The 54,423-nt window shown below is 71.4% G+C and carries 54 protein-coding genes and 2 riboswitches (2 of these 56 running past the window's edge); of the genes, 29 read left to right on the plus strand and 25 right to left on the minus strand.

The annotated features are described in order from the left end of the window. The 4 genes in view from ACTIF1_RS10675 to ACTIF1_RS10690 are tightly spaced (at most 9 nt apart) and all read right to left on the minus strand, a layout consistent with a single transcriptional unit that may run on beyond the window. Positions 1-147, minus strand: the start of a protein-coding gene (locus tag ACTIF1_RS10675) for an ABC transporter ATP-binding protein (RefSeq protein ID WP_439596393.1). The gene continues 567 nt to the left of window position 1, outside the view; the window shows 147 of its 714 coding nt (coding positions 1-147); its start codon is at positions 145-147; its stop codon lies beyond the left edge, outside the window. Continuing rightward, positions 140-922: an ABC transporter ATP-binding protein gene (locus tag ACTIF1_RS10680; protein ID WP_439596394.1), complete on the minus strand. Its 783-nt coding sequence runs from the start codon at positions 920-922 to the stop codon at positions 140-142. Before ACTIF1_RS10680 ends, ACTIF1_RS10675 begins: the two co-directional genes overlap by 8 nt. Then, a complete protein-coding gene (locus tag ACTIF1_RS10685; protein ID WP_439596395.1) occupies positions 919-2,772 on the minus strand; it encodes an ABC transporter permease in 1,854 nt (617 codons plus the stop codon). The genes ACTIF1_RS10680 and ACTIF1_RS10685 overlap by 4 nt, the downstream gene beginning before the upstream one ends. A 9-nt stretch (positions 2,773-2,781) precedes the next feature. Next, positions 2,782-4,005 carry an ABC transporter substrate-binding protein gene (locus ACTIF1_RS10690; RefSeq protein WP_439596396.1) on the minus strand — a complete coding sequence of 408 codons (1,224 nt, stop codon included), beginning with the start codon at positions 4,003-4,005 and terminating at the stop codon, positions 2,782-2,784. A 140-nt stretch (positions 4,006-4,145) separates the two neighbouring features. Here ACTIF1_RS10690 and ACTIF1_RS10695 point away from each other — a divergent pair, with 140 nt between their 5' ends. Then, positions 4,146-4,622, plus strand: a complete 477-nt coding sequence (locus ACTIF1_RS10695) for a DUF3830 family protein (RefSeq protein ID WP_439596397.1) — start codon at positions 4,146-4,148, stop codon at positions 4,620-4,622. Between the two features lie 7 nt (positions 4,623-4,629). Here ACTIF1_RS10695 and ACTIF1_RS10700 read toward each other — a convergent pair whose 3' ends face one another. From ACTIF1_RS10700 to ACTIF1_RS10725, 6 genes are all read right to left on the minus strand, one after another. Beyond that, positions 4,630-5,598, minus strand: a complete 969-nt coding sequence (locus ACTIF1_RS10700; protein ID WP_439596398.1) for a succinylglutamate desuccinylase/aspartoacylase family protein — start codon at positions 5,596-5,598, stop codon at positions 4,630-4,632. A 145-nt stretch (positions 5,599-5,743) separates the two neighbouring features. Then, positions 5,744-6,772, minus strand: coding sequence for an ABC transporter ATP-binding protein (locus ACTIF1_RS10705; protein ID WP_439596399.1), 1,029 nt, complete (start codon positions 6,770-6,772; stop codon positions 5,744-5,746). Next, complete coding sequence (locus ACTIF1_RS10710) at positions 6,769-7,554, minus strand: ABC transporter permease (RefSeq protein ID WP_439596400.1); 786 nt, start codon at positions 7,552-7,554, stop codon at positions 6,769-6,771. Before ACTIF1_RS10710 ends, ACTIF1_RS10705 begins: the two co-directional genes overlap by 4 nt. Continuing rightward, positions 7,551-8,369, minus strand: coding sequence for an ABC transporter permease (locus ACTIF1_RS10715; protein WP_439596401.1), 819 nt, complete (start codon positions 8,367-8,369; stop codon positions 7,551-7,553). The genes ACTIF1_RS10710 and ACTIF1_RS10715 overlap by 4 nt, the downstream gene beginning before the upstream one ends. Position 8,370: 1 nt before the next feature. Further along, entirely contained in the window at positions 8,371-9,417 is a 1,047-nt protein-coding gene (locus ACTIF1_RS10720) for an extracellular solute-binding protein (protein WP_439596402.1), read from the minus strand. A 77-nt stretch (positions 9,418-9,494) separates the two neighbouring features. After that, positions 9,495-10,532: a Rieske 2Fe-2S domain-containing protein gene (locus tag ACTIF1_RS10725; protein ID WP_439596403.1), complete on the minus strand. Its 1,038-nt coding sequence runs from the start codon at positions 10,530-10,532 to the stop codon at positions 9,495-9,497. 245 nt (positions 10,533-10,777) lie between these two features. Here ACTIF1_RS10725 and ACTIF1_RS10730 point away from each other — a divergent pair, with 245 nt between their 5' ends. Further along, entirely contained in the window at positions 10,778-11,815 is a 1,038-nt protein-coding gene (locus ACTIF1_RS10730) for an ABC transporter substrate-binding protein (RefSeq protein ID WP_439596404.1), read from the plus strand. Between the two features lie 104 nt (positions 11,816-11,919). Next, positions 11,920-12,117, plus strand: coding sequence for a hypothetical protein (locus ACTIF1_RS10735; RefSeq protein WP_439596405.1), 198 nt, complete (start codon positions 11,920-11,922; stop codon positions 12,115-12,117). A gap of 13 nt (positions 12,118-12,130) precedes the next feature. On the opposite strand, the gene ACTIF1_RS10740 is transcribed toward ACTIF1_RS10735, so the two are convergent. Both ACTIF1_RS10740 and ACTIF1_RS10745 read right to left on the minus strand, forming a co-directional pair. Next, the gene (locus ACTIF1_RS10740; RefSeq protein ID WP_439596406.1) at positions 12,131-12,547 is read right to left on the minus strand and encodes a hypothetical protein; all 417 of its coding nucleotides are present in this window, start codon (positions 12,545-12,547) and stop codon (positions 12,131-12,133) included. A 48-nt stretch (positions 12,548-12,595) separates the two neighbouring features. After that, a complete protein-coding gene (locus tag ACTIF1_RS10745; RefSeq protein WP_439596407.1) occupies positions 12,596-13,465 on the minus strand; it encodes a diacylglycerol/lipid kinase family protein in 870 nt (289 codons plus the stop codon). Positions 13,466-13,743: 278 nt separating this feature from the next. On the opposite strand from ACTIF1_RS10745, the gene ACTIF1_RS10750 reads away from it, so the two are divergent. The 5 genes from ACTIF1_RS10750 to lpxK all read left to right on the plus strand — a co-directional run bounded on the left by ACTIF1_RS10750 (position 13,744) and on the right by lpxK (position 19,063). Continuing rightward, positions 13,744-14,568, plus strand: coding sequence for a UDP-2,3-diacylglucosamine diphosphatase (locus ACTIF1_RS10750; RefSeq protein WP_439596408.1), 825 nt, complete (start codon positions 13,744-13,746; stop codon positions 14,566-14,568). Positions 14,569-14,749: 181 nt separating this feature from the next. After that, on the plus strand, positions 14,750-15,796 hold the full coding sequence (locus ACTIF1_RS10755) for a glycosyltransferase family 4 protein (protein ID WP_439596409.1): 1,047 nt from the start codon (positions 14,750-14,752) through the stop codon (positions 15,794-15,796). A 96-nt stretch (positions 15,797-15,892) separates the two neighbouring features. Continuing rightward, complete coding sequence (locus ACTIF1_RS10760) at positions 15,893-16,588, plus strand: lysophospholipid acyltransferase family protein (protein WP_439596410.1); 696 nt, start codon at positions 15,893-15,895, stop codon at positions 16,586-16,588. Further along, the gene (locus tag ACTIF1_RS10765) at positions 16,585-17,943 is read left to right on the plus strand and encodes a 3-deoxy-D-manno-octulosonic acid transferase (RefSeq protein WP_439596411.1); all 1,359 of its coding nucleotides are present in this window, start codon (positions 16,585-16,587) and stop codon (positions 17,941-17,943) included. Before ACTIF1_RS10760 ends, ACTIF1_RS10765 begins: the two co-directional genes overlap by 4 nt. A 133-nt stretch (positions 17,944-18,076) precedes the next feature. Further along, complete coding sequence (lpxK, locus tag ACTIF1_RS10770; RefSeq protein ID WP_439596412.1) at positions 18,077-19,063, plus strand: tetraacyldisaccharide 4'-kinase; 987 nt, start codon at positions 18,077-18,079, stop codon at positions 19,061-19,063. A gap of 15 nt (positions 19,064-19,078) precedes the next feature. Here lpxK and ACTIF1_RS10775 read toward each other — a convergent pair whose 3' ends face one another. The 5 genes from ACTIF1_RS10775 to gcvT form a co-directional block, all read right to left on the minus strand. Next, positions 19,079-20,092, minus strand: a complete 1,014-nt coding sequence (locus ACTIF1_RS10775) for an alpha/beta fold hydrolase (protein ID WP_439596413.1) — start codon at positions 20,090-20,092, stop codon at positions 19,079-19,081. A 68-nt stretch (positions 20,093-20,160) separates the two neighbouring features. Continuing rightward, positions 20,161-20,646: a CinA family protein gene (locus tag ACTIF1_RS10780; RefSeq protein ID WP_439596414.1), complete on the minus strand. Its 486-nt coding sequence runs from the start codon at positions 20,644-20,646 to the stop codon at positions 20,161-20,163. Further along, complete coding sequence (gcvP, locus tag ACTIF1_RS10785; RefSeq protein WP_439596415.1) at positions 20,647-23,553, minus strand: aminomethyl-transferring glycine dehydrogenase; 2,907 nt, start codon at positions 23,551-23,553, stop codon at positions 20,647-20,649. Continuing rightward, complete coding sequence (gene gcvH, locus ACTIF1_RS10790; protein ID WP_439596416.1) at positions 23,550-23,927, minus strand: glycine cleavage system protein GcvH; 378 nt, start codon at positions 23,925-23,927, stop codon at positions 23,550-23,552. The genes gcvP and gcvH overlap by 4 nt, the downstream gene beginning before the upstream one ends. A gap of 14 nt (positions 23,928-23,941) precedes the next feature. After that, the gene (gcvT, locus tag ACTIF1_RS10795; RefSeq protein ID WP_439596417.1) at positions 23,942-25,042 is read right to left on the minus strand and encodes a glycine cleavage system aminomethyltransferase GcvT; all 1,101 of its coding nucleotides are present in this window, start codon (positions 25,040-25,042) and stop codon (positions 23,942-23,944) included. A 47-nt stretch (positions 25,043-25,089) separates the two neighbouring features. Then, a riboswitch (glycine riboswitch) is annotated at positions 25,090-25,198 on the minus strand. Between the two features lie 12 nt (positions 25,199-25,210). Then, positions 25,211-25,320: riboswitch (glycine riboswitch) on the minus strand. Between the two features lie 122 nt (positions 25,321-25,442). On the opposite strand from gcvT, the gene ACTIF1_RS10800 reads away from it, so the two are divergent. The 5 genes from ACTIF1_RS10800 to ACTIF1_RS10820 all read left to right on the plus strand — a co-directional run bounded on the left by ACTIF1_RS10800 (position 25,443) and on the right by ACTIF1_RS10820 (position 30,158). Then, positions 25,443-26,579, plus strand: a complete 1,137-nt coding sequence (locus ACTIF1_RS10800) for a M20 family metallopeptidase (RefSeq protein ID WP_439596418.1) — start codon at positions 25,443-25,445, stop codon at positions 26,577-26,579. A gap of 158 nt (positions 26,580-26,737) precedes the next feature. Beyond that, positions 26,738-27,049 carry a DUF2218 domain-containing protein gene (locus tag ACTIF1_RS10805; RefSeq protein ID WP_439596419.1) on the plus strand — a complete coding sequence of 104 codons (312 nt, stop codon included), beginning with the start codon at positions 26,738-26,740 and terminating at the stop codon, positions 27,047-27,049. Further along, positions 27,046-28,323: an NAD(P)/FAD-dependent oxidoreductase gene (locus tag ACTIF1_RS10810; RefSeq protein ID WP_439596420.1), complete on the plus strand. Its 1,278-nt coding sequence runs from the start codon at positions 27,046-27,048 to the stop codon at positions 28,321-28,323. The genes ACTIF1_RS10805 and ACTIF1_RS10810 overlap by 4 nt, the downstream gene beginning before the upstream one ends. A gap of 90 nt (positions 28,324-28,413) precedes the next feature. Then, positions 28,414-29,589 carry a zinc-dependent alcohol dehydrogenase gene (locus tag ACTIF1_RS10815; RefSeq protein WP_439596421.1) on the plus strand — a complete coding sequence of 392 codons (1,176 nt, stop codon included), beginning with the start codon at positions 28,414-28,416 and terminating at the stop codon, positions 29,587-29,589. Further along, a complete protein-coding gene (locus tag ACTIF1_RS10820) occupies positions 29,586-30,158 on the plus strand; it encodes a hypothetical protein (RefSeq protein ID WP_439596422.1) in 573 nt (190 codons plus the stop codon). Before ACTIF1_RS10815 ends, ACTIF1_RS10820 begins: the two co-directional genes overlap by 4 nt. 44 nt (positions 30,159-30,202) lie before the next feature. Here the strand turns inward: ACTIF1_RS10820 and ACTIF1_RS10825 are convergent, their stop codons facing one another. Further along, positions 30,203-30,583 (minus strand): hypothetical protein, encoded by a 381-nt coding sequence (locus ACTIF1_RS10825; protein WP_439596423.1) that lies wholly within the window; start codon positions 30,581-30,583, stop codon positions 30,203-30,205. A 324-nt stretch (positions 30,584-30,907) separates the two neighbouring features. On the opposite strand from ACTIF1_RS10825, the gene ACTIF1_RS10830 reads away from it, so the two are divergent. From ACTIF1_RS10830 to ACTIF1_RS10840, 3 genes are read left to right on the plus strand one after another with little or no spacing between them, the layout of a single operon-like run. Further along, the gene (locus tag ACTIF1_RS10830; RefSeq protein ID WP_439596424.1) at positions 30,908-31,663 is read left to right on the plus strand and encodes a hypothetical protein; all 756 of its coding nucleotides are present in this window, start codon (positions 30,908-30,910) and stop codon (positions 31,661-31,663) included. Beyond that, a complete protein-coding gene (locus ACTIF1_RS10835) occupies positions 31,656-32,057 on the plus strand; it encodes a phage holin family protein (protein ID WP_439596425.1) in 402 nt (133 codons plus the stop codon). The genes ACTIF1_RS10830 and ACTIF1_RS10835 overlap by 8 nt, the downstream gene beginning before the upstream one ends. After that, a complete protein-coding gene (locus tag ACTIF1_RS10840; protein ID WP_439596426.1) occupies positions 32,054-33,193 on the plus strand; it encodes a DUF3618 domain-containing protein in 1,140 nt (379 codons plus the stop codon). The genes ACTIF1_RS10835 and ACTIF1_RS10840 overlap by 4 nt, the downstream gene beginning before the upstream one ends. Positions 33,194-33,208: 15 nt before the next feature. On the opposite strand, the gene ACTIF1_RS10845 is transcribed toward ACTIF1_RS10840, so the two are convergent. Next, the gene (locus tag ACTIF1_RS10845; RefSeq protein ID WP_439596427.1) at positions 33,209-33,817 is read right to left on the minus strand and encodes a TetR/AcrR family transcriptional regulator; all 609 of its coding nucleotides are present in this window, start codon (positions 33,815-33,817) and stop codon (positions 33,209-33,211) included. A 149-nt stretch (positions 33,818-33,966) separates the two neighbouring features. Between ACTIF1_RS10845 and ACTIF1_RS10850 the strand changes: the two genes are divergently transcribed. Both ACTIF1_RS10850 and ACTIF1_RS10855 read left to right on the plus strand, forming a co-directional pair. Next, positions 33,967-34,743, plus strand: a complete 777-nt coding sequence (locus ACTIF1_RS10850; protein WP_439596428.1) for a class II glutamine amidotransferase — start codon at positions 33,967-33,969, stop codon at positions 34,741-34,743. Between the two features lie 64 nt (positions 34,744-34,807). Next, positions 34,808-36,400, plus strand: coding sequence for an ABC transporter substrate-binding protein (locus ACTIF1_RS10855; RefSeq protein WP_439596429.1), 1,593 nt, complete (start codon positions 34,808-34,810; stop codon positions 36,398-36,400). Between the two features lie 3 nt (positions 36,401-36,403). On the opposite strand, the gene ACTIF1_RS10860 is transcribed toward ACTIF1_RS10855, so the two are convergent. Further along, entirely contained in the window at positions 36,404-37,564 is a 1,161-nt protein-coding gene (locus ACTIF1_RS10860; RefSeq protein ID WP_439596430.1) for a YihY/virulence factor BrkB family protein, read from the minus strand. 130 nt (positions 37,565-37,694) lie between these two features. Here ACTIF1_RS10860 and ACTIF1_RS10865 point away from each other — a divergent pair, with 130 nt between their 5' ends. The 6 genes from ACTIF1_RS10865 to ACTIF1_RS10890 all read left to right on the plus strand — a co-directional run bounded on the left by ACTIF1_RS10865 (position 37,695) and on the right by ACTIF1_RS10890 (position 44,398). After that, complete coding sequence (locus ACTIF1_RS10865; protein WP_439596431.1) at positions 37,695-38,510, plus strand: MlaE family ABC transporter permease; 816 nt, start codon at positions 37,695-37,697, stop codon at positions 38,508-38,510. Beyond that, positions 38,507-39,205: an ABC transporter ATP-binding protein gene (locus ACTIF1_RS10870; RefSeq protein ID WP_439596432.1), complete on the plus strand. Its 699-nt coding sequence runs from the start codon at positions 38,507-38,509 to the stop codon at positions 39,203-39,205. Before ACTIF1_RS10865 ends, ACTIF1_RS10870 begins: the two co-directional genes overlap by 4 nt. Then, the gene (locus ACTIF1_RS10875) at positions 39,187-40,206 is read left to right on the plus strand and encodes an MlaD family protein (protein ID WP_439596433.1); all 1,020 of its coding nucleotides are present in this window, start codon (positions 39,187-39,189) and stop codon (positions 40,204-40,206) included. Before ACTIF1_RS10870 ends, ACTIF1_RS10875 begins: the two co-directional genes overlap by 19 nt. Beyond that, positions 40,203-41,078, plus strand: coding sequence for a hypothetical protein (locus ACTIF1_RS10880; protein WP_439596434.1), 876 nt, complete (start codon positions 40,203-40,205; stop codon positions 41,076-41,078). The genes ACTIF1_RS10875 and ACTIF1_RS10880 overlap by 4 nt, the downstream gene beginning before the upstream one ends. A 41-nt stretch (positions 41,079-41,119) precedes the next feature. After that, positions 41,120-42,796, plus strand: coding sequence for a dihydroxyacetone kinase family protein (locus tag ACTIF1_RS10885; protein ID WP_439596435.1), 1,677 nt, complete (start codon positions 41,120-41,122; stop codon positions 42,794-42,796). Between the two features lie 99 nt (positions 42,797-42,895). Continuing rightward, the gene (locus tag ACTIF1_RS10890; protein ID WP_439596436.1) at positions 42,896-44,398 is read left to right on the plus strand and encodes a helicase HerA domain-containing protein; all 1,503 of its coding nucleotides are present in this window, start codon (positions 42,896-42,898) and stop codon (positions 44,396-44,398) included. On the opposite strand, the gene ACTIF1_RS10895 is transcribed toward ACTIF1_RS10890, so the two are convergent. Further along, entirely contained in the window at positions 44,395-45,342 is a 948-nt protein-coding gene (locus tag ACTIF1_RS10895; RefSeq protein ID WP_439596437.1) for a D-2-hydroxyacid dehydrogenase family protein, read from the minus strand. The genes ACTIF1_RS10890 and ACTIF1_RS10895 overlap by 4 nt on opposite strands. Between ACTIF1_RS10895 and ACTIF1_RS10900 the strand changes: the two genes are divergently transcribed. The 4 genes from ACTIF1_RS10900 to ACTIF1_RS10915 all read left to right on the plus strand — a co-directional run bounded on the left by ACTIF1_RS10900 (position 45,326) and on the right by ACTIF1_RS10915 (position 50,577). Beyond that, positions 45,326-46,444, plus strand: a complete 1,119-nt coding sequence (locus ACTIF1_RS10900) for a tripartite tricarboxylate transporter substrate-binding protein (protein WP_439596438.1) — start codon at positions 45,326-45,328, stop codon at positions 46,442-46,444. The two genes, ACTIF1_RS10895 and ACTIF1_RS10900, sit on opposite strands and share 17 nt — an antisense overlap. Positions 46,445-46,488: 44 nt before the next feature. Continuing rightward, positions 46,489-48,495, plus strand: coding sequence for a M3 family metallopeptidase (locus tag ACTIF1_RS10905; protein WP_439596439.1), 2,007 nt, complete (start codon positions 46,489-46,491; stop codon positions 48,493-48,495). Positions 48,496-48,554: 59 nt separating this feature from the next. Next, a complete protein-coding gene (locus ACTIF1_RS10910; protein WP_439596440.1) occupies positions 48,555-50,189 on the plus strand; it encodes an alpha-D-glucose phosphate-specific phosphoglucomutase in 1,635 nt (544 codons plus the stop codon). 76 nt (positions 50,190-50,265) lie between these two features. After that, positions 50,266-50,577: a chorismate mutase gene (locus ACTIF1_RS10915; RefSeq protein WP_439596441.1), complete on the plus strand. Its 312-nt coding sequence runs from the start codon at positions 50,266-50,268 to the stop codon at positions 50,575-50,577. Between the two features lie 83 nt (positions 50,578-50,660). Here ACTIF1_RS10915 and ACTIF1_RS10920 read toward each other — a convergent pair whose 3' ends face one another. Continuing rightward, a complete protein-coding gene (locus ACTIF1_RS10920) occupies positions 50,661-51,605 on the minus strand; it encodes an isocitrate lyase/PEP mutase family protein (protein ID WP_439596442.1) in 945 nt (314 codons plus the stop codon). Positions 51,606-51,712: 107 nt separating this feature from the next. On the opposite strand from ACTIF1_RS10920, the gene ACTIF1_RS10925 reads away from it, so the two are divergent. Beyond that, on the plus strand, positions 51,713-52,678 hold the full coding sequence (locus tag ACTIF1_RS10925; protein WP_439596443.1) for a Bug family tripartite tricarboxylate transporter substrate binding protein: 966 nt from the start codon (positions 51,713-51,715) through the stop codon (positions 52,676-52,678). Between the two features lie 6 nt (positions 52,679-52,684). On the opposite strand, the gene ACTIF1_RS10930 is transcribed toward ACTIF1_RS10925, so the two are convergent. From ACTIF1_RS10930 to ACTIF1_RS10940, 3 genes are all read right to left on the minus strand, one after another. Beyond that, positions 52,685-52,951 (minus strand): hypothetical protein, encoded by a 267-nt coding sequence (locus ACTIF1_RS10930; RefSeq protein ID WP_439596444.1) that lies wholly within the window; start codon positions 52,949-52,951, stop codon positions 52,685-52,687. A 163-nt stretch (positions 52,952-53,114) separates the two neighbouring features. Next, a complete protein-coding gene (locus ACTIF1_RS10935) occupies positions 53,115-53,930 on the minus strand; it encodes a DNA adenine methylase (RefSeq protein ID WP_439596445.1) in 816 nt (271 codons plus the stop codon). Between the two features lie 160 nt (positions 53,931-54,090). Beyond that, positions 54,091-54,423 carry the final stretch of an RCC1 domain-containing protein gene (locus tag ACTIF1_RS10940; protein ID WP_439596446.1) on the minus strand. Its footprint extends 873 nt past the window's final position, so the window shows 333 of its 1,206 coding nt (coding positions 874-1,206); its start codon lies off the right edge, out of view — the gene reads right to left on this strand; its stop codon occupies positions 54,091-54,093.

Raw genomic sequence — 54,423 nt, forward strand, 5'->3', positions numbered from 1 at the left:
CTTCATGGTGGTGGATTTGCCGGCGCCATTGCGGCCCATCAGCGCCGCCACCTCGCCGCGTTCCAGCGTGAGATCGACGCCGAACAGCACCTCGGCCGGCCCGTAGCCGGCGGTGACGCCCGAGACTTCGAGAACGGGCTCAGCCATGCGCGCCTCGCCGCGCCCGCAGCGCCGCCTTGTGGCCTGACTGGCCGAGATAGACGCGCTGGACTTCCGGATTGGCGCGCACCGATTCGGGCGAGCCCTCCGCGATCACCTCGCCGCGCACCAGCACCAGGATGCGGTCGGCATGGGCGAAGACCGCGTCCATGTCGTGCTCCGTGAACAGCACGCCGATGCCCTTTTCGCGCGCGATGTTGGCGGTGAGCTGCATCAGCGCGGCGCGTTCGCGTGGCGCCATGCCGGCGGTCGGCTCGTCCATCAGCAGCAGCTTCGGTGCGGCGGCCAGCGCGATGGCGAGCTCCACGCGCTTCACATCGCCATAGGCCAGCTCGCCGATCGGGCGGTCCGCGGCCTCCGCCATGTCAACCTGCGCCAGCAACGCCAGTGCCTCCGCGCGATAGAGCGAGGCCGCATCCGCCACCAGATCCCGCGTGCGGCCATGATGGGCGATCAGCGCCATCTGGACATTGCCCGCGACGGACATCGAAAGAAAAGTCCGCGCCACCTGGAAGGTGCGGCCGACGCCGAGCTTGCAGACCTGGCGCGGCGGCAGGCCGGTGATGTCCTGGCCCGCCAGCAGCACGCGGCCGGAACTCGGCGCGAGCTGCCCGCCCACCATGTTGAAGGTGGTGGATTTGCCCGCGCCATTGGGGCCGATGATCGCTAGCATCTCGCCCGCCGCCAGGGCGAAGGACACGTCCTTCGCGGCCACCACGCCGCCAAAGCGCTTGTTGAGCCGCTCCGCCGAAAGCAGCGTCATGCGCGCCTCCGCAGCGCGCCATAGGCGCCCGACAGGCCGCGCGGAAAGATCAGCACCAGGGCGATGATGGAGGCGCCGAGGAAGAACCGCCAATGGTCCGTCAGCGGCATGAAGAAGTCCTTGATGGTGTGGAAGGCCGCGGCACCGGCGACCGCGCCCATCACCGTCTGCATGCCGCCCAGCAGCAGCATCGCCAGGAAGTCGATGGACATGGGGATGGAGAGCAGCGTGGGGTCGATCGAGCCCTTGGAGAAGGCGTAGAGCCCGCCCGCCAGCCCCGCCGCCGCGCCGGCCAGCGTGAAGGCCAGCCAGCGATGCATGCGAACATCGATGCCGATGGCATCCGCGCGCTGTTCCGAATCCCGCGCCGCCCGCAGCGTGGCGCCGAAGGGCGCGTAGATCACGTGGCGCAGCGCCGCGATACCGAGGATGCAGCAGGCGGCGACGAGGTAGTGGAACACTTCGCGGGAGCGCGCCCAGGCGGAGGGCCAGACGCCGACCACGCCATTGTCGCCGCCCGTGACCTCGACCCATTGGAAGCAGACGGCATAGGCGATCTGCGCGAAGGCCAGCGTCAGCATGGCGAGATAAATGCCCGTCAGCCGCACCACGAAGAAGCCGAAGAGCGCGGCGAAGGCGGCGCCGGCCAAGGGTGCCGCGATCAGCGCCGGTTCCATCGCGAAGCCACCGCGCGTCACCAGCAGGCCCGCGGCATAGGCGCCGAGACCGAAATAGGCGGCGTGGCCGAAGGAGACGATGCCGCCATTGCCCACCAGAAAATTCAGGGAGAAGGCGGCGAGGGCGAAGATCAGCACCTCCGTCGCCACCTTCACCGTATAGGCGTCGCCGAAAAGCGGCACGGCGAGGGTGGCCACCAGCACGACGGCGAGGATGACCTTCTCCCAAACCCCGAAGCGCGGCGTCGCCAAAATGCCTTCCGGCAGTGCGGCACGTCCTGCCGCTGCTTCCGGCCGGCCGAGCAGCCCCCAGGGCTTCACCACCAGCACCACCGCCATCAGCAGGAAGACCAGCACCAGCGTGATCTTCGGGAAGATCAGCACGCCGAAGGAATTCAGCTGGCCGATGATCACCGCCGCCAGGAAGGCGCCGGGCACGGAGCCCATGCCGCCGATCACCGTCACCACGAAGGCCTCTGTGATGATCGACAGATCCATCTGCGAATTGGCGGAGACGCGCGGAATCTGCAGCGCACCGCCGAGCCCCGCGAGAAACGCGCCCAGGAACAGCGTGCCCGTGAAAAGCATGGCCTGGTTCACGCCCAGCGCGCCCACCATCTCCCGGTCCCGCGTGGCGGCGCGGATCAGGATGCCGAAGCGCGTCCGGTGCATCAGCAGCCACAGCAGCCCGAGCACGGCAGGGCCGACGCCGATCAGGAACAGCTCATAGGCCGGGAAGCGCTGGCCCAGAATCTCCACGCCATGCCGCAGCCCCGGCGCGCGCGGCCCGGGGATCTCGACCGGCCCCCAGATCCACAACACCGCGTCCTGCACCATCAGCACCACGCCGAAGGTGGCCAGCAGCTGGAACAGTTCCGGCACCTTGTAGAGCCGGCGCAGCAGCAGCACCTCCATCACCACGCCCAGCACGCCCACCACGGCGGCGGAGACCAGCACGCCCGTGAAGAACAGCAGCGGCGAGCGATCCAGATCCAGCAGCCAGGGCACCACCGTCACCGCCATATAGGCGCCGAGCATGTAGAAGCTGCCATGCGCGAAATTGACGATGCGGGTGACGCCGAAGACCAGCGTCAGTCCGGACGCGATGACGAAGAGCGAGGAGGCGCTGGCCAGCCCCGACAGGGACTGGACCAGCAGAAAGCCGAAATCCATGCGCCGCGATCAGCTCCGCGGGCGCGCGGCGCGCACCTCATCCTCGGGGAACATGTAGTTCGCGCCATCGGCATAGCGCGCATTGCGCATGGTGCCGGTGCGGCCGCGCAGCACCGTCTCCCCCACCCAGGTGCCCATGGTGCCCTGGTGGTCCAGGGCGCGCATCACGACGGGGCCGACGATGGTCTGCGTCGGCAGGTCGGCCAGCGCGTCCACCATCGCCTCCGTCTCGGTGGAGTTCGCCTTGTTCAGCATGCTGGCCACCACCTGCGCGGTGACATAGCCCAGCACGCTGCCCTTGCGCGGCGTGTCGTTGAAGCGGGCGCGATAGGCGTCGACGAAGGCCTTGTGCGGCGCGTCCTGCACCTGTTCCCAGGGATAGCCGGTGGTGATCCAGCCATCCGGGCATTCATCGCCCAGCGGCAGCATGTATTCCGGCTCCCCGGTCAGCAGGGACAGCACCAGGCGACGCTCGAACAGGCCGCGCGTATTGCCCTCCCGCACGAAGGCCGTCAGGTCCGGTCCGAAGAGCACGTTGAAGATGCCATCCGGCCGCGCCTGGGCCAGCGCGCCCACCGTGGCGCCGGCATCGACGCGACCGAGCGCCGGATACTGCTCCGCCACGATCTCCGCACCCGGAATGGCGGTGCCGATCAGCTTCTTGAAATTGGCGGCGGCGGATTGGCCGTATTCGTAGTTCGGCGCGACGATCGCCCAGCGCTTCTGCGTCTTGCCGCGCGCCGCTTCCACCACCATGCGCGTCTGCATATAGGTCCCCGGGCGCAGGCGCCAGGTGTAGCGGTTGCCCTGCGCCATGGTCAGCGCATCGGTCAGCGGCTCCGTCGCCAGGAACAGCTTTTTCCGCTGGTTCGCCAGGTCCGACACGGCCAGGCCGACATTGGAGAGGAATGTGCCGGCGAGGAAGGCGCAGCCCTCGCGCGTCAGCAGATCCTCCGCCACGCGCACGGCGTCGCCGGGGGTCGATCCATCGTCACGGAAGACGAATTCCAGCGGCCGCCCGCCCATCACGCCGCCGGCCTGGTTGATCTGGTCCACCGCGAGCTGGATGGCGTTGCGATAGGGCATGGCGAAGGCCGCCATGCGGGCATAGGAATTCAGCTCGCCGATCTTGATCGGCGCGCCCTGCGCCGGCGCCAGGCCCGGGCGCAGCCCTGCCAGGATGCCCGTGCCAGCCGCCAGGGCGCTGCGTCGGGTAAGGGTGAAACCAGCCATGCCACGGATCCCCATCTCGCTCTCGGCGCGCATCCTCCACCGGGTGGCGCCGCCGGTCCAGCAGCTTTCGCGCCCGCACCCCGGTTGACCGGCGCGGCGCCGCCGGATGATCCTGCGCGCATTGGATCCAGGAGACCCCGATGCCCCGCATGCTGCGCTTCACCTTCGTCGATGCCGGCGTTTCCGGCCGTGTCGAGCTGCACGAGACGCTCGCCGCCCGCACGGTGGAGGCCATCTGGGGCGCGCTGGCGACGCCGGTGCGGCAGCTGTCCTTCCACGCGATGTTCGCCGGCCCCGAGATCATGATCGGCCTGCCGCCGGAGAACCAGACCTTCGACCCGCGGAGCCTGCCGCCGGAGAACCAGACGGTGATCCCGACGCCGGGCGACGTGCTGTGGTTCTACCAGGCGCCGAACATGATGAAGGGCCTGGCCGACGAGTTCTGGGAGATCGGCATGTTCTACGGCGATGGCGGGCGCGTGTTCGGCCCGCTGGGCTGGACGCCGGTGACCATGTTCGGCCGCATGCTGGCCGAGGATCTGCCGGCCTTCGCGAAGGAATGCGCGGATATCCGGCTGCGCGGTGCGAAGATGCTGGAGATCAAGCGGGAGGGCTGAGCCCTCCCTACTTGCGCTCCACCACCTCCACCACCTGGTCGCCGGCATACAAGGGCATCCAGGGGCGGCGGATGGAGCCGACCCAGGCGGATTTGGCGGGGCAGGTGATGGTCTCCACCACTTGGCCGGTCATGTCGACCATATGGCCCATGACATCGCCCGCCGCCATGTCCTGGCCGGGCTCCACGCGGCAATCCCAGTAGCCGCCCTGGCTGCACTTCACATGCACGGCGTTGCCGCCGTAGCGGATGTCGCTCGCGGTCGGCGGCGTGCCCGGCAGCATGCCGAGCGCCTGCGCCGTGCCGGTCAGGGCCGTGGCGAAATTCGCCAGGTCCTCCGGCCGCACGCGGGCGCCGCCGCCGCTTTCCACGATCAGCGCGGCCTTGTTGTGGCGGCGCGTGACATTGGTGAGGAAGGTGCCCTCCATCCAATCCTCCGTCGCGCCCCATTGGTAGCGGCTGCCGACCTGCGCCGAGAGTTTTTGCGAGGCGAGCTGCGCAGGCGAAGACCCCTTGGCGTCGTGGATGACGTAGAAGGCGGTGATGGTCAGCTCGCCGCCGCTATGCAGGTCGAGCACCGCATCGCCGCCATGCTCGCCGGCCAGCGCCAGCAGCCGGTCCGCCAGCTGCTCGCCGACGCTGCCGCTGGGGCTGCCGGGGAAGATGCGGTTGAGGTTCGTGCCGTCCTGCGGGATCAGCCGGCTGTGCATGCGCTGGCCGAGCGGATTGGCGCACATCAGCACCGCGATGCTGCCCTTGAAGGTTTTGAGGTCCAGCCCGCGCAGGAAGCGCGCGGCGGCGATCGGCCCGACATTCTCGCCGCCATGGATCAGGCACTGGATATAGAGCCGCGGCCCCGGCAGCGCGCCGCGCGCGAGCATCACGGGCGAGAGCAGCGGGCCGATCGGGTCGCTGGTGAGGGTGATGGTGCCGGTGGCGAGTTCGCCGGGGGCGGCTTCGGCGGTGCCGAATTTCATGGGGTCGGTCTCCTGTGATTTGCCCCCACCCCGACCCTCCCCCGCGAGAGCGGGGGAGGGGGAAGTACGGGCTGCTCCCTCCCCCGCGGTTGCGGGGGGTTGCGGCACTGCCGCAACGCCGAAGGCTGGTCGGGGTGGGGGTCCTCTACTCCGCCGGAAGCGCCACCAGATCGCCGCGCGTCCAGCGCGCCGTGGCCGGCCCGCCGGTGCGGAACCGATCGGCGAGCGACGCGGGCCCCTCGACCAGCAATTGCCGCCCGCCAGGCAGTCGCAGCACGGCCTGCGTGCCGGTGCCGAGAAAACTCAGCAGCTCCACCGTGCCGGCAACCGCATTCGGCCCCTCCGCCGGCGCCTCATCCAGCGTCACGCGCTCCGGCCGCAGCACCAGCGTTCCCTCCGGCCCATCCAGCGCGATGCCATCCTCCGACCGTCCGTCGCGACTGACAAAAATATTGGCGCGGCCGATGAAGGTGGCGACGAAGCGGGTCGCGGGGCGCTCATAGACCTCTCGCGGCGTGCCGAGCTGTTCGAGGCGGCCCTTGTTCATCACCGCGATCCGGTCGGAGATGGCCATCGCCTCCGCCTGGTCATGCGTGACGAAGAGGGTGGTGAGGCCCAGCTCCGTCTGCAGGCGGCGCAGTTCGATCCGCGTGCCCTCGCGCAGCAGCGCGTCGAGGTTGGAGAAGGGCTCGTCCAGCAGCACCACGGCGGGGTTGATGACCAGCGCGCGGCCCACCGCAACGCGCTGCTGCTGGCCGCCGGACAGCTGTTTTGGCAGTCGCGCCTCCAGCCCCTGCAATTGCAGCAGGGACACCATGCGGGCGACTCGTTCGGCGATCTCGGCCTTGGCCACGCCGCGGCGCTTCAACCCGAAGGCGATATTCTCCGCCACGCTCAGATGCGGGAACAGGGCGTAGGACTGGAAGACCATGCCGGTGTCGCGCTGATGCGCGGGCATGGTGGTGATGTCCTTGCCGCGCAGCAGGATGCGGCCCTCGCTGGGTTCGATGAAGCCCGCCACCATGCGCAGCGTGGTGGTCTTGCCGCAGCCGGAGGGGCCGAGCAGCGCCACCAGCTCCCCGGCCGCAACGGTCAGGTCCATGCGGGCGACGGCGGTGGTGCTGCCGTAGCGGCGCGCCAGCCCGTCCAGCACCAGTTCCGCGCTGTTCGTCATCGATTCGCATACATTTGTTGGGCCACCATCAGCAGCAGCGCGAGCAGGATGAGCAGGGAGGAGACGGCGGCCACCGTCGGGTCCATCTGCATCTGCGCGGCGCCATAGAGCACGACGGTCAGCGGCGCGTCCCGGACGGAGCCCAGGAACAACGCCATCTCGACCTCGTCGAAGGAGAAGATGAAGGCCAGCGCCGCCGCCGCGATCAGCCCCGGCCGCAGCACCGGCAGCGTCACCAGGAAGAAGGCCTTTGTGGGCGAAGCTCCCAGGTTGCGCGCCGCTTCCTCGATGGCCGGGTCGACACGCCGCAGCACCGGCAGCATGACCCGCAAGACCATGGGAACGCCGACCAGGAGGTGGGAGATGACCAGGCGCGTCATGCCGGGTGGCGCGATGGGGTTGGCGGAGAAGAACAGCGTCAGCGCCACCGCCAGCACCAGCGCCGGCAGCACCAGCGGCGAGAGGAACAGCGCCTCCAGCAGCACCGATCCCGGAAAGGCGAAGCGGGTCAGCGCCACGGCGGCGGCGGTGCCGATGATCAGCGACAGCACGGCGACCATCGCCGCCAGCCGCAAGCTGACGAAGAAGCCGGTCAGGTAGCGCGCATCGGCCAGCGCCGCATGGTACCAGCGCAGCGAAAGCCCCTGCGGCGGGAAGGCCAGGTAGCCGGTATCGCTGAAGGAGGCGGCGACGATCACCAGCAGCGGCCCCAGCAGATAGATGAAGCCGAGCACCGCCATGCCCCGCAGCACCCAGCCCAGCGGCGTGCGCAGGCTGGTCATCGGCTCTTCTCCCCCAGCAGCTTGCCATAGGTCAGCGCGACCGAGAGCGAGATCACCAGCAGGATCGCCGCGATGGCGGCCGCGAAGGGCCAGTCCAGCAATTCCAGCGTCTGCTCATAGATCGTCACCGCCATGAAATGCGCCCGCGCGCCGCCGATCAGCGACGGCGTGGCGAAGGCGGAGACGGAGAGCGAGAAGACCAGCAGCGATCCCGCCAGCACGCCGCCGCGCGCCAGCCGCAGCGTCACCAGCCACAGCGCCACGGCCGGCGAGGCGCCGAGATTCATCGCCGCATGCTCCAGGTCCCGATCCACGCCGCGGATCACCGCATAGAGCGTGACGATCATGATCGGCAGCAGCACTTGTGCCAAGGCAATCACCACGCCGGCAAAGGTCCCGATCAGCTGGAAGTCGGGTGCCACCAGCCCGGTGCCCTGCAACAGGCGGGAGGCGACGCCGGAGCGGAAGAACAGCACCATCCAGGCGAAGCTGCGCACCACAGCACTCACCCAGAGCGGGAAGGTGGTCAGCAGCAGCAGCAGCCCGGCCCAGCGCGTCTCCGCCCGCGCCAACAGAAAGGCGAGCGGAAAGCCCAGCACCAGCGTCACCAGCGTCACGCACACGCCCAGCAGCAGGCTATTGCCCAGCACGCCGAGGTAATAGCTGTCGCCCAGGAATCGCGAAAAGGTCGGCGGCCCGCCGAGGGATTGCAGGAACAGGCCGAGCTGCGGCCAGACGAAGAGAATGGCGAAGACCAGCGCCGCCGGGGCCAGCAGCCCGGCAGCGATCAGGCCCCGCCGGGCGCCGTCCATCATCTCAGCGCGCGATCTCGCGGTTGAAGCGGTCCGTCCAGGCCGGACGGTTCGCGTTGATCGCGTCGCGGTCGAGATGCGCGAGCTTGTCGGTGGGCGCCATGAAGGGCGCGACATCCGGCGGCAGCTGCGTCGCGGTATTCACCGGCGCCCAGCCGATCTCGCGCGCGATGGCGGTCTGCACTTCCGGGTCCAGGTGCCGGTTCAGCACGGCCGCCGCGATATCCGCGTTGCGCGAGCGCTTCGCCACCGCGCCGGTCAGCAGCACATAGGGCGCACCTTCCTCCGGCACCGCATAGGCCACGGGAATGCCCATCGCCGTGCTGCGCATGGCGGAGGCGCCGTCATAGGGCATGATCCAGATATCGCCGGAAGCGAAGAGAGTCTGCACCTCCGCCGCCGAGCGGAAGATATTGGCGCGGCCGGAGATGCGCTTCAGCGCCTCGAAGCCCGGGCCGATATTCTGCTCGCCGCCGCCGAAGGCCTTGGCCAGCATCACGAGAAAATCGGTGCCATAGCCGTTGGTGATGTGCGGGAAGGCGATATGGCCCTCGAATTCCGGCTTGAAGAAATCCCGGTAGCTGCGCGGCGGCGTGGCGACCTTGTCCGGGCGATAGAGGATGCCTTCCGTCACCAGGCCCCAGGCGATCCACTGCCCATCGGCATCCTTCAGATTGGCCGGCACATTGGCGAAGTTGGGCGCATCCGGCAGCTTCTGCGTCAGGTCGCCGGCCTTGGCCGCCACCTGCTGGCCGCCGGAGAACATGAAGAGGTCGATCTGCGGCGCCTGAGCCTCGGCCCGCATGCGGGCGAAGGCATTGGCCGAGAGCAGCGGCGTCTGCGTGCCGCGCGCGCCGGTCTCCCGCGTGATGGGGTCGAAGACCAGGCGCTGGATCAGGTCCTGGCTCGGCCCTCCGAAGGCCGTTGCCACGATCTCGCGCCCGGCGAAGCGCTGCTGGGCCCGGGCCGCGGGGGCCAGCAGCGGCAGGGCCGCCGCGGCCAGCGCGGTGCGCCGAGCGAGGGGGCGGGAGAGGAAGCCATCGCGTGACATGATCGGATCCTCGATCGAAGCTGAATTGTCCGGACTATGGAACCGTGCCGCGGCGCGCCGCAAGCCCGTGCGGCGCATCATTCCTCGGCGGGAAGCCGCGCTTCCCGCTCGCCGTGCTCGGCCAGCAGCGTGGCCAGGCGGCGGCGCATCTCGATGCCCGGCTTGTCCGCCGGCATATGCAGTTCCGCCCCCATCTCCAGCGGCACGTCGAAGGTCGTCGTCTCCAGCACCGTGCGATCCTCCATCGTCACGGCGCGGTCGAATTCGATGACCTTGGCGGCGGGGGAATCCGCCTCGCTGTCATTACGAAAAACCCATTGGCAGATCATGCTGTGCGCGTCGTCGATCGGCGTCGCGCCGGTGCAGAGGATGTGCGTCAACCCGCTCGGATAGTCGATGCGGCTGGCGCGGAAGAAGGGCAGGAACCAGCGGCCCTCGATGATCCGCACCGTGCGGTCGCTGTCCGATCTCACCAGCTGCTTGCTGATGCCGCGGTTGGAGACCGGGGCCTCCGACCGCATGACGAAGCCCCACTCCGTGTGCTCGATGGTGGAGGGCGCCGGCTTCGGATCCTCCGGAATGCCGAAGGTCGCCGCATGCACATAGGAGAAATGCGCGGTATCAAAGCTGTTCTCCATGATGCGCAGGCCGGAGACGGCCCAGGCCTCGTGGAATTCGTCGATGCGGCGGAAGGCGGGGTCCGCCGCTTCCGGAATTTCCGGGATCGGTTGCAGCGGATCCTCCAGGCACACCCAGATCCAGCCATAGCGCGCGGCGGCATGATGCGCCCGCGCGCCACCCTTCATGCCGCGCAGCGGGTCATGCGCCTGCGGCACCTTCACGCAGCGGCCATCCGCCCCGAAAGCCCAGCCGTGATAGCCGCAGGCCAGTGCCGGCCCCTCCGGCACCGCCTCGTCCAGGAAGCCGGTGGAGAGCTTTGCGCCACGATGCGGGCAGCGATCCGTGAGTGCGGCTGGCGCGCCGTCCTTGCCGCGCCACAGCACGAGATCCCGGCCCAGCAGCCGGAAGGGCACTGGCCGGGCGGCCTGCAGCGCCGCCTCGGGCATCACCGGGTACCAGAAGCGGCGCAGGATTTTTTGGCGCGTGGCCAGCATGGCTTGGTCCGTGGAATTGCCTCGCCCCCTTGGCGGCGGCCCGCGCGTCGCAACCGGCGTGCCAGCCCAATTCGCAGGCAAGTCCCGGCTTCTGCGGGAAATCCGCCCATCCGGCGTGCGGTGATGCCCATAAACCGGGCTTCGTCCCCTGCCAGAGGCCTTCGGGGCGCGGCATGGGGGTTGCTTGCCTGGCAGATCGAACAAACCGCCGCGCCGGTCCACGGCGCGCACAGAGAGGCCGAACGATGCATCCCACCCGACGCACCCTCCTCGCCGCCACCGGACTTGCCACGACCGGCGGTCTGCTCACCCTGCCCAACCTCGCGCGCGGCCAGGCCGCGCTGACGCCCATCAAGTTCTCCCTCGACTGGGCCTTCCAGGGCCCCCAGGCGCCCTATCTGCTGGCGCTGGAGCGCGGCTATTTCCGTGAGGAGGGGCTGGATGTCAGCATCGATCGCGGCTTCGGCGCCGGCGATGTGCCGGTGAAGGTCGCCAGCGGCGCCTATCAGTTCGGTGTCGGCGACATCTCCGCCGTGATGCGCCTGCGGCTGACACAGCCGGGCACCGACCTGATCTGCCCCTTCATCCTCGCCCAGGGCAGCCCGCTTTCCGCCATGACACTGCGCCGCACCGGCATCCGCACGCCGAAGGACCTGGAGGGCAAGCGCCTGGCGGCGCCGGAGACGGATGGCGGCCGCCAGTTCTTCCCCGCCTTCGCCCGCGCCACCGGCATCGACCTGGCCAAGATCACCTGGATCACCGTCACGCCGCCGCTGCGGGAGCCGATGCTGGCGCGCGGCGATGCCGATGCCATCACGGGCTTCGAAACCTCCGGCGTCTTCAGCCTGCGTGCGCTGAACATCCCGCAATCCGATATCGTGGTGATGCGCTATTCGAATTTCGGCGTGGCCTTGCTCTCCACCGGGCTGCAGGTGCGGAAATCCTATGCCGAGGCCAATCCGCGCGTCGTCACTGGCATGATCCGCGCCATCATCCGCGGCCATGCCGATGCATGGGCGGAGCCGGATGCCGCCATCGCCGCCCTGGTGCGGCGCGACCCCACGGCGCCCGCGGCGCTCGAGAAGGAGCGGCTGATCGCCAATTTCGAATTCCTGCGCACGCCGGAGGTGCTCTCGGGCGGCTATGGCAACCTGCCGATGGAGCGCGTGCAGGCCTCCATCGAGACCATCCGCACCGCCTTCGCCATTCCCGCCACCCTGGCGGCGGCGGATTTCTACACGCCGGCCTATCTTCCGGCGGCGGAGCAGCTGCGCGTGGTCTGAGGCGCGGGCGAGGGGAGGTTGTGTGAGCGACCTCTCTTTCTCGTGCGTGGATCATGGCGAGAAAAAGGCGTAGTCCTTGATCTCGCCATGATTGGAGGTTCCCCATGATGGTCGCCCTCTGCATCCTGGCCGGATCGACTGCGCTGCTCGGCATGTCCAGCGTGGCGCTGAGCCTGGTTCCGGCGCTCGGCATGGGGCTTGCGGGCCTCGGGGCTGCCGCGGGCTTCGGTCTGGTCTCCCTGGTCGCCGGCCTCGCCGCGGCGCTGCTGGCGCTGGGCCAGGAAAGGCTGCGGGCAGGCTGAACCGGCCAGGGGTCTAGCCGCGGCGCGCCAGCAGGGGCGCCAGGCCGGGGTCCAGGTAGCGCACCTCCTGCAGCATCACCTCCGGGCCGCCCTGCACCTCGCCCATCGAGATCGTCAGGCAGAGGCTGGTTCCCATCAGCTCCAGCCGCTTGTGGCCGCGCAGCGGCAGTGGCAGGCGGTTGCGGCGGCAGGTTTGCAGCATGATGGCCAGGATATCCCCGGCGGTGAAGGACCAGGCAGCGCGCTGGCCACGGCGCGGCTTCTGCGGCACCAGCCGCGCGATCACCTCGCCGGAAGGCGCGGTGGCCATGTCCAGCCGCACCATCCCTGCCGCGGCCTGCCAGCCGGGATCGGCCAGGATCATGGCCTCCGCCAGCATCTCCATCACCTCCTCCGGCGAGAAGAGGATGTAGCGGACTTCCTTGGGCATCGGCGCATCATGGGCGCGCCGCTGCTGAAGAATGGATAATGCGGCCCGTCAGGGCAGCAGGATGCGCAGCGGGGCGGGGGCATCCTCGATCCAGGCCGGCAGCAGGCCTGCCGGATCGCCATCCGCCTGCACCGGCACCGCCGCGCCGACCAGCTCCACCCGCTGCGCGGTGTGGATCGTCACGCCCGGCAGCCGGGGCACCAGGCCGAGCGGCAGGGCGGCACCCGCCAGCGCCGCCGCGGCCGCCCCGCCTTGCCGGAACAGCACCACCTGGAAGCCGGGCTGCGCCGGCTGCGCCCGCGGCGCCAGCAGATGCCGCCCGGCATAGAAGCGGCCCTTGCTGATGATGACGCTGGCCGCCTCCAGCGCCTGGCCATCCAGCCGCAGCGCGATCGGCGGGAAGCGGTAGCGCGGCAGCTCGGCCAGGCTCTGCAGCACATAGGCGGCGCGGCCCAGCCGGCGCTTCAGCCGCAGGTCCAGCCCGGCCACCACGGCCGCATCGAAGCCGGCGCCCAGCATCTGCACGAAAAGCCGGGCGCGCCCATCGGCGAAGCGGGCCTGGCCGGGCCAGATCCGCCCAGGCCGCCCGCGCGCCAGCACGCCCGCCGCTGCCTCCGGCGCCAGCCGCAGGCCCAGCTCCCAGGCCAGCACATTGGCGGTGCCGAGCGGCAGCAGGCCGAGCGTGGCCTCGCTGCCCTGCAGCCCCGCCGCGACCTCCGCGATGGTACCGTCGCCGCCGGCCGCCACCACCACGCGGGTGCCGCCGCCGGCAGCCGCGGCGGCGATCCGGGTGGCATCGCCGGGGGCCTGCGTCTCCGCAACCTCCGGCCGCAGGCCGAGCGCGGCCAGCGCCGCCAGGGCCCGCGCCAGGCGGCGTCGGCGGCCGGCGCCGGCGGTGGGATTGAAGACGATGAGCATCGCCGCGCCCTAGCCGGTGCATCGTGACACCCCGCGGTCATTCCGCTGACGCGGCGGTGACAAGCGCGCGGCGGGCGTTTCACAGGGCACAAGTCATTCAAGATTCACGTCGCGGCGCGGCGTCCCGGGCTAGAGCGCGCTCGCGCAACGGAACCGCCTGCGGCGCGTTCCGGGTGCGCAGGGCAAGGGCCGGACGGGATCCTGCGCAGGCGGAACCGTGGGCTGCGCATCGCGCCGCGGTTCGCCGTGGCGGCGTGGGAAGAGGGCGGGCAGATCGCATGGACAGCACGGCAAGTCGGTTCGGCGCAGGGATCGGGCGGCGCTACCGGACGGTCTTCCTGTCCGACCTGCATCTCGGCACCCGCGGCTGCCGAGCCGATTTCCTGGTGGATTTCCTGCGCCAGACGGAATGCGACCAGCTCTATCTGGTGGGCGACATCGTCGATGGCTGGCGGCTGCGCAAATCCTGGTACTGGGACGCCGAGCATGACGAGGCGATCCGCCTGGTGCTGCGCATGGCCCGCAACGGCACCGAGGTCACCTATATCCCCGGCAACCACGACGAGATGTTCCGCGACTGGCTGGGCCTCGAGATCGCCGGCGTGCGGCTGGCGAAGGAATCCGTGCACCAGGCCGCCGATGGCCGCCGCTTCCTGGTGATCCATGGCGATGAATTCGACAGCGTGGTGCGCTACGCCAAGTTCCTGGCCCATCTCGGCGACTGGGCCTATGACGCCGCGCTGGTCGCGAACCGCTGGTTCAACGCGCTGCGCCGCCGCTTCGGCTATCCCTACTGGTCGCTGTCGCAATGGCTGAAGCGGCAGGTGAAGGGCGCGGTGATGGCGATCGACCGCTTCGAGACGGCGCTCGCCCAGGAAGCCCGCCGGCGGGGCCTGGATGGCGTGGTCTGCGGCCATATCCACCATGCCGAGATGCGCGAGGTGCAGGGCGTGCTCTACATGAACGACGGCGACTGGGTGGAAAGCTGCACCGCGCTGGTCGAGCATCATGACGGCCGCTTCGAGCTGGTGGACTGGGCGCGGGAGAACCGGCTGAGCTTCTTCCGCGGCGCCACCCCCGCCGCCGTGCCGGAGACGGTCTAGACCGGCGGCGCGGAGGCGCGACGCGCATGCGATCCGCCATCTCCCGCCCCTGGGCCCCTTCCGCCGAAGCGTCTTCTGGGGCACCAGGGACCCTTCGCGCGATGCATCGCGCGGCTGAGGCGAAGGGGGCCCTTTGGACGAAGACGCCGTTTGGGGCATGGGCGCGCTCCTGGAGTCGGAGATGACGGCCGTGACCGGCCCGCTGCGGATCCTGGTGGTCTCCGATGCCTGGACCCCGCAGGTGAATGGCGTGGTCCGCACCATGGAGACCGTGGTGGAGGAGCTGCGGCGCCTGGGCGATGTGGTGGAGGTGATCGGCCCCGATCGCTTCCGCACCGTGCCGACCCCCGGCTATGCGGAGATCCGGCTGGCCATCGCACCGAAGCGCCGGCTGGCGCGGCTGGTCGATGAATTCCGGCCGCAGGCGGTGCATATCGCCACCGAAGGTCCGCTCGGCTGGGCCATGCGGTCGATCTGCAAGGCACGTGGCTGGCGCTTCACCACCTCCTTCCACACGAAATTCCCGGACTATCTGCACGCCCGCACGCGCATCCCGAAGGCCTTGTCCTGGGCACTGATGCGGCATTTTCATGAAGCCGGGCAGGGCACGCTCTGCGCCACCCCCACCCTGGCCGAGGAGCTGTCCCGGCGCGGCTTCACCCATGTGGTGCCCTGGTCGCGGGGTGTGGACCTGGAGCGATTCCACCCCGATGCGGCGGATCGCGGCGCGGCCGAGGCCTGGGAGGCGCTGCCGCGCCCGATCTTCCTCGTCGCCGGGCGGGTGGCGGTGGAGAAGAACCTGGAGGCCTTCCTGGCGCTGGACCTGCCGGGCAGCAAGGTTGTGGTGGGCGACGGCCCCCAGCGCGCCGCCCTGATGCGCCGCTTCCCCGCGGCGCATTTCACCGGCTGGCGGGAGAATGGCGCGCTGGCGCGCGCCTATGCCCGGGCGGATGTCTTCGTCTTCCCCTCCCGCACCGACACTTTCGGGCTCGTGCTGCTGGAATCGCTCGCCAGCGGCACGCCGGTGGCGGCCTTCCCGGTGACCGGGCCGCTGGATGTGATCGCGAACCACCCGGTGGGCGCGCTGGATGCCGATCTGCGTGCGGCCTGCCTGGCGGCGCTGCGGGCCGACCGCGCCACCTGCCGGGCGCATGCCCAGAAATTCTCCTGGGCGGCCTGCGCCCTGCGCTTCCGCGACAGCCTGCTGCCCGGCCCCGGCCCCGGCTGAACCGGCCGCGCGGCGGGGCAGGTTTCCCGTTCGCGCCGGGCCGTGCTACCGGCTTGGCCATGGCGTGCGTCCACCTCCGCCCCTGATGCGCAAGTGATGCGCAAGCTGATCCGGCATCCGGCGGTCCAGGGGGGCCTGGCGCGGGTGGTCGGGCTGTATCTGTGGCTGGTGGTGCGGACCACGCGCTGGGAATTGCAGGGCGCCGGTCCCACCCTGGCCCTGGTGGCCGCCGGCCAGCCGCTGATCCTCGCCTTCTGGCATGAACGCCTGCCGCTGATGCCCGCCCTGGTCCGCCTGGCCCGGGCGCGGGAGCCGGCGGCGGCGCGGGTGCGGCCGCAGGTGCTGGTCAGCCAGCATCGGGATGGCCGCTTCATCGGCGCCGCGGTGGCGCGCTTCGACGTGGACATGATCTATGGCTCCTCCCGCCGTGGCGGGGCGGGGGCCATGGCGGCGCTGCTGCGGGCGCTGCGCCGCGGCCATCCGGTGGTGATCACGCCGGACGGCCCGCGCGGCCCGCGCCGCAAGGCCGCGCCCGGCGTGGGGCAGATCGCCGCCGTCTCCGGCGCGCCGGTGGTGCCGGTGGGCGCCGCCACCACGGTGCAGCGGCGGCTGGGGTCCTGGGACCGCATGATGTTCCCGCTGCCCTTCGGCCGCGGCGTGGTGGTCTGCGGCGCGCCGATCGCGGTGGCGCGGGAGGGGGCGGAGGCCGCCCTGCCCGGGATCGAGGCCGCGTTGAGCGCCGCCTGCGACGAGGCCGATCGCCTCTGCGATGTGCCGGAGCGGCTGGCATGACGCTGCCGACGCTGGCCTGGCGCCTCGCCACCCTGCTCGCCGTGCCGCTGCTGCCCTGGCACCTGGCGCGCCGGGCGCGGCGGGGCAAGGAAATCGCCACCCGGCTGGAGGAACGCCGCGGCGGCGGCGCCCGCCGCCCGCCCGGCCCGCTGCTCTGGCTGCATGCCGCCAGCGTCGGCGAGGCGCTCTCCGCCCTTCCGGTGCTGGAGGCGCTGGTGGCGCGCCACCCCGCGCTGCACCTGCTGGTGACCACCGGCACCGTGACCGGCGCCGTCTCGCTGATGCGGCGCCTGCCGGCGGAGCTGACGCGCCCCGGCGAATCCGGCTTCCCGCGAATCGCGCATCGATTCCTGCCGCTGGACGTGCCCGCCTTCGTGGCCCGCTTCCTGGAGGACTGGCGGCCGGATGCGGGGGCGCTGGTGGAAAGCGAGCTCTGGCCCAACCTGCTGCAGGCCGCCCGCGCGCGCGGCCTGCCCATGGCGCTGGTCAATGCCCGGATCAGCCCGCGCTCCTTCGCCCGCTGGCGCCGCCTGCCGCGCACGGTGGGCGGGCTGCTCGGCGGCTTCCGGCTGGTGCTGGCGCGGTCGGAGGCCGATGCGGCGCGGCTGCGGCAATTGGGCGCGCCGGAGGCGCAGTGCTGGGGCGACCTCAAGGCCTCCGCCCCGCCCCTGCCGGTGGATGCGGCGGCGCTGGATCGGCTGAGGGCGCTGCTCGGCGACCGGCCCATCTTCCTCGCCGCCTCCACCCATGCGGGGGAGGAGGCGCTGGCGCTCGCCGCCCATGCGCTGCTGGCCCCGGCCTGGCCCGAGCTGCTGACCGTGCTGGTGCCGCGCCACCCGGATCGCGGCGCGGCGGTGGCGGAGCAGGCGGCGAAGCTGGGCCTGGCCGTGGCGCAGCGCAGCGCGGGCGGCGCGCCGGGGCCGGCGGTGGCGGCCTATGTCGCGGATACGCTGGGGGAGCTGGGCCTGTTCTACCGCCTGGCCGGCGTCGCGCTGATCGGCGGCAGCCTGGTGCCGCATGGCGGCCAGAACCCGCTGGAGGCGGCGCGGCTGGGCTGCCCCATCCTGCTCGGCCCGCATACCTTCAACTTCGAGGAAGCGGTGGCGCGGCTGCTGGCCGCCGGCGGGGCGCTGCGGGTGGCGCCCCAGGCCGGGGCGCTGGCGGAGCAGGTGGCGGCCATGCTATCCGATGCTCCCCGGCGCCAGGCCATGGCCGCTGCTGCCGCGCAGGTGGCGGAAGGCCAGGCCGGCCTGCCGGGACTGGTGGCCGCGGCGCTGCTGGACCTGCTGCCCGACAGGGGGGAGCCTGTCACTTCGGCGACCGCATCCGGCCAGGGTGGCCGGGAGCCTAGCTAGGATGGGGACCGGCCCGGCGGGGGCGGTTCCCGCTTCGAGGCCGCTGCGGCGACTTCGGTCTGATCCCGCTGCGGCGCCCCGGGCTGGCGCTGCGGCACAAGGTTGTTGAACGGAACATGATGGTCGAGGCCTGATGCGAGCACCCGCCTTCTGGGCGGGCGGTGGCGGGGTTGTGCCCCTGCTGCTGGCCCCCTTCTCCGCGCTCTATGCGCAGGCGACCGCGCGGCGCATGGCGCAGCCCGGCTGGCAGGCGCCCGTCCCGGTGATCTGCTGCGGCAATGCCACCGCCGGCGGCGCCGGCAAGACCACCGTCGCCATGGATATCGGCCGGCGGCTGGCGGATCGCGGCGTCGCGGCGCATTTCATGCTGCGCGGCTATGGCGGCACGGTGCGCGGCCCGATGCGGGTGGACCCCGCCACGCATGACAGCACCATGGTGGGCGATGAGGCCCTGCTGCTGGCCGAGGTGCGCCCCACCTGGGTCTCCGCCGACCGTGCCGCCGGCGCCAAGGCGGCGGTCGCCGGCAATGCTCAGGTCATCGTGATGGATGACGGGCTGCAGAATCCGGGCCTGGCCAAGGACCTCTCGCTGCTGGTGATCGATGGCGGCTTCGGCTTCGGCAATGGCCGCATCATCCCCGCCGGCCCGTTGCGGGAGCCGGTGGCCGCCGCCGCCGCGCGCTGCCAGGCCGCGGTGCTGATCGGCGAGGATGAGACCGGTGCGCTGGAGCTGCTGCCGCCCGGCCTGCGCGTGCTGCGCGCCCGGCTGGTGCCGGGGCCCGAGGCCGAGGTGCTGCGTGGCCAGCCGGTCTATGCCTTCTGCGGCATTGCCAATCCGCGCAAGTTCTTCGCCACGCTGCAGGAAGCCGGGGCCGTGCTGGCGGGGCGGGAGGCTTTTGGCGACCACTACCAATACGATGCCGAGGAGATCCAGGAGCTGCTGGCCCAGGCGGATGCGGCACGCGCCCTGCTGGTGACCACCAAGAAGGATTTCGTCCGCATCCCCGCCCAGTTCCGGTCCCGCGTCACCGTGGTGACGGTGGGGCTGGAATGGGCGGAATCGGCGCAGATCGAAAGCCTGCTGGACCCGATCGCAGGCCGGGTGCCGATCCCGGCCTGAAAGCCGCGCTGCGCGCTACCGCCAAAGCCCCTTCGCGGCCAGCCAATCCTGCACCAGCGCCGCCACCTGGTCGCTGTTGCGGTCCATCATCAGCATGTGGCTGTTGCCGGGAATGCCGCGGCTCGGCAGGTCCACATCCTCCACCGCGCCGCCGGCGGCCGTGATGGCGGCGGCGAAGGCGCGGGCGTTGCGGCGGATGACGGACCAGCGCGGGTCCTGCTCGACATAGTCGCCATAGACCAGCAGCTGCGGCACGTCCTTCAGCTTCGCCGCCTCCGCCACCACGCCGGTGCCGGCGGGCTCGATCAGGACCAGGGCGCGGAACAGGTCCGGACGGCGCTGCGCCACCTGCCAGGCGAAGGCGCCGCCCTGGCTATGAGCGATGACCACCGAGGGTCCGACACGCTCCAGCAGCGCGATATAGGCGGCGATCACATCGTCATCGGTGCCGAGGTAGCGGGCCACCGCCTGGCGCATAAAGGCTTCGTAGTGGTCGGTCGGGAACTGGTTGCCCGGCAGCACGGAGCGAGTGGCGTAGGACCCTGCGCCGGTGCCGATGCGAAAGCGCTCCCAGGGATTCTGGGCCGGCAGGTGCAGCGGCGGGGCGTAGATCTCGGGCACCATGGCGGCGCCGCTGCGGCCGCGTTCCGCCGCATCCGTCACATAGGTGGCCCAGCCGCGGCGCAGGAAGAATTCGTCCCAGCCCGGCCGGCCATCCGGCGTGGTTTCCCAGGTGACGCCGGTGAGATAGGCGCCGTGCCAGAGCATCAGCGGTGCCGCGCCGCGCTGGGGGCTCGGCACCATGAAGCGGGCATACATCTGCCCCACCGTATGGATGCCGTTCGGGTCGATGCGCAGCGGCGCGCTGCCGACGGTCGGCAGGTATTCGCGCACCGGCCGGTCGGAGAGTTCCACCTGGCGGCCGCCGACATGGAAGGAGCCGAAGCGCTCCAGCGCGATCGGCTGCGCCTGGGCGGCGCCGCCCAGGCCGAGACAGGCCGCGAGCAGCGCGGCACCCCATTTGGTCATGACATTTCCCCCTGCCGGGACCAGCGCCCGGCCTGGAGACAATTCTATATCGCAGGACGTCGTGCTGCCTATCGGGCGGCCAATGTCTTTTCGAACAGGTCGAGCAACGCCGCGCCGAAAGCCTGCATGTTGGCGGCGCGGTCGCCATGCCCGGTCTCCAGCGTCATCACCGCCTCCGCCGGCCCGCTGACGGCGAGGCAACTATGCCCCGCCGCATCGCCGTAGCGATTGCCGGAGGGGCCGGCGGCGCCGGTTTCCGCGATGCCCCAGCTCGTGCCGAAGCGCGACCGCAGGCTGCGCGCCAGCAGCAGCGCATAGGGTTCGGAGGAGGAGCGCATTCCCGCCATGTCGGTGGCGGTGATGCCCAGAAGCTGTTCCCGCGCGATGGCCGTGTAGACCACCGCGCCACCCAGGAAATAGGCGCTGGCGCCCGGCACCGCGAGCAGGCTGGCCGAGACCAGCCCGCCGGCGGAGCTCTCGGCCACCGCCACCGTTTCGCGGCGCGCCTTCAACAGCGCGCCCACAGCCTCGCCCTTGGCGAAGAGCGCTTCCACCTATTCCGCCGCCTGGGCATAGGCCTCGAGCGGCGCGCAGGTGCAGACCAGGTTGCGGTCGCCATGCACATTGTCCACCCGCTTCACCGGCGGCCAATACTTTTGGCGCGCCACATAGGGCAGGGGGAAGGCGGCCTGTTCGCGGGTGTAGGGGTGCGACCAGTCGCTGGCCATCACCTCGGCGGCTGTGTGGGGCGCGTTCTTCAGCGGATTGTCGGCACGGTCCATGCGGCCCTGTTCGATGGCGCGGATCTCGCCGCGGATCGAGACCATGGCCGCGATGAAGCGATCCAGCTCGCCCATCGTCTCCGACTCGGTCGGCTCCACCATCAGCGTGCCCGTCACCGGCCAGGACATGGTCGGCGCGTGGAAGCCGTAATCCTGCAGGCGCTTGGCGATATCCTCGACCGAGGCGCCGCCATTCTGCTGGAAGCCGCGGCAATCCAGGATGCACTCGTGGGCCACCATGCCCTGGCGCCCGCGATACAGCACCGGGAAATGCTCCCCGAGCTTCACCGCCATGTAGTTGGCGTTGAGGATGGCCACCTGCGTCGCGCGCTTCAGGCCTTCCGGCCCCATCATGCGGATATAGGCATAGGAGATCGGCAGGATGGAGGCGCTGCCGAAGGGCGCCGCCGCGACCGGCCCATGGCTGGTCGACTGCGGCCCTGCTTCCGCCAGCATCGGATGCGCCGGCAGATAGGGTGCCAGATGCGCCGCGACGCCGATCGGGCCGACGCCCGGCCCGCCGCCGCCATGCGGAATGCAGAAGGTCTTGTGCAGGTTGAGGTGACACACATCGGCGCCGATGGCGGCGGGCGAGGTGAGCCCGACCTGCGCATTCATATTGGCGCCGTCCATATAGACCTGGCCGCCCTTGGCATGGATCAGCGCGCAGATCTCCCGGATGGCCTCCTCGAAGACGCCATGCGTGGAGGGGTAGGTCACCATCAGCGCGGCAAGGCGATCCGCATACTGCTCCGCCTTGGCGTGCAGATCGGCGAGATCGACATTGCCGTCGCGATCGCAGCCGACCACGACAACCTTCATGCCGGCCATCACGGCAGAGGCCGGGTTGGTGCCATGCGCGCTGCTCGGGATCAGACAGATATCCCGCGCAAGGTCGCCGCGCGCGCGATGCCAGCCGCGGATCGCCAGCAGCCCGGCATATTCGCCCGCACTGCCCGCATTCGGCTGCAGCGACACGGCGGCGAAGCCGGTGACGGCGCAGAGCCAGGATTCGAGACGCCGGATCATCTCGATATAGCCGGTCGCCTGGTCCACCGGCGCGAAGGGGTGGATATTCCCGAAACCCGGGAAAGTGACGGGGATCATCTCGGCCGTCGCGTTCAGCTTCATCGTGCAGGACCCCAGCGGGATCATGCTGCGGTTCAGCGCGACGTCCTTGTCCTCCAGCTTCTTCAGGTAGCGCAGCATCGCGTGTTCCGCGTGATGGCTGCGGAACACCTCGGCCGTCAGGAAGGCGCTGCTGCGGGTGAGGGAGGCGGGGATGCCGCCCTCCGGATCGATGCCGTCGAGCTGCGGCGCGGCCTGGCCCGCGGCCTCCGCGATCGCATCCAGCAGCGCCAGCAGATCTTTCCGAGTTACCGTCTCATCGAGCGCGATGCCGACGCCGCCGCCTTCATGGCGCGCAAGGTTGAAGCCGCGCTTCAGGGCGCCGGCGATCAGCGCCTCCGCCTTGCCGCCGGCCTCGATGCAGATGGTATCGAAGATGTCGCGGTGGCGCAGGGCGAAGCCGGCGCGCTTCGCGGCGCCCGCCAGCAGCCGCGCCTGCAGGGCGACGCGCTGGGCAATGCGGGTCAGGCCCTCAGGCCCGTGCCACACGGCATACATGCTGGCCATCACCGCCAGCAGCACCTGCGCGGTGCAGATATTGCTCGTCGCCTTCTCGCGCCGGATGTGCTGTTCGCGCGTCTGCAGGGCGAGGCGCATGGCGGGCTGGCCCGCGGCATCGAGCGAGACGCCGACGAGGCGACCCGGCATCAGCCGCTTATGCGCATCCTTCACCGCCATATAGCCGGCATGCGGCCCGCCATAACCCATCGGCACGCCAAAACGCTGGGTGGAGCCGACGACGACATCGGCGCCCATCTCGCCCGGCGGCTTCAGCAGCACCAGCGACAGCGGATCGGCGGCGACGATGGCGAGGCCGCCGGCGCCATGCACCGCCGCGATCTCGCGCGTCAGGTCGCGCACCTCGCCCGTCGTGCCGGGATACTGAAGCAGCAGCGCGAAGGGTTTTTGCGCCGTGCAGGTCGCGATGATCTCGGAGGGCTTCGCGATCAGCACCCGGAAGCCGAGGGGCTCCGCGCGGCCCGCCACCACGGCGCGGGTCTGCGGATGCACGTCGGAGGCAATCACCAGCGTGTCGGACTTGCCGCGCGTCGCGGCATGCGCCAGCGCCATCGCCTCGGCCGCCGCCGTCGCCTCATCCAGCAGCGAGGCATTGGCGACCGGCAGGCCCGCGAGGTCCGTCACCATGGTCTGGAAGTTCAGCAGCGCTTCCAGACGGCCCTGGGCGAGCTCCGCCTGGTAAGGCGTATAGGCCGTGTACCAGCCCGGATTCTCCAGCACATTCCGAAGAATCACCGGCGGCGTCAGCGTGCCGTGGTAGCCGATGCCGATCAGCGACTTGATGTCGGCGCGGTTCTTGCCGGCGAGCGCGCGCAGCTCCGCGATCGCCTCGGCCTCGGTCGCGGCGGGGGGCAGCGGCAGGTGCGCGTTGCTGCGGATATCGGCGGGCACGGTGCGCGCGGCCAGCGCCTCCAGGCTCTCGGCGCCGACCACCTTCAGCATGGCCGCGATCTCGGACTCCGAAGGCCCGATATGGCGGCGCGCGAATTCGCCCTTGTCCTCGAGCGCGGTGAGCTGGGCGATGGCGTTCATGCGAGCTCGTCCACGAAGGCGGCGTAGGCGGCCTCGTCCATCAGCGCGGCGACGGCGGCGGCGTCCACGCCGCCGATCTTGAAGAACCAGCCCTCGCCGGTCGGGGCGCTGTTGATCAGCGCCGGATTCTCCACCAGCGCCGCATTGGTCTCCACCACCTTGCCGGCGACGGGCGCATAGACGTCGGAGGCTGCCTTCACGCTCTCCACCACGGCGCAGGCCTCGCCCTCGGTCACCTCGCGGCCGGCTTCCGGCAGGTCGACGAAGACCACGTCGCCCAGCGCGTTCTGGGCGTGGTCGGTGATGCCGATGGTGGCGACGTCACCCTCCAGCCGCACCCATTCATGATCCTTGGTGAAACGCAGTTCGGCCATGGTGCGAATCCTTTTCAGCGAGCGTAGCGGTGGGGGGCGAAGGGCAGGGGCGCGACGCGGGCGGGCAGGGCCTTGCCGCGCACCATCAGGTCGAGCGCGGTGCCATCGGCCGCCGCGCCGCGCGCGACATAGCCCATGGCGACCGGCGCATTGACGGAGGGACCGAAGCCGCCGGAGGTGATTTCGCCGACGACCTCGCCCGAAACCTGCACCGGCGTATGGCCGCGGGCGGGCTGGCGCCCCTCCGGCTGCATGCCGATGCGCAAGCGCTTCGGCCCATTGTCCAGCTCCTCGCGGCAGCGCTCCGCCCCGCGGAAATCCCAGGCGGTGCGGCGGCGCTTGCCCATGGTCCAGACCAGGTTGGCTTCCACCGGGCTGGTCGTCTCGTCCAGGTCGTTGCCGTAGAGGCAGAGCCCCGCCTCCAGCCGCAGCGAATCGCGCGCGCCGAGCCCCGCCGGCATCACGCCCGGCAGCGCCAGCAGAGCCTTCGCCACGGCTTCGGCCTGCTCGGCCGGGATGGAGATCTCCACCCCATCCTCCCCGGTATAGCCGCTGCGGCTGACCAGGCAGACGACGCCGGCAATCTCATGCTCGGCAAAATCCATGAACTTCATGGCGGCGATACCGGGCGCCAACGTTGCCAGCGCGGGCACGGCGCCCGGCCCCTGCAGCGCGATCAGCGCCCGGTCGGGCAGCGGCCGCAGCGTGACGCCGGCGGGCAGCACCGCCTCGATGGCCGGGATATCCAGATGCTTGCGCGACGCGTTGAGCACCAGGAACAGCCGGTCGCCGCGATTGGCCACCATGAAGTCGTCCAGGATGCCGCCCGTCTCCGTCATCAGCACGCCATAGCGCTGCCGGCCGGGCTTCAGGATCTGCACATCCGCCGGTGTCAGCTTTTCCAGCGCCGCGGCCGCGCCTTCGCCCACCAGCTCCGCCTGGCCCATATGGGAGACGTCGAAGAGCCCGGCGCTGGCCCGCGTGTGCAGATGCTCCGCCATGATTCCGGCCGGGTACTGCACCGGCATGGCATAGCCGGCGAAGGGCACCATGCGCCCGCCCAATTCGCGGTGCAGGCCTGCCAAGGGTGTCTCGAGCAATTCGGTATCGGCCACGGTGCCCCCAAAGGCTCCCCATCGCCGGAATGGCGCCGGGTGTTCCGTGACCCCCCTCTGTCCGGTGACCTGAGAGATTCGGCCCGCCTCCCGGCGCCGCCTTACTCCGTCGGTGCCGCCCCCCGTTCGAAGGGCGAGCTTTCCAGAGTCCCGCCGGGCCTTTCGGCCCCTGCCCGCGCGGCCCTTCTGCCTGAGCGTTTCCGGGGGCCGGTTGCGCCTTCGGCGGTGGTTCCGGCGCCCGGTCCGGGTGCCTCGCCACTCTCTCCCGCGCGGTCCACGGGAGGGGCGGGTATGCCCGAGGCGCGGGCGCCGCGCAACGGCGCTTTCCGTCCTGCCCGGCTTCCGCCGCGGCTCACCCGGTGGTCTGCTGCCGGCGAAACGGGCAGGGGGATGCCGAAGGATGCAGGAATTAACCGCAGAGGGCCTGCTCGCCGCTCTGCGCGGCTGGGTCGAGATCGAAAGCCCGACCCAGGATGTGTCCGCGGTGAACCGCATGGCGGACCATGTGGAGGCCAGGCTGCGGGCCATCGGCGCCACCATCGAACGCATCCCCGGCCGCGACGGCTTTGGCGATATCCTGGTCGGCCGAGTCGAAGGTCAACAACACGGCCCCGGCCTGCTGCTGCTCGGCCATATCGACACGGTCCATCCGGTGGGCACGCTCGCCGGTGCGCTGCCCTTCCGGGTGGAAGGCGGCCGCGCCTATGGCCCGGGCATCTATGACATGAAGGGCGGCAATGCCATGGCGCTGGCGGCGCTGGAGCATCTGCACGCCCAGGGACGCCGCCCGCTGCTGCCGGTCAGCTTCATGATGATCCCGGACGAGGAGGCAGGAAGCCCCTCCTCCCGCCCCGCCATCGAGGCGGAGGCGCGGCGCCATGCGGCCGTGCTGGTGCCCGAACCCTCCGGCGAGGGCGGCAAGCTCACCGTCGGCCGCCACGGCATTGCGCGCTACCACCTGCGCACCATCGGCCGACCCGCCCATGCCGGCGCCACCCATGCGGAAGGGCGCAGCGCGATCCGCGAGATGGCGCGCCAGGTGCTGGCGATCGAGGGGCTGACGGATTATCCGCGCAACTTCTATGTGAATATCGGCACCATCTCCGGCGGCACGCATGAGAACATGGTGCCCGCCGAATGCCGCGCCATCTGCTACGCGCTGGTGCCGACGGCGGCGGAGGCGCGGGAGCTGCATGAGGCGCTGTCTGCGCTGCGCCCGCAGGACCCGGATGTGGTGCTGGAGGTGACAGCCGGCCTGTCCCGCCCGCCCTTCGGCAAGTCGCCCGCCATCCAGGCGCTGTATGACCATGCGAAGGTGCTGGCGGCGGATGGGGCGTTTCCGGTGGCCGGGGAACGCATCGCCGGCGGCGGTTCGGACGGCAATTTCACCGGCGCGCTGGGCGTGCCGACGCTGGACGGCCTCGGCGTGGTCGGCGGCGGCCCGCACAGCTTCGGCGAGCATATCGAGATCGGTTGCCTGGTGCCGCGCACGCGGCTTTTCGTGCGGCTCTTCGAGACGCCGCTGCCCGCGCTGTAGTGCGCAACCGCCTGCGGCGCGACACCTTGGCATGAAGGCGGTGGCCCGACTCATGCCGAACCGCAACGATGCCAAATTGTGACGCGCGCTTGGCGCCCGGATCGGCGGCCGCGATATCCCAGGGACATCGATCGCCCACCACACGAAGGTTGCCCGCCATGTCCACCGCCTCCGCCGATCCCACCCTGCTCCGCGCCGTGGCGGAGGTGCCGACGCCGCAGGCTGGCCGCTACCTGCAGCAGCTCTGCAAGCACTTCCAGCACAAGCTGCCCGCGACCTTCGACGCCACCACCGGCCACATCCCCTTCCCGCTCGGCGATTGCAGGCTGGAGGCGCGGGACGGCGTGCTGTGGATGGAGGTGACCGCGGCGGATGCCGAGAAGCTGGCGCAATTGCAGGATGTGGTCGCCCGCCACCTGCTCCGCTTCGCCTTTCGCGAGGAGATGCAGGTCGCCTGGCACCCTGCATGATGGCGTCCCCCGCCTTCCGCGTGGTCATCCTCGGCGCCGGCTTCGGCGGCATGGAGGCGGCGCGCGCGCTGCGCCAGGCGCCGGTGGAGGTCACGCTGGTCGATCGCCACAACCACCACCTGTTTCAGCCGCTGCTCTATCAGGTGGCGACGGCGGCGCTTTCCCCGGGCGATATCGCCTGGCCCATCCGCAACATCTTCCGCCACCAGCGCAACCTTTCCGTGCTGATGGCGGAGGTGGCGGGCATCGACACTGCGGCGCGCCAGGTGCGGACCGCGGATGGCATGCGCCTGCCCTATGACGCGCTGGTGGTCGCCACCGGCGCCACCCATTCCTATTTCGGCCATGACGAATGGGCCGCCTTCGCGCCCGGGCTGAAGACCCTGGACGATGCCACCGCCATCCGCCGTCGCCTGCTGATCGCCTTCGAGCAGGCCGAGCTCACCATGAGCGCGGCGGAGCGCCAGCGCCTGCTGACCTTCGTCGTGATCGGCGCCGGCCCCACCGGTGTGGAGCTGGCCGGCGCCATGGCGGAGCTGGCAAGGGATGCGATGTCACGCGAATTCCGCCGCATCAAGCCGGAGATGGCGCGCATCATCCTGCTGGAGGCCGGCGATCGCGTGCTGTCGACCTTCCCCGAGGATCTCGGCGAGACTGCGCGACGCTCGCTGGAGGCGAAGGGCGTGCAGGTGCTGACCGGCCGCAAGGTCACGCGCTGCGACGAAACCGGCGTCACCTGCGGGGAGGAACACATCCCCGCCTCCACCCTGGTCTGGGCCGCCGGCGTCGTCGCCTCCCCGGCCGCGGAATGGCTCGGTGTGGAGCCCGGCCGGGCCGGGCGGCTGCAGGTCGGGCCGGACCTCTCGCTGCCGGGGATGCCGGAGGTTTTTGCGGTGGGCGACCTGGTGCAGGCGAAGGACGCGGATGGCACGCCGGTGCCGGGTACCGCGCCGGCGGCCAAGCAGATGGGGCGTTTCGTCGGCCGCCTGCTGGCCGCGCGCGCCGCGGGCCGCACCGCGATGGCGGCGTTCCGCTATCGGCACCAGGGTGAGCTGGCGACCATCGGGCGGCGTTCGGCGGTGGTGGCGCTCGGCCGGCTGAAGCTCACCGGGCTGATCGGCTGGTGGTTCTGGGGCATTGCCCATGTGTATTTCCTGGTGGGCTTCCGCAGCCGCGTCGTCGTCTCCTTCCAATGGCTCTGGAGCTACCTGACCTTCCAGCGTGGCGCGCGGCTGATCACTGGTCCGGCGCGGCGCAAGCCCGATGCGGCCTGAAAGGCCCGATGGCGGCAGCGTGACCGGCGCCTCACCAAACCCGCGGCAGGCGAGGGCAGTTGAGACCCTGACACCACAGGGGAGACTCCCATGCGCGCGCTGGTCTGGCACGGCAAGGAAGATATACGCTGCGACACGGTGAGCGATCCCACCATCGAGGATCCGCGCGACGCCATCATCAAGGTCACCGCCTGCGCCATCTGCGGCTCCGACCTGCACCTGTTCCACAACCTGATCCCCGCCATGAGCCCCGGCGACATCATGGGCCATGAGACGATGGGCGAGGTGGTGGAGGTGGGCTCCGCCGCGAAGGGCGCGCTGAAGAAGGGTGACCGCATCGTGGTGCCCTTCACCATCAGCTGCGGCAGCTGCGAGCAGTGCCGGCGCGGCAATTTCTCGGTCTGCGAGACCACCAACCGGAACAAGGAGATGGCCGACAAGGTCTTCGGCCATGCCGGCGCCGGCCTCTTCGGCTATAGCGCGCTGACCGGCAGCTATCCCGGCGGGCAGGCGGAATATCTGCGCGTGCCCTTCGCCGACCAGACGCATATCAAGGTGCCGGACGGGCTGACGGATGAGCAGGTGCTGTTCCTGTCCGACATCCTGCCCACCGGCTGGCAGGCCGCCGTCGCCTGCGACATCGAGCCGGAGGATACGGTGGCGATCTGGGGCTGCGGCCCGGTCGGGCAGATGGCCATTCGCTCCGCCGTGCTTCTGGGTGCGCGCCAGGTGATCGCCATCGACCGGCTGCCGGAACGCCTCGGCATGGCCGCCGCCGGCGGCGCCATCACCATCAACTTCGAGGAAGAGAGCGTCATCGATCGGCTGAACGAGCTGACCGGCGGCAAGGGGCCGCAGAAATGCATCGATGCCGTGGGGCTCGAAAGCCATGTCAGCCTGGCGCAGCCGGATACGCTGCTGGATCGCGCCAAGCAGGTGGTGATGCTGGAGAATGACCGGCCGCATGTGCTGCGGGAGATGATCTATGTCTGCCGCCCGGCCGGAATCCTGTCCATCCCCGGCGTCTATTCGGGGCTGGTGGACAAGCTGCCCTTCGGCCTGGTGATGAACAAGGGCCTGACCATCCGCACCGGCCAGACGCATGTGCGCCGCTGGACGGACGACCTGCTGCGACGGATCGCGGAAGGCCAGCTCGATCCCTCCTTCGTCATCACCCATAGCGTCGGGCTGGAGGAAGGGCCGGAGATGTACAACATCTTCCGCAACAAGCAGGACGGCTGCATCAAGGTGGTGCTGAAGCCATGAACCGCATCGCGAACAGGACACGCCAGGCCGGCGATCCGCGCATCCTACGCAGCGGCCGCGGCTCGCTCGGCGCGGCTGACAAGTTGGGCCGCGCGCTCGGCTGGTTCAGCATCGGGCTTGGCCTGGTGCAGCTGCTGGCACCGAGGCAGGTGACGCGCAGCCTCGGCATGCAGGGGCAGGAGGGCCTGGTGCGGGCCTATGGCGCGCGGGAGGTGGCGAGCGGCGTGCTCTCGCTCTCGGTCGACCGGTCTCTGGGCCTGCAGTCGCGCGTTCTGGGCGATGCGGTGGATGTGGCCACGCTGCTGACGGCGCTGCGGCCCGGCAATCCGAAGCGGGACAATGTGATCCTGGCGCTGGCCATGGTGGCAGGCGTGACCATGCTGGACATCCTGGGCACCCAGGCGCTGAAGGCCCGGCATGGGCGAGAGCTGGCGCCCCCCGCGCCGCGCGGCGTCACGCCGCATCGTGGCGATCGCAGCGGCTTCCCCCAGGGTCTCGCCCGGGCACGCGGCGCCGCCAGCGACTTCGTGGTGCCGGCCGATTTCCGATCGGCGCCGAAGCCGGTCTGAGGCCGGCGGCCGGGCCCGCGGGGGACCCGGCCGCCTGCCGCGCGCTATTGCAGCGCCGGCCCCTCCTCCTCCTCGTCGATCCAGTTGCCGGCCGGCGCCTCCACCTCCGGCGTCGGATTGTCGGCTAGGATCGCGGCGGTGTCGTCGTCGAAGGCGGCCACCACCTCGCTGCCCTCCGAGGGTTCCGCCAGGCCGAGCGCGGCGACGGTGGCCGCCACCACGCGCGCGGCCAGCGCCGCGCTGCGCTCGTCGCGGCATTCCACCACGACCTCCGCATCCTCCCCGCCATCCTGGACCAGCTCGACCAGGAAGAATTGCGCGCCCGCGCGTTCCGAGGTCTCCCACATGCCCTCCGCGGTCCGGCGCATCGGCGTCACCGCCACGGTCAAGGCGGCATTGGCCTGTGGCTCGCTGCTGTCCGACATCGTCCCCTCCTCTGGCATGGCCGCCGGCATCCGGCACCTGTGGCAGCAACGCCGGGCGGCGGCGCTGGTGCCGCGGCCTGCCGCGCGATTTCGCGCGGCAAACCGGCGCGGTGCCAAACCGGCTGGCGCATCAATAGCTTGTGCGATGGCCCTGGCGGAAGGCCGCGCGGCCTCATCGCCTGCCGAAAGCGTCCGGACGCTGCGCGCCCGCAAGGAACGCCCGGCGCCCGCCCCTGTTGGGATCGCAGCGGCACGGCGGCGGCGGCGGGCGCGATGTCCGGCCGATCGGCGCGGAACAGCAGGCGAGGTGCGCAGATGAGTGACATGAGACAGGCTGGCCTTCCCGATCGCGACCCGCCGCGGAGCCCGCAGCCCGATCCGCTGCGCCAGGCTTCCGCCGATGGCCGCGCGGCACTGGATGAGGTGAAGTCCGCGACCAGCGAGGCTGCCGGCACGCTCCGGCAGGAGGCCAGCGGCACCGCCGCCGAGCTGAAGGCGGAGGGTGCCGAGGTGCTCGACGCCGCCCGGCAGCGCGCCTTGCGCTTCGCCGAGACGCAGCAGCAGGCCGGCGCCGAACAGGCCGAGGGTTTCGCAGAAGCGGTGCATGGCGCGGCCGACCAGCTCGGCGCGCAGTCGCCGGTGATGGCGCGCTATGTGCACGAGGCCGCCACGGCCATCGAGGATATGGGCCGCACGCTGCGCAACAGCAGCCCCGCGGAGCTGCTGGGCCGGGTGGAGGATCTCGCCCGGCGCCAGCCTGTGGCCTTCTTCGGTGCCGCGGTGCTGGCAGGCTTCGGCCTGGCGCGCTTCGCCAAGAGCTCTGCCGAGGCGGCGCGCCATCGCGGCGCCTCGGGCCGGATGGCCCCGATGGGCGGCGCGGTGGCGCCGGAGGTGGCGAGCCAGGCGCCGGGCTGGGTGCCGCCGCAGGCTGGCAGCGCTCAGGGCACCGGGATCCATGGCAGCGGCGCCAAGCCGGCGACGCTGGCCGCGGCCTCGCTCGGCGGCGCCGCCGCCTGGCCCGGTGGCAGCGCCTCCGGCCTGCCGCAGCCGCCCGTGGCGGGGGGTGGCGACCATGTCTGATCCCTATCGCCAGTCGGAGCGATCGCTGCCCGAGCTGTTCAGCACGGTGATCGGCCAGATCTCCACGCTGTTCCGACAGGAGGTGCAGCTGGCCCGCGCCGAGGTGGGGGAGAAGATTTCCCACGCCTCCGGCGCCGTCACGCCGCTCGGCGCCGGCGCCGGCCTGCTGCTGGGTGCGCTGATCCTGCTGCTCTTCGCGCTGGTCTCGCTGCTGGTGCATTTCGGCGTGCCGCTGGGCTGGTCCCAGCTGATCGTCGCCCTCGTCGCGGCGCTGCTCGGCTATGCGCTGATCCGCGGCGGCGTTTCGAAGTTGAACACCACGAACCTCATGCCCCAGCGCACGGCCGAGCAGCTGTCGCGGGATGCGCGAGTGGCGAAGGAGCAGGTACGATGAGCGGCACGGATCCCGGCAACCGCGGCAGCGCGGAGATCGAGCATGAGGTGGAGGCGACGCGCGCCGGCCTGACGCAGACGCTGGAGGAGCTGCGCGACCGCACCTCCCCCGGCCAGCTCTTCGAGCAGGCGCTGGACTATGCCCGCACCTCCGGCGGCGCGGAGTTCACGCGCAACCTGGGCACGGCGGTGCGCGACAATCCGCTGCCGCTGCTGCTGATCGGCGCCGGCATCGGCTGGCTGATGCTGGGCAAGGCGCCCGGCGTCACCACGCCGCGCCTGCGCAGCGGCGCCTATCCGGCTGGCAGGCAAAGCGGCGCCTACGCGGCGCCAGGCAGCTACGCCGTGACGGACCGGGACTTTCGCGGCGATGCGGAGTCCGGCCCGGGCATGCTGAGTCAGGCCGCGGAGGCGGTGGGCGATGCTGCGGGCGCGGTGCGCGACAGCGTCACGGGTGCCGCGCGCAGCGCGGCCGATGCCGCAGGCTCCGCCTATCGCAGCGTGGCGGGCGCGGTCGGTTCGGCCGGCGAGACGGCGGGCCAGGCGGCGCACGATCTGCGTGGCCGGGGCGAACGGGCGGCGCATGCGGCCGCGGACTATGCCGGCCAGGCGCGGCATGAGGCGGCGGACTATGCCGACCGCGCCTATTGCACCGCCGGCGACTATGCCGGCGCGGCGCAGGACCGGATGGGCGAATGGGTGGAGGAGGCGCAGCACAGCATGGGCTCGCTGCTGCGCGACCAGCCGCTGGTGCTCGGCGCGCTGGGCGTCGCGCTCGGCGCCGCCGTCGGCGCCATGCTGCCGCGGACGGAGGCCGAGGACCGGCTGATGGGCGAGACCCGCGACGACCTCGCGCAGCAGGCGGCGGAGATGGCGCAGCAGGGCTATGCCGCGGCGCGGGACAGCATCGGCGACCAGGCCGGGCAGGCCCGTGGCACGGCGACCGAGGGCGTCTCGACGATGGCCGGCCAGGCGCGGGAGGCGGTGGTCGGCGCGGCCCATGGCCTGGCCGAACGGGCCAAGGCCGCGCTGGCCGAGGCGCCGGAGGGCGAGGCGGCGAAGCCGGAGACCGGCGCCGCTTCCCAGCCCGGCGGCGGCGTCCATCCGGGCATGCGGCCGGCCGGCGGCCTGGGCTGAGGCCAGGGCGCGCCGCTACCCCCCGGCCGGCGGCCGGGGGGAGACGGGCGCATCCAGCAGGCTGAGGCCCTGGCGCAGCGCGCCTTCCATCACCGCCCGGTCCGGCCGCCCGCGCGCCAGCACGCGCAGGCCCAGCAGGAGCGTCATCAGCAGCCGCGCCAGATCCGCCGCATCCCGGCCCGCGGCGATGCTGCCATCCGCCTGGCCGGCCTGCACCTGGCGGCGGAAGAAGCCCTCCAGCTCCGCCAGCCGCGCCGCCACCACGGCACCCAGGCCGCGGTCATGCGGCGCCACCTCCAGCGCCGTATTCACCAGCAGGCAGCCGAGCCGGTCGCGCAGCGAGCGCGCGACGATGTCACGCAGCAGCGATTCGATGGCCTGGCGCGGCGGCTGTGTCGCCTCCAGCCGGAGGATTCGCGCGCGCATCCCGCCCTCCAGGTAGCGGTCCAGGCAGCGGGCAAACAGGCTGCGCTTGTCGCCGAAGGCATTGTAGAAGCTGGCCTGGCCGAGGCCCATCACCTGGCCGAGGTCGCGCACGCTGGTGCCGGCATAGCCGTGCCGCCAGAAGTGGCGCATTGCCGCATCCAGCACGGCATCCTCGTCGAAGCTGCGGGGGCGGGACATCGGGGGCGGAAGCCTCGCGGCCAAGGTGGCGCAGCATAGGGGGCGTGGTGGCCGGGTCGCAAATCCGTGGCGTCGCAACGGTCCCTTATTGTCCCGCGCGCAGCATGGTCGCAACCTTCGGCCCTCGCCACCCTTCGGATCCTGCCTCGATGTGCCGCTTCCTCGCCTATCTCGGCGAACCCATCTTCCTCGCCGACCTCGTCTGCGCGCCCGCGCATTCGCTGATCCACCAGTCCATGCATGCCGATGAGGGCAAGACGCCGACCAATGGCGATGGCTTCGGCCTCGGCTGGTACGGGGAGCGGGAGGAGCCGGGCCTGTACCGGGAGATCCGCCCCGCCTGGTCGGATGAGAACCTGCGCTCGCTCTGCGCCCAGGTGCGTTCGCGACTCTTCTTCGCGCATGTGCGCGCCTCCACCGGCACTTCCACCACGCGGGCCAATTGCCACCCCTTCGGCCTCGGCCGGCAGATGTTCATGCATAATGGCCAGGTCGGCGACTATGCGCGGATCAAGCGGCGGATGGAGGCGCTGATCCCGGACCGGCTCTACGAGCACCGCCTCGGCACCGGCGATACCGAGGCGATCTTCCTGGCCGCGGTCGCGGAGGGTTTGGAGACCGATCCGATCGGCGCGCTGTCGCGCACCCTGGCGCGGGTGCAGGCGCTGATGGAGGAGGCGGGCAGCAGCCAGGCGCTGCGCTTCGCCGCGGCGCATAGCGACGGCACCACGCTGACCTGCTTCCGCTGGTCCTCCGATGGTCGCCCGCCCTCGCTCTACTGGCGGCGCGTCGGCGGCAATGTGCTGGTGGTGTCGGAGCCGGTGGATGAACGCAATGCCGGCTGGCTGCCGATCGCCGCGAACCATGCGCTGGTGGCACGGCCGGGGCAGGAGGTGCAGGTGATGCCCTTCGCGGTCGCCGCCTGACCGGATCTTGTCCGATCTGTAACAACCGGTCCATAAGGCGTCCTCACGCAACGGGGGATGACCCATGCTGACCCGCCTCGCCACCCTGGTCCTCGGCGCCAGCCTGCTGGCCGGGCCCGCCCTTGCGCAGACCCTGCCGCCCGAGCGCGTGCTGCGCATGGTGCCGAATGCGGATCTGCAGACGCTGGACCCGATCAACACCACGGCCGGCGTGGTGCAATCGCATGCGCATATGATCTACGACCAGCTCTTCGGCCGCGACGCGCAGCAGCGCCCGCAGCCGCAGATGGTTTCCACCTACAGCGTCTCCGACGATGCGCTGGTCTGGCGCTTCACGCTGCGCGAGGGGCTGGCCTTCCATGACGGCGCGCCGGTGACGGCGGAGGATGTGGTGGCCTCGCTGCGTCGCTGGGGCGCGCGGGACCCGCATGGACGGCAGATCCTGGCGATCACCGCGAGCCTGGAGCCACAGGCGGACGGCAAGACGGTGGTCTGGACGCTGACGCGCCCCTACGGCCTGATGCTGGACGCATTGTCAAAACCCGCCGGCAATATGCCCGCCATCATGCCGGCCCGCATCGCCGCGACCGACCCCTTCACCGCAATCCGGGAGACGATCGGCAGCGGGCCCTTCATCTTCTCCCGCGAGGAATGGGTGCCGGGCAGCACCGTGGTCTATCGCCGCAACCCGAACTACGTGCCTAGGCCGGAGCCCGCCTCCGGCACCGCCGGCGGCAAGGTCGTGCATGTCGATCGCGTGGAATGGCAGAACATCGCCAATGCGCAGACCTCGACGCTGGCGCTGATCCAGGGCGAGATCGACTATATCGAGAGTCCCGGCGTGGACTTCCTGCCGATGCTGCAGCGGCGCGGCATGCGCATTGTCCGCACCAATACGCTGGGCGCGCCGGGCATGATCCGGATGAACCACATCCACCCGCCCTTCAACGATGCCCGTGTCCGCCAGGCGCTGATGCTGCTGGTGAATCAGGAGGAGATCCTGCAGGGGATGTTCCCCGACCCGGCGCTGTACCAGGTGTGCCATGCCTTCTTCGTCTGCGGGTCCCCGCAGGAGACGAATGCCGATGTCCCCGCCGGCCTCGGCAGCCCCGCCGCCCGCGAACGCGCCCGTGCCCTGCTGCGAGAGGCGAATTACGACGGCACGCCGATCGTCATCATGGACCCCACCGACAATCCCTTCGTCGATACCGCGACGCTGGTGCTGGCGCAGCAGATGCAGGCGGTGGGCTTCCGCACGGATGTGCAGGCGACCGACTTCGCCTCCATGGCCGGGCGCCGCGCCAATCGGCGCCCGCCGAGCGAGGGCGGCTGGCATATCGGCCTGACCTTCTGGAACGGCCTCGGCGCCTCGGACCCCGTGGGCAATGTGCCGATGCAGGCCAGCTGCGACCGTGCCTGGCCGGGCTGGCCCTGCGATGCCGCGCACCAGGCGCTGATCGATGCCTTTCCCTATGCGGCGAATGCGGCCGAGCGGAAGCGCATCCTGGATGAGCTGCAGGAAAGCGCCTATCGCCTGGTGCCCTATGTGCCCTATGGCCAGTGGTACCTGCCCTCCGCCGTCACGCCGCGCATCTCGGACGTTCTGGCGATGCCGGGCATCATCATTGCCTGGAACATCCGCAAGGCGGCGCGCTGAGGATCAGGCCACCGTATCCGCCATCTCCGCGCCGCGCTGCCCCATCGGGCGGTTCGGCGCGGTGGTGGTGTCCCGCGCCGTCTGGTGCTCCATCTCCGCATTCAGCTCGGCGCCCAGCAGCACCACGATGGCGGAGATCCAGATCCAGGTCATGAAGCCCATGACCGCGCCGAGCGAGCCATAGGTCTCGTTGTAGCTGCCGAAATTGGCGACATACCAGGAAAAGCCGGCGGAGACCGCGAGCCAGGCGAGCGCGGCGAAGCCGCTGCCCCAGCTCACCCAGCGCCATTTCGCGCTCTCCCGGCTCGGACCCCAGCGATAGAGACAGGCCAGCACGAGCCCGACCAGCAGCAGCAGCAGCGGCCAGCGGCCGAGGTCCAGCAGCGTCTCCGCCCGGCTGCCCAGCCCGACCAGGCCGAGCACCACCGGCACCGCCACCACGCCGATCATGGTCAGGATGGCGAACAGGATGAAGCCCAGGGTGAAGGCCAGGGTGGTCAGCGTCAGCTTGACGAAGCTGCGCTTCTCGCGCTCCTCATAGACCACGTTCAGCGCATCGAACAAAGCCTTGGCCGCCTGGTTGGCCGACCAGAGCGAGACCAGCAGGCCGGCGATGGCGCCGAGGCCGAGCGTGCCATCGGCGGATTGGGCCACGCGCTGTACCTGTTCGGTGATGATCTCCATCCCGCCGCCGGGCACGATGCCGCCGAGCGAATCCAGGTGCCCCTGGATCGTCGCCGGATCCGCCACCAGCGCATAGAGCGAGACCAGCGCGGCGAGCGCCGGGAACAGGGCCAGCAGCGTGTAGAAGGTGATGCCCGCGGCCTCGGTCATCAGCCGGTCCTCGCTGGCCTGGGACACGGTGCGCCTGGCGATCTGCCACCAGCCCCGGGCCGGGATCTCGGAGGGGGCATCGGCCTGGCGTCCCTGGCCCGTGGCATCGCGCCGATCCCCGCGCGCCAGCTGCGCGGTCTCGCGGCCGGCAGGCTCCCGCGCGGCCGGTTGCCGATCCCCCTGGCGCGGCCAGCTCTCCACCGTCCGCAGCCGGCGCGGCGTGCGGCGGGCGGAATCCAGCGCCAGCAGCCCGGTCAGCGCCGCCGCCGCCACCATCCAGCCGCCGCTCTCGCCTGTGCCGCGCCGGCGCCGGTCCTGCGCTTCGCTCATCCTGCTGGTTCCCATTCCGGCTGCCTCGGTCGGTCGGGCAACGCCGCGCCCGGCCCGCGGGTGCTGGCGCGCCTGGAAACTTTCCGCGACCGGCCGCGCTGACCGATCCGGGATGGCAAGGGAGGGGGCGATGGCCAAGGCGCGACCCGTGGCGCTGCCATGGCTGGTGCTGGAGGGCATCGGCGGCCCGGCGCGACGCGGCGTCCAGATGGTGCTGGCCACCGCCGCGCTGGCGGTGGGCGTGCTGGCGGAGGGGCTGAACCCCCGCAGCTGGCGCCGCCGCACGCTGCGCGCCGAGCTGCGCCGCACCCTGCACCAGGCGATCGCCGGCGGCTTCGGCACCGTCATGATCACCGCCAGCCTGGTCGGCTTCGGTGTCGTGCACCAGGCGATCCGCTGGCTGAGTTTTGCCGGGCAGGAGGATTACACGGGCAGCCTTCTCACCACGGTCCTGGTGCGGGAGGTGACGCCGGTGCTGGTCGGGCTGATCCTGCTCGGCCGCAGCGGCACGGTGACGGTGGTGGAATTCGGCGCCACCAAGGCCGGCGGGCAGCTGGACATGCTGGAGGCGCAGGGCCTGGACCCCTTCAGCCTGCTGGTGCTGCCGCGGGTGGTGGCGCTGGCGGTGGCGGGCTTCACGCTCGGCGTCATCTTCCTGGCCGTCGCGCTGTTCACCGGCTGGCTCACCGGCTGGTTCGGCGGGCTGGTGCAGAACGCGCCGCGGGAATTGCTGACGAACCTGTTTGCCGCCACCGATACCGCCGAATTCGTGCTCTTCGCCGTCAAGCTGGTGGTGGTGGGCGCGCTGGTGGCACTGGTCTGCGCCATCACCGGCATGTCCTCCACCCGGGCCGAATCGCCCTCCCACCTGCTGCCGCGCGCCTTCGTGCGCGGGCTGCTGGGCATCCTGGCAGCCAGCGCCATCCTCAGCGTGGCCGTCTCGTGACGCCGCTGCTGGAGGTGGAGGCGGCGCGGCCGGTGCCGGGGGCCTCGCCGATCCAGGGCGCGGTGACGCTGCACCTGGCGCCGGGCGACCTCGCCTTGGTGCATGCGGAGGATCCGGCCATGGCGCGGGCGCTGGCGCTGATCTGCGCCGGGCTGGTGCGGCTGGCGGCGGGCCAGGTGCGATTCCTAGCGCAGGACTGGGCGGCGCTGCCGCGCGTCCCGGCCCAGGCGCTGCGCGGCCGCATCGGCTTGGCGCCGGGCGATGGCGGCTGGCTGCCGCATCTGACGGTGGCGGATGGCATGCTGCTGGCCTGCCGCCACCACACCGACCTGCCGGATGCCGAATTGCGGTCCCAGGCCGTGGCGCTCTGCAAGCAATTCGGCCTGCCGGGCCTGCCGCTACGCCATCCGGCCGAGCTCAACCGGGTGGATCTGGCCCGGGCCGGCTGCGCCCGCGCCTTCCTGGGCGCGCCGGAGCTGATCCTGCTGGAAAGCCCGCTGGACCAGGAAACGGCGGATCTGCTGGCGGAGCCGCTGCTGGCGGCGCTGGCCCCGGCGCGCGAACGCGGCGCGGCGGCGCTGTGGTCCACGCGCTCGCGCCGCGCCTGGAACACGCCCGGCTTTCCTGCAAGCCAGTGGTGGGTGCTGCAGCAGGATGGTCTGAAGGGGGATGAACCATGTCTGGCTCCACGTTAAGCCAGGAAGACCGCGTCCGGCTGCGCCACACCGATCGCTGGGTGGGCGCGCTGGTCGTCCTGGCGCTGGTGCTGTTCCTCGGTGCGCTGTTCCAGCGCGGCGTGATCCGCGAATGGTTCGCCGATGGCGCCACGCTGATGGTGCTGCTGCCGGAGGAAGGCGTGGCAGGCCTCTCGGTGGGGGCGGAGGCCGAGGTGCTGGGCATCCGCGCCGGCTCCGTCCGCCGCATCATCGTCGACCCCGAGCGCCGCATCCGCGCGGAACTGCGCATCGAGGAACAGGCGAAGCCCTTCATCCGCCGCGATTCCACCGCCGTGGTGCGGCGCCGCTTCGGCGTGGCCGGCCCGGCCTATCTCGATATCCAGCGCGGGCGGGGGGAGGAGTTGAACTGGGACCGCGCCTGGATCCGCGCCACCAGCGAACGCGCGCCCACGGAAACGCTCGGCACGCTGCTGGATGAGCTGCAGCAGCGCGTCTTCCCCATCCTGGACGAGCTGCGCACCGGCACCGCCGCCTTCGCCGCCGCCACCCAGCGGCTGGAGCGCGGGGAGGGCACGGTGGGCCGCCTGCTGGCGGACGATACGCTGATCCGCCAGGCCGAGGCCGCCACCGCCCGCGCGGCGGCGGTGATGGAGAATATCGAGGCGGCGAGCCGCGAGGTGCGCCAGCTCACCGCCGGCCTGTCGAACGGCCGCGGCAGCGGGTCCCTGCCCGGTCTGGTGCAGCGGGCGGAGCGCGTGCTGGCGCAGGTGGAGCGGGCGAGTGCCGACCTCGCCCGCGCCACCCCGGCGCTGCCGCAGGTCACCGCCAATATCCGCGACGGCACGGACAGCCTGCCGGCCGTGATGGTGCAGGCGCAGGAGGCGGCGCGGCAGATGGAATTGCTGCTGGTGCAGCTGCGCCGGCATTGGCTGCTGGGCGGCGGTGGCGGCAGCGTGCGGGAGACCAGCGTCTCCTCCGGCGCCGTGCCGCGTCCGATGGTGGAGCGCCTGCGCCCGTGAGATTCCTGGCCATTGCCTTGCTGCTGCTGGCGGGTTGCGGCGGGCGTGCGGCGCCGGAGGGGCCGCCGCGCGACGGCGTGCTGGACCGGGCGGCGGATAGCGCGCGGGACGCGTTGAACCAGGACCAGCCGGTGGTGGCCGGCCGCCTCTATGCCCAGGCGCTGGCCCGCGCGCGGGAACGCGACGATCCGGTCGCGATCGATGCCATGGGCTTCGGCCAGGCCACCGCCGCCCTCGGCCAGGGCGATGCGCCGGTGGCGCTCGCGGTGGCGCGGGAGGTGCGGGCGGAACTCGCTCGGCGCGGCCGCGGCGCCTCCGCCGTGCTGCTGCTGGCGGAGGCGACGGCGCTGTTCCGGCTGGGCCGGATGGCGGAGGCCGAGGCCCTGGCCCGCCTTGTCGCCAGCCGCGGCGCGGAGAATGCCGAGGCCGCGCTGCGGGCACATTTTCTCCTGGGCCTGCTGGCCGCCGGACGCGGGGATATGGCGGGGGTGGAAGCGGCGCGGGCCGCAATCGGCGCGCCGGACCAGCCGGCCTTCCGCGCCGATGCGGTGGAACTGGATGGGGCCGCGGCGCTGCTGCGCGGCGATCCGGCGACCGCCCGGTTGCAGGGCGTGACGGCGGCGGCGCTCCGCCGCGATTCGCTCGATTATCGCGGCCTGTCCCGGGCGCTCGCCCTGCAGGCCACGGCGCTGGAACGGCTGGGGGAGCGGGAGGCGGCGGCCGATGCCTGGCTGCGCGCCGGGCGCGGCGCGGCCGAGCGCGGCGAGGCCGCCGATGCGCGGCGCTGGCTCGCCCAGGCCCGGCAGGCGGCCGGCGGGCAGGCCGATCTGCTGGCCGCGGTCGCGCAGGCCGAGGCGCTGCTGGCGCGCTGACCGGTTTGACGCGATCCTGGCCGCGCCAGAAGGGGGACGCCATGAAGAAGCTGGTGAACGATCCACGCCGCGTGGTGCGCGAGATGCTGGAGGGGTTGGCCGACCTGAACCCGGGCCTGGCGCTGCTGGAGGCCGAGGATGTGGTGCTGCGCGCCGATCTTCCGGTGCCGGCGCAGCGGCCGGTCGCGGTGCTCTCCGGCGGTGGTGCGGGGCATGAGCCGGCCCATGCCGGCTATGTCGGCCCCGGGATGCTGGCCGGTGCGATCGCCGGCGATGTCTTCACCTCCCCCTCCACCGATGCCGTGCTGGCCGCCATCCGCGCCGCCGCCGGGCCGCGCGGGGCGCTGCTGGTGGTGAAGAACTACACCGGCGACCGGCTGAATTTCGGTCTCGCCGCGGCGCTGGCGACCGCCGAGGGCATCCCGACCCGGGTGGTGGTGGTGGCCGATGACGCCGCGCTGCATGCGACGGTGGACCGCGCGCAGCGCCGTGGCATCGCCGGCACCGTGCTGGTGCACAAGGTGGCCGGCGCCGCCGCGGCCGCGGGGCTGGATCTGGACGCCGTGCTGGCCGAGGCCGAGGCGGCGGCCGCCGCCGTGGTCAGCATGGGCGTGGCGCTCGGCGCCTGCACCGTGCCGGCGGCGGGCCGGCCCGGCTTCGAGCTGGGCGCGGAGGAGATGGAACTCGGCCTCGGCATCCATGGCGAGCAGGGGATTCGGCGCGCCCCCATGGCGCCGGCCGATGCCATCGTCGCCACCATCCTGGACACGCTGGTGACCGATGCCGGGCTGGCGGCGGGGGAGGAGGTGGCGCTGCTGGTGAACGGCCTGGGCGGCACGCCGCCGATGGAACTGGCGGTCGTCGCCCGCGCCGCGCTCGCCGGGCTGCGGGACCGCGGCCTGGTGGTGGCGCGTGGCTGGGCCGGGAACTTCATGACGGCGCTCGAAATGCCCGGCTGCTCGATCAGCCTGATGCGGCTGGATGCGGCGCGGCTCGCCCGGCTGGATGCGCCGGCTTGCGCGCCGGCCTGGCCGGGTGGCGGCGTGCTGGCGGCGCGCGCCCTGCTCGCCACCCCGGTATCGGCACCGGCCGCCCACCCCGCGCCTGGACCCCTGGCCGAGACGCTGCACCGTGTCGCGATGGAGGTGGCGGCGGCGCTGGAGGCGGAGGAGGCGGCGCTGACGGCGCTCGACAGCCATGCCGGGGATGGGGACCTGGGCCTTTCGCTCGCGCGGGGCGCGGCGGCCATTCGGGCGCTGCCCCGTTCCGCCTTCGCCACCCCGGCCTCGGCCCTGGAAGCCATGGCGGGCGCGCTGCGGCGGGCGATCGCCGGCAGTTCCGGCCCCTTCTACGCCACCGCCCTGCTGGGCGCGGCGCAGGTGCTGGGGGGACGGGCGCCGGATCGCGCGGGCTGGGCCGAGGCCTTCCGGGCGGCGGTGGAGGCCATCTGCGAGCTCGGCGGGGCCCGACCGGGTGACCGGACCATGCTGGATGCGCTGCACCCGGCGGCGGAAGCCTTCGCCACGGCGGAGGGAACCGGCGCCGCGGCCTGGCAGGCGGCGGTGGCGGCGGCGGAGCGGGGCGCGGCGGCCACCGCCAGCATGCCGCCGCGCCTCGGCCGCGCCGCCTATCTCGGCGAGCGGGCGCTGGGCCAGCCGGATGCGGGGGCGAGCGCCGTGCTGGTCTGGATGCGGGCGATCCGCCAGGCCCTGGGCTGAGGCGGCCGAGTCGCCACGGGAAATCAAGGGTCTGGCGGATGCGCCTTCCGGGCCGGGCCGGTTGCGGCTACTCCACCGCCCGCGCCCCTGGAGTCCTGGATGACGATCGCCATCGATATCGGCCTGAGCGCCTCCGGCACCCCCGCCGAGTTCGACCTCGAGGAACTTCTCTCCACCCGCCTGCTGGTGCAGGGCAATTCCGGCTCCGGCAAGTCGCATCTGCTGCGCCGGCTGCTGGAACAATCCGCCCCCTGGGTGCAGCAGGTGGTGGTGGATCCGGAGGGCGACTTCACCTCGCTCGCCGACCGCTTCGGGCATCTGGTCGTGGATGCCGGCGAATATACCGACACGGCCCTGCAGCAGGTGGCGGAGCGGGTGCGGCGGCACCGCGTCTCCGTCGTGCTGAACCTGGAGAGCGTGGAGGTGGAGCAGCAGCTGCGGCTGGCGGCGGCCTTCCTCGGCGGGCTCTTCGACGTGGACCGGGATGCCTGGTTCCCGGTGATGGTGGTGGTGGACGAGGCGCAGCTTTTTGCGCCCGCGGCGGCCAGCGAGACCTCGGACGAGGCGCGCCGCGCGGCGCTCGGCGCCATGACCAACCTGATGTGCCGCGGCCGCAAGCGCGGCCTGGCGGGGGTGATCGCGACGCAGCGCCTGGCCAAGCTGGCCAAGAACGTGGCGGCGGAGGCCTCCAACTTCATGATGGGCCGCACCTTCCTCGACATCGACATGGCCCGCGCCGCCGACCTGCTGGGGATGGAGCGGCGCCAGGCGGAGATGTTCCGGGACCTGGAGCGCGGGCACTTCATGGCCCTCGGCCCGGCCGTGTCCCGCCGCCCGCTGCGGGTGCGGGTCGGCGTGGTGGAGACCGGGTCCCGCAGCGCCGGGCCGAAGCTGGTGCCGCCGCCGAGCCAGGCCAGCGCGGCGGAGGCGCGGGAGCTGATTCTGGTGGCGCCTGAGCCCGAGGTGCCGCGCCCGCCCCGGCGGATGCCGCGCGCCACCGCGCCCGATCTCTTGACCCAGCTCGCCCAGGCCCGCCCGCCGCTGCCCGCCGCGGAGCCGGTGGCGGAGCCGACGCCGGAGGAAAAGGCCGAGCACCGTCGCAAGATCGCCGGCGTGCTGCAAAAGATCCTGGCGGAGCCGGATGCGCCCTTCCGGCCGGCCAGCGTGCTGTATCAGGATTTTCTCGTCCGCTGTCGGATCGAGGAGGTGGGCGGCCCGGCCATCGACATCCCCGCCTTCCGCCGCCTGCTGACCACGGCGCGCGCCGGCATCGGCGCGGAGGCGGCGGAGGGCAGCGAATGGGCCCAGGCCGTGGCGCGGGCGGAGGCGCTGCCGGATGACGTGCAGGGCGTCTTCCTGCTGCTGGCCCGGGCCGCGCTGGAGCGCCAGCCCTGTCCGTCCGATGCCACCCTGGCGCGCGCCTATGGCAGCCGCTCGCTCGGCCGGGCGCGGCGGCTGCTGACCTATCTGGAGGAGCAGGGCGCGCTGGTGGTCCGCGCCGAGCGCGGCGGGCGGCGCAGCGTGGTGCTGGTCGGCCTCGCCTGGGAAACCGCGCCGGGCGACCCGAACGGGCCGGAGGAGAGCGTGACCGCGGCGGCTTAACCGCCGAGCACCCGCACCGGTCGGCCCGCCAGCCAGGCCGCGACCGCCTCGTGGCTTTCGCGATAGCGCACCAAAATGTTCTCCCGCGTGCGGCCGCCGATATGGGAGGTCAGCAGCGTATTCGGCAGGCTGCGCAGCGGGTGGTCCGCCAGCAGGGGCTCCTGCGCGAAGACATCGAGTCCGGCGCCGCCGATGCGGCCCTCCCGCAGGGCCGCGACCAGCGCCGCCTCCTCCACGATCGGGCCGCGGGAGGTGTTGATCAGCAGCGCATCGGGCCGCATGGCCGCGATCTCCGCGGCACCGACCAGGCCGCGCGTGCGCGGCGACAGGCGCATATGGATGCTGATGACGTCGGAGTCGCGAAACAGCGCCTCCCGGCTCACCAGCTGCACGCCGACCTCGGCACAGCGTTCGGCGGTGAGGTTCTCGCTCCAGGCTACCACCTCCATGCCGAAGGCGAGGCCGACGCGCGCCATGCCCTCGCCGAGCTGGCCGAGACCGACCAGGCCCAGCCTGCGCCCGGTGAGGCCGCGCCCGAGGGCGGCACCCCAGCCGCCATCGCGGATCACGCGATCCTCCGCCACGATGTGCTTCACCAGGCCCAGCACCAGGCCCCAGGCGAGCTCCACCGTCGCCATCGGATGGCCCAGCGCGGTGCCACAGACCGTGACGCCGCGCGCGGCCAGCGCCGGCAGCTCCAGCGCCGCATTGGTCATGCCATGCGTGACCAGCAGCTTCAGCCGCGGCAGCCGGGCGAGCAGCGCGGCATCGAAGTGCGTTTCCTCCCGCGCCGTGACGATGATCTCGGCCTCGGCCAGGAGGGCCGCAGCCTCGGCATCCGTGATGCGGCCGTGGAAGTCGAGGACATGCGCGGTGGCGAGATCCCGCCAATCCACCGCCTGACGGGCGAGGCCGTGATAGTCGTTGATGACCGCGATCCGCATCAGTCTCAGCCCGGTGGTGGAGGGGGCCGAGGATGCGCGCCGTGCCGGCGTGGCGCAACGGCGGCACCCTTCCCGCTTTGCAGCCCGCGCCGAAGCTGCCAGCCTGCGCGCAACAAACGGGAGCGAAATCATGTTCAAGGCGCTGTGCCGCAGCCTGGCCTGCGGAATCCTGACCGTTCTTGCCGGCGAGGCTGCCGCGCAAAGCTTTCCGGCGCGGCCGATCACCATGGTGGTCGGCTTCGCGCCCGGCGGTCCGGCGGATGTCGTGGCGCGGCTGATCGCGCCCTCGCTCGGCGCGGATCTGGGGCAATCCGTGGTGGTGGAGAATGCCTCCGGCGCCGGCGGGTCCATCGGCCAGGGGCGCGTCGCGGCGGCGCGGCCGGATGGGCACACCATCCTCTTCGGCAGCCTGGCCCAGGCGACCATCCCCACCCTGCTGCGCAACCTCAGCTTCGATCCGCAGGCGCTGGAGGCGATCGGCCTGGTGAACGAGGTGCCGATGGCGATCATCGCACGGCGCGATTTTCTGGCGGCCAACCTGGCGGAGCTGGTGGCGGTGGTGCGGCGCGACGGGCGCCGGATGAACCTGGGCAATGCGGGCATCGGCTCCACCAGCCACCTGTGCAGCCTGCTGCTGATCTCCGCCATCGGCGCCCCGGTGACGCTGGTGCCCTATCGCGGCAATGCGCTGGTCATGAACGACCTGATGGCCGGCACGCTGGACCTGGGCTGCGACCAGACCACCAACAACGCGCAGCAGATCCGTGGCCAGACGATCCGCGCCTATGCGATCAGCACCCCCACCCGCGCCGCCGCGCTGCCCGAGGTGCCGACCACGGCGGAGGCCGGCCTGCCTGCCATGAGCATGTCCGGCTGGAACATGCTGTTTGCCCCCGCCGGCACGCCGGGGCCGGTGGTGGAACGGCTGAACCGCGCCTTGCTGGCCGCGCTGCGGGACGAGAATGTCGGCCGCCGCCTCGCCGAGCTGGGCAGCGAGCCCGCCAGCGGGGAGCGCACCGCCCCGGCGGGCGCCCAGAACTTCTGGCGGGCCGAGATCGCCCGCTGGAAGCCGCTGCTGGAGGCGGCGGAGGCGGCGAACTGAGGCCCGGCTTGGCCGGCCAATCCGCGCCCTGCTAGGCTGGCCGCATGACCGGAAACCCGCTGCTCGCCCCCTGGACCACGCCCTTCGGCGTGCCGCCCTTCGACCTGATCCGGCCCGAGCATTTCGGGCCCGCCTTCGACCAGGGCATGGCGGAGCAGCTTGCCGAGATCGCCGCCATCGCCGCGGACCCGGCGCCCGCGGATTTTGCCAATACGGTGGAGGCGCTGGAGCGCAGCGGGCGGACGCTGGACCGGGTGCGCAGCGTCTTCTTCAACCTGGTCTCCAGCCAGGCCACCGAGGCCTATCAGGCGATCGAGCGGGACTATGCGCCACGGCTCGCCCGCCATCGCGCCGAGATCACGCTGAACCCGGCGCTCTTCGCGCGCATTTCCGCGCTGCTGGAGCGCCGCGAAAGCCTCGGCCTGGATGCGGCGCAGGACAGGCTGCTGGTGCGGCTGCATGCCGGGCTGGTGCGCAGCGGTGCCGCGCTGGATGCCGCCGCGCGGGAGCGGATGGCGGCGATCTCCACGCGGCTCGCCGTGCTGCACACGCAATTCGGCCAGAACGTGCTGGCGGACGAGAATGAGTGGCAGCTGGTGCTGGCGGAGGGGGACCTCGCGGGACTGCCGGATTTCGCCCGCGACGCGGCGCGGGAATCCGCGCGGGAGCGGGGCGTGGAGGGCTGGGTCATCACCCTGTCGCGGTCCTCCATCGAGCCCTTCCTGGTCTTCTCCACGCGGCGCGACCTGCGGGAGGTGGCCTGGCGCGCCTGGGTGGCGCGGGGCCTTGGCGCGCGGGACAATACCGTGCTGATCCGCGAGATCCTGGCGCTGCGGGCCGAGCGTGCCCGGCTGCTGGGCCATGCGGATTTCGCCGCCTGGCGCCTGGCCGACAATATGGCGCGCGACGCCGCCGCGGCCTCGGACCTGCTGCACCAGGTCTGGGCCCCCGCGAAACGCCGCGCGGCGGTGGAGCGGGCGGAGCTGGAGGCGCTGGCCGGCCACCCCATCGAGGCCTGGGACTGGCGCCACTATGCCGAGATCGCGCGCCGCGCGCGGCACGATATCGATGAGAGCCTGACGAAGCCCTATTTCCCGCTGGACGGCATGCTGGCCGCCGTCTTCGACACGGCGCGGCGCCTGTTCGGCGTGCGCTTCATCGAGCGGCCGGACATTCCCGTCTATCACCCGGATGTCCGCGCCTTCGACATGCAGGACGAGGACGGCGCCCATCGCGGCGTGTTTCTCCTCGACAGCTTTGCCCGCGCGGGCAAGCGATCCGGCGCCTGGATGAGCAGCTATCGCGTGGGGCATGGGCTGGATGGCCCGGTGACGCCGATCGTCGTGAACAACAACAACATCGCGAAATCGACGCCCGCGCTGCTGTCCTTCGACGAGGCGCGGACGCTGTTCCATGAATTCGGCCATGCGCTGCACGGCCTGCTCTCCGCCGCGCATTACCCCTCCCAGTCCGGCACCGCGGTGCTGGCGGATTTCGTCGAATTCCCTAGCCAGGTGCTGGAGCATTGGCTGGAAGTGCCCGAAATCCTGCGCAGCCATGCGCGCCACCATGAGACTGGCGAGCCGCTGCCCGAGGATCTGCTGCGGCGGCTGCTCGCCGCGCGCCAGGATGGCCAGGGTTTTGCCAGCGTCGAATTCGTCTCCTCCGCACTCATCGACCTGGCGCTGCACACGCATCCCGACCCGCAGGCGCTCGACGTGGTGCAGTTCGAGGAAGAATTTTTGGGGGAGATCGGAATGCCGGAGGCGATCGGCCTGCGCCATCGCCCCGCGCATTTCCAGCACCTGTTTGCGGGCGGCGGCTACGCGGCCGGGTACTACGCTTATATGTGGGCGGAAGTGCTGGATGCCGATGCCTTCGAAGCCTTCGAGGAAGCCGGCGATCCCTTCGACCCGGCGCTGGCGGCGAAGCTCAAGGACATCTACCAGGCCGGCGACACGCGCGACCCGATGGAGCTCTACGTCGATTTCCGCGGCCGCCCACCCTCCGTCCAGGCGCTGCTGCGCAACCGGGGGCTGGCCGAGGCGTAGGGGGTCTTGCCGCCGGCGGAGCCGCAGGGTGAAGCTGCGGCAATGCCGGGAGAGAACGCATGAGCCTTCGCCGCATCGCCACCACGCCCTTCAGCGACCAGAAGCCCGGCACCTCCGGCCTGCGCAAGAAGGTGACCGTCTTCCAGCAACCGCACTACGTCGAGAACTTCGTCCAGGCGATCTTCGACGTGCTGGGCGAGAAGCGGCAGGGCGCGACGCTGGTGGTCGGCGGCGATGGCCGCTTCCTGAACCGGGAGGTGGTGCAGGCCACGCTGAAGATCGCCGCCGCCAACGGATTTGCTCGAGTTCTGGTGGGGCAGGGGGGGCTGCTGTCGACGCCGGCGGCCTCGAACCTCATTCGCATCTCGGGCGCGATCGGCGGCGTGGTGCTCTCGGCCAGCCATAATCCCGGCGGGCCGGACGGCGACTTCGGTATCAAGTTCAATGCGGCGAATGGCGGGCCGGCGCCGGAGGAGATCACCGGCGCCATCTTCCGGCGCGCCAGCGCGATCACCGAATATGCGATGATGGAGGTGCCGGACCTCGATCTGGACCAGATCGGCGAACAGCGCCTCGGCGACTGCCTGATCCAGGTGGTGGATCCGGTTTCGGACTACGCCGCGATGATGCGCAAGCTGGTGGATTTCGACGCCATCGCGCAGCTTTTCGCGGGCGGCTTCCGCATGCAGTTCGACGCGATGAGCGCGATCACCGGCCCCTACGCGAAGGCCATCCTGGAGAACACGCTGCGCGCCGCGCCTGGCACGGTGCGCAACGGCACGCCGCTGCCCGATTTCGGCGGCCATCACCCGGACCCGAACCCGGTGCATGCGGCGGAGCTGATGGAGGCGATGCTGCGCGCCGATGCGCCGGATTTCGGCGCGGCCTCCGACGGCGATGGCGACCGCAACATGATCGTGGCGCCGGGGCTTTTCGTCACGCCCTCCGACAGCCTGGCGATCCTGGCCGCCCATGCGCATCGCGCGCCGGGCTATGCGCGGGGGCTGGCCGGCGTCGCACGCTCCATGCCCACCAGCCGCGCGGTGGACCGGGTGGCCAAGGCGCTCGGCATTCCCTGCTACGAGACGCCGACCGGCTGGAAGTTCTTCGGCAATCTTCTCGATTCCGGCCGCATCACCCTCTGCGGCGAGGAAAGCGCGGGCACGGGGTCGGATCATGTGCGGGAGAAGGACGGTCTCTGGGCCGTGCTGCTCTGGCTGAACATCCTGGCCGCCACCGGGCAGCGCGCGGATGCGCTGGTGCGGGACCATTGGGCGCGCTTCGGCCGCGACTACTACACGCGGCACGATTATGAGGAGGTGGATGCCGCCGCCGCGAACGGGCTGATGCAGGCGCTGCGCGCGCAGCTCGCCACGCTGCCGGGCAAGAGCTTCGGCGGCCTCACCGTCTCCGCCTGCGACGACTTCGCCTATACCGATCCGGTCGATGGCTCCGTCACCGCGCAGCAGGGCGTGCGGATCCTGTTCGCGGAGGATGCGCGGGCGGTCTTTCGGCTCTCCGGCACCGGCACGGTGGGCGCCACGCTGCGGGTCTATCTGGAGCGCTTCGAGCCCGACCCGGCCCGCCACGACCTGGAAACGCAGGCGGTGCTGGCCCCGGTCATCGCGGCGGCGGGCGAGATCGCGGGCATTGCCCGCCATACCGGCCGCGATGCCCCCTCCGTGGTGACCTGACCCCGCTTGGCTTCCCCAGCCCGGTCGGCTTCTGCTACGCCTTCCTCCACCAGTTCAGGCGAGAAGGCGGCAGACCATGCCCAACGACACCGCGGCCAAGCCGGCCGCCCCGGAGGACCTCTGGCGACTGCGCAGCAGCCTGGACAATATCGACACGGCCCTGATCGCCATGCTGGCGGAACGTTTCCGGGTGACGCGGGAAGTGGGCCAGCTCAAGGCCCGGCACCGGCTGGAGGCGGTGGACGTGGCGCGGGAGGAGGCGAAGGTCGCCCGCCTGCGGGAGACCGCCGCCCGCGCCGGCCTCGATGAGGATTTTGCCGAGGAGTTCATCCGCCGGGTGATGGCGGAGGTCGTCCGCCAGCACCGGATCATCGCCGAGAAGGGGTGAGCGACTTGCCGGTAGCGCGTCGGCAGTCTGCACGCCCCCCACCCAACCCTCCCCCCCAAGCGGGGGGAGGGCTTTGCAGGGTTCTACTTCGCCGGCGTCTCCACCCGCAGGTAGCGATCCTCCAGCGCCCGCCAGGTGGCGTTGTCGAACAGCTCCCAGAGCTTGCCGTGGCTGTACATGCTGCCGGCCACCGCATTGGTCGAGCCGGTCTCCTTCAGCGAGGCCAGCATCTCCATCCCCGCCTTGGCGATCAGCCGGGTCATGGCATTCGGGTAGATCGCCAGGCGGAAGCCGAGCGCCTGCAGCCGCTCCGCTGGCAGGATCGGCGTCTTGCCGCCCTCCACCATATTCGCCAGCAGCGGCACATCCGGGAAGGCGCGGCCGACATCCGCCAGCTCCGCCTCGGATTGCGGGCTTTCGACGAAGATCACATCGGCCCCGGCCTCCCGGTATGCCCGGGCGCGGCCGATCGCGGCGGCCAGGCCCTCGCCGGCGCGGGCATCGGTGCGGGCGATCACCACGAAGTCCGGGTCCCGCCGGGCCTCGACCGCGGCGCGGATGCGCATCTGCATGTCGGTGGTGGAGACCAGCTTGCGGCCGGGCTCATGGCCGCACTTCTTCGGCCATTCCTGGTCCTCGATCTGGATGGCGGAAACCCCGGCGCGCTCGTATTCCCGCACCGTGCGGATGACGTTCAGCGGGCCGCCATAGCCGGTATCGCCATCGGCGATGACGGGGATGGAAACGACGTCGCAGATGCGGCGGATGCGGTCGATGATCTCGCCGAAGGACAGCGCGGCCACATCCGGCGCGCCGAGGGCGCTCATCGAGATGCCGGCGCCGGTGATGTACAGCGCCTGGAAGCCGGAGGCATCGACCAGGCGGGCGGTCACGCAGTCGAAGGCGCCGGGGGCCAGGAACAGCTCCGGCCCGGCCAGCAGCTGGCGCAACCGGCGGTTGCGGCCGGGCGCATCTGCCAAGCCGATGGGCAGAACGGGGCCGGAGGGAGCAGAAACGGCATCAGGCATGGGCGGCAACCTCCATCAGCGGCGCCGGGGGGCTCTGCGCGAAGCTTCCCCCTGGCGCCGGGTTATCCCATGCTAGTGCCATGCAACGCCTTCGGACCAAACCCCCCATGCGCCTGTCCCGCCGAGATCTGATCGCCAGTCTCGCCATCGCCGCCGCCCCCATCGCCCCCGCCGCGGCCCAGGGCCGCCCCTTGCGGATCATCATGCCCTTCCCGCCCGGCCAGGGTTCCGACCTGCTGATGCGCATGCTGGCGGAGCGCCTGACCGGCCCGCTGGGCCAGCCCGTGGTGGTGGAAAACCGCCCCGGCGCCGGCGGCACGCTGGGCATGGATTATGCGGCCAAGGCGGCGCCGGATGGGCTGACCATCGTCATGGGCGGCAGCGGCCCCACCACCATCGCCCCCAGCCTCTACCCCACGCTGCCCTATGACCCGCTGCGGGACCTGACGCCGATCTGCCTGATCGCCAGCGTGCCGCAGCTTTTCGTGGTGAACGTCGATTTCCCGGTGCGGACCATCCCGGAGCTGATCGCCCGCGCCAAGGCGAATCCGGGCGGCATCTTCTATGCCTCCTCCGGCAATGGCACGACGCAGCACCTGAATGTCGAGATGTTCGCGGCCATGACCGGCACGCAGCTGACCCATGTGCCCTATCGCGGTTCCGGCCCCGCCATCACGGACCTTGTGGCGGGGCAGGTGCCCTTCCTGTCGGATACGCTCTCGGCGCTGACGGCGATGGTGCGGGACGGTCGCGTGCGCGCCATCGGCGTCACCTCTCGCACCCGCTCGCCCTTCTTCCCCGATGTGCCGACGATCCACGAGCAGGGGGTGGAGGGCTACGAATCCGTGGGCTGGATCAGCCTGCTCGGCCCCAAGGGCCTGCCGGATGCCCAGGCGGCACGGATCGAGGCGGAGGTGCAAAAAGTGCTGGAGCAGCCCGATTTCCAGGCGCGGCTGGCCGAGCAGGCCTTCACGCCGACCTTCCTCAATCGCCGCGACTTCGCCGCCTTCATCGCCAGCGAGACGGCGAAATGGCGCCAGGTGGTGCAGACGGCGGGCGTGAAGCTGGACTGAGGCGCCTCACCCCGCCTTGCGGAAGCGCCATCCGGCCGTGGGCAGGGCGGAGGCGCTCTCCGTCTCCATCTGCCCCGGGTTCAGCAGGTTGTGCGGGTCCATCTCCCGCTTGAAGGCCAGCTCCCGCTCCCCGATCGCCTTGATGCCCACGCCACGCAGCCCGGTGGTGTGGGAATTGGCGATCTGCGCGCCCTCCGCCTGCATGGCCCGCACCAGCTCCGCCATCTGCGCCGGGTCCTGGAAGGCGATATAGGGGGAGCCGAGGCCCACCACCTCTGTAGCGCGCCAAAAGCTTCTGGAAACTCTGCCACAACATATTGGAACCCTTAAGACACCCCTAAGACCACACCGGTAGTGATCTCAGGGACTGTCCCGGCCATCGTGCGGCCGCCCCGGCGCCCGGTCCGGCCCGTGCGTCGGGGCGACTTCGTTGGCCTCATCTGGGCGTGATCAGCACCTCCCCGACCTTGCCGCGCCCGCTGCCGGCGGCGCCGGCGATGGAGTAGGAGACCTCGACCCGCTGGATCGCGAAGTGGGCGAAGGTCTTGCGGACCCCGGGCGTGTCGTTCAGGGACATCAGGAAGCGACCCTGCAGCCTGGCCAACGCCTCGGCCAGGCGCTCGAAGTCCCCTCGGTCGAAGACGCCAGGGCCATAGTCCCCCTCGTTCCCCCAGTAGGGCGGGTCCAGATAGAATAGGGTCGCCGGGCGGTCGTAGCGGCGCAGCAGCTCCTCCCATCCCAGGCACTCGATCACCACCCCGGCCAGACGCTCGTGCACCGCCTCCAGGATGCCGGCCAGCTTCGTCACGTCAAAGCGGCCGGGCGCGGATGGGGAGACGCCGAAGTTTCGCCCATCCACCTTGCCGCCGAAGGCGGTGCGCTGGAGGTAGAGGAAGCGGGCTGCCCGCTCCATATCGGTCAGGGTGTCCGGCGCGGCGGCCTTCAGGCGCTCGAATTCGGCCCGGCTGGTGACCTGCCAGCGGAGCATGTCCATCAGGGGCACGTAGTGGCGTTGCAGCACCCGGAAGAGGGTCGCGACGTCGCGGCTGACGTCGTTGATCACCTCGGCCCGCACCCGCCACGGCCGGCGCAGGAACACGCCGCCCATGCCGACGAATGGCTCGACATAGGTTTGGTGGGGCACGGCCCGCAGGCGCTCGATCACCTGGCCGGCCAGGCGGCGCTTGCCGCCCAGATAGGGCGCCACCGGCACCACTGGGTCAGTCGGCGTAAAATCGGTCTGGGACTCCATCGGTCTTGGCATGCTTTCTTGGCCCCGCCGCTGGCCAGCGGTGCGGGGCGGTGAGAGCCGTGCGTGCTGGTGGCACGCGGTTTGGGGTGGTGACACACCCCAACCCCTGCGCTTGGCGGGGGAATGGCTTGCGTTGGTCAGCCGTCGCGGCCGACCGGCCTCACGGCACGCGGACGGCAATGGAGCTGTATTCCGCGGCGTAGGCACTGCGCCACGCGGTGGCGGCGCTGATCAGCTTCGGGGTGCTGTAGCTGGCGCCAGCCAGGTCGGCGCGGCCGAGCTTCTTCGATTGATTGCTCCCCCACCCCCACAGGGTTCCGTCCTGGGCGACGGCGAGGGTGTGGTTGAGCGCGCAATGCACCCAGCGCCACTCGGTAATGGTCAGCCCGCCATCGGTGCCCACGACCTGCGTCAAGGTCGAGGTGTTGCTGGTGGTGCCGATGCCCAGCTCGCCGGAGGTGTTCTGGCCGCAGGCCCAGAGCGTGCCGTCGTT

The organism is Falsiroseomonas sp., from assembly GCF_051860665.1.
Classification (GTDB): Bacteria; Pseudomonadota; Alphaproteobacteria; order Acetobacterales; family Acetobacteraceae; genus Falsiroseomonas.

Coding starts and splice junctions, on each gene's coding strand:
- ACTIF1_RS10850 (WP_439596428.1), top strand. CDS start 33,967: ATGTGCCGCTTCCTCGCCTATCTCGGCGAACCCATCTTCCTCGCCGAC.
- ACTIF1_RS10885 (WP_439596435.1), top strand. CDS start 41,120: ATGAAGAAGCTGGTGAACGATCCACGCCGCGTGGTGCGCGAGATGCTG.
- ACTIF1_RS10765 (WP_439596411.1), top strand. CDS start 16,585: ATGACGCTGCCGACGCTGGCCTGGCGCCTCGCCACCCTGCTCGCCGTG.
- ACTIF1_RS10825 (WP_439596423.1), bottom strand. CDS start 30,583: ATGTCGGACAGCAGCGAGCCACAGGCCAATGCCGCCTTGACCGTGGCG.
- gcvH (WP_439596416.1), bottom strand. CDS start 23,927: ATGGCCGAACTGCGTTTCACCAAGGATCATGAATGGGTGCGGCTGGAG.
- ACTIF1_RS10775 (WP_439596413.1), bottom strand. CDS start 20,092: ATGACCAAATGGGGTGCCGCGCTGCTCGCGGCCTGTCTCGGCCTGGGC.
- ACTIF1_RS10680 (WP_439596394.1), bottom strand. CDS start 922: ATGACGCTGCTTTCGGCGGAGCGGCTCAACAAGCGCTTTGGCGGCGTG.
- ACTIF1_RS10860 (WP_439596430.1), bottom strand. CDS start 37,564: ATGAGCGAAGCGCAGGACCGGCGCCGGCGCGGCACAGGCGAGAGCGGC.
- ACTIF1_RS10800 (WP_439596418.1), top strand. CDS start 25,443: ATGCAGGAATTAACCGCAGAGGGCCTGCTCGCCGCTCTGCGCGGCTGG.
- gcvP (WP_439596415.1), bottom strand. CDS start 23,553: ATGAACGCCATCGCCCAGCTCACCGCGCTCGAGGACAAGGGCGAATTC.
- ACTIF1_RS10895 (WP_439596437.1), bottom strand. CDS start 45,342: ATGCGGATCGCGGTCATCAACGACTATCACGGCCTCGCCCGTCAGGCG.
- ACTIF1_RS10830 (WP_439596424.1), top strand. CDS start 30,908: ATGAGACAGGCTGGCCTTCCCGATCGCGACCCGCCGCGGAGCCCGCAG.
- ACTIF1_RS10840 (WP_439596426.1), top strand. CDS start 32,054: ATGAGCGGCACGGATCCCGGCAACCGCGGCAGCGCGGAGATCGAGCAT.
- ACTIF1_RS10865 (WP_439596431.1), top strand. CDS start 37,695: ATGGCCAAGGCGCGACCCGTGGCGCTGCCATGGCTGGTGCTGGAGGGC.
- ACTIF1_RS10735 (WP_439596405.1), top strand. CDS start 11,920: ATGATGGTCGCCCTCTGCATCCTGGCCGGATCGACTGCGCTGCTCGGC.
- ACTIF1_RS10905 (WP_439596439.1), top strand. CDS start 46,489: ATGACCGGAAACCCGCTGCTCGCCCCCTGGACCACGCCCTTCGGCGTG.
- ACTIF1_RS10705 (WP_439596399.1), bottom strand. CDS start 6,772: ATGACGAACAGCGCGGAACTGGTGCTGGACGGGCTGGCGCGCCGCTAC.
- ACTIF1_RS10710 (WP_439596400.1), bottom strand. CDS start 7,554: ATGACCAGCCTGCGCACGCCGCTGGGCTGGGTGCTGCGGGGCATGGCG.
- ACTIF1_RS10875 (WP_439596433.1), top strand. CDS start 39,187: ATGTCTGGCTCCACGTTAAGCCAGGAAGACCGCGTCCGGCTGCGCCAC.
- ACTIF1_RS10690 (WP_439596396.1), bottom strand. CDS start 4,005: ATGGCTGGTTTCACCCTTACCCGACGCAGCGCCCTGGCGGCTGGCACG.
- ACTIF1_RS10685 (WP_439596395.1), bottom strand. CDS start 2,772: ATGGATTTCGGCTTTCTGCTGGTCCAGTCCCTGTCGGGGCTGGCCAGC.
- ACTIF1_RS10805 (WP_439596419.1), top strand. CDS start 26,738: ATGTCCACCGCCTCCGCCGATCCCACCCTGCTCCGCGCCGTGGCGGAG.
- ACTIF1_RS10715 (WP_439596401.1), bottom strand. CDS start 8,369: ATGATGGACGGCGCCCGGCGGGGCCTGATCGCTGCCGGGCTGCTGGCC.
- ACTIF1_RS10935 (WP_439596445.1), bottom strand. CDS start 53,930: ATGGAGTCCCAGACCGATTTTACGCCGACTGACCCAGTGGTGCCGGTG.
- ACTIF1_RS10745 (WP_439596407.1), bottom strand. CDS start 13,465: ATGCTCATCGTCTTCAATCCCACCGCCGGCGCCGGCCGCCGACGCCGC.
- ACTIF1_RS10725 (WP_439596403.1), bottom strand. CDS start 10,532: ATGCTGGCCACGCGCCAAAAAATCCTGCGCCGCTTCTGGTACCCGGTG.
- ACTIF1_RS10730 (WP_439596404.1), top strand. CDS start 10,778: ATGCATCCCACCCGACGCACCCTCCTCGCCGCCACCGGACTTGCCACG.
- ACTIF1_RS10835 (WP_439596425.1), top strand. CDS start 31,656: ATGTCTGATCCCTATCGCCAGTCGGAGCGATCGCTGCCCGAGCTGTTC.
- ACTIF1_RS10740 (WP_439596406.1), bottom strand. CDS start 12,547: ATGCCCAAGGAAGTCCGCTACATCCTCTTCTCGCCGGAGGAGGTGATG.
- ACTIF1_RS10755 (WP_439596409.1), top strand. CDS start 14,750: ATGACGGCCGTGACCGGCCCGCTGCGGATCCTGGTGGTCTCCGATGCC.
- lpxK (WP_439596412.1), top strand. CDS start 18,077: ATGCGAGCACCCGCCTTCTGGGCGGGCGGTGGCGGGGTTGTGCCCCTG.
- ACTIF1_RS10720 (WP_439596402.1), bottom strand. CDS start 9,417: ATGTCACGCGATGGCTTCCTCTCCCGCCCCCTCGCTCGGCGCACCGCG.
- ACTIF1_RS10695 (WP_439596397.1), top strand. CDS start 4,146: ATGCCCCGCATGCTGCGCTTCACCTTCGTCGATGCCGGCGTTTCCGGC.
- ACTIF1_RS10900 (WP_439596438.1), top strand. CDS start 45,326: ATGACCGCGATCCGCATCAGTCTCAGCCCGGTGGTGGAGGGGGCCGAG.
- ACTIF1_RS10855 (WP_439596429.1), top strand. CDS start 34,808: ATGCTGACCCGCCTCGCCACCCTGGTCCTCGGCGCCAGCCTGCTGGCC.
- ACTIF1_RS10920 (WP_439596442.1), bottom strand. CDS start 51,605: ATGCCTGATGCCGTTTCTGCTCCCTCCGGCCCCGTTCTGCCCATCGGC.
- ACTIF1_RS10700 (WP_439596398.1), bottom strand. CDS start 5,598: ATGAAATTCGGCACCGCCGAAGCCGCCCCCGGCGAACTCGCCACCGGC.
- ACTIF1_RS10810 (WP_439596420.1), top strand. CDS start 27,046: ATGATGGCGTCCCCCGCCTTCCGCGTGGTCATCCTCGGCGCCGGCTTC.
- ACTIF1_RS10925 (WP_439596443.1), top strand. CDS start 51,713: ATGCGCCTGTCCCGCCGAGATCTGATCGCCAGTCTCGCCATCGCCGCC.
- ACTIF1_RS10815 (WP_439596421.1), top strand. CDS start 28,414: ATGCGCGCGCTGGTCTGGCACGGCAAGGAAGATATACGCTGCGACACG.
- ACTIF1_RS10750 (WP_439596408.1), top strand. CDS start 13,744: ATGGACAGCACGGCAAGTCGGTTCGGCGCAGGGATCGGGCGGCGCTAC.
- ACTIF1_RS10910 (WP_439596440.1), top strand. CDS start 48,555: ATGAGCCTTCGCCGCATCGCCACCACGCCCTTCAGCGACCAGAAGCCC.
- ACTIF1_RS10845 (WP_439596427.1), bottom strand. CDS start 33,817: ATGTCCCGCCCCCGCAGCTTCGACGAGGATGCCGTGCTGGATGCGGCA.
- ACTIF1_RS10760 (WP_439596410.1), top strand. CDS start 15,893: ATGCGCAAGCTGATCCGGCATCCGGCGGTCCAGGGGGGCCTGGCGCGG.
- ACTIF1_RS10890 (WP_439596436.1), top strand. CDS start 42,896: ATGACGATCGCCATCGATATCGGCCTGAGCGCCTCCGGCACCCCCGCC.
- ACTIF1_RS10820 (WP_439596422.1), top strand. CDS start 29,586: ATGAACCGCATCGCGAACAGGACACGCCAGGCCGGCGATCCGCGCATC.
- ACTIF1_RS10915 (WP_439596441.1), top strand. CDS start 50,266: ATGCCCAACGACACCGCGGCCAAGCCGGCCGCCCCGGAGGACCTCTGG.